Source organism: Eisenbergiella sp. OF01-20 (genome assembly GCF_003478085.1).
Classification (GTDB): Bacteria; Bacillota; Clostridia; order Lachnospirales; family Lachnospiraceae; genus Eisenbergiella.
In genome coordinates, this window is record NZ_QUES01000001.1 from 709,663 (window position 1) to 765,831 (window position 56,169).

Annotated in this window: 49 protein-coding genes (1 of these 49 only partly in view); 3 read left to right on the forward strand and 46 right to left on the reverse strand. The window is 49.3% G+C overall.

The genetic code is table 11. The features are described from left to right. From DXA36_RS03470 to DXA36_RS03495, 6 genes are all read right to left on the reverse strand, one after another. Positions 1-433, reverse strand: partial view of a methionine gamma-lyase family protein gene (locus tag DXA36_RS03470; protein WP_118676251.1) — the 5' end (the start) only. It extends 860 nt beyond the left edge of the window; only the first 433 of its 1,293 coding nucleotides appear in the window; its start codon is at positions 431-433; the stop codon falls past the left edge of the window. Positions 434-464: 31 nt separating this feature from the next. After that, positions 465-1,415, reverse strand: coding sequence for a tRNA (adenosine(37)-N6)-dimethylallyltransferase MiaA (gene miaA, locus DXA36_RS03475; protein ID WP_118676253.1), 951 nt, complete (start codon positions 1,413-1,415; stop codon positions 465-467). 29 nt (positions 1,416-1,444) lie between these two features. Next, on the reverse strand, positions 1,445-3,505 hold the full coding sequence (mutL, locus tag DXA36_RS03480; protein WP_118676255.1) for a DNA mismatch repair endonuclease MutL: 2,061 nt from the start codon (positions 3,503-3,505) through the stop codon (positions 1,445-1,447). A gap of 80 nt (positions 3,506-3,585) precedes the next feature. Continuing rightward, complete coding sequence (gene mutS / locus DXA36_RS03485) at positions 3,586-6,234, reverse strand: DNA mismatch repair protein MutS (RefSeq protein ID WP_118676257.1); 2,649 nt, start codon at positions 6,232-6,234, stop codon at positions 3,586-3,588. Between the two features lie 549 nt (positions 6,235-6,783). Further along, positions 6,784-7,539: a LytR/AlgR family response regulator transcription factor gene (locus DXA36_RS03490; protein WP_147366534.1), complete on the reverse strand. Its 756-nt coding sequence runs from the start codon at positions 7,537-7,539 to the stop codon at positions 6,784-6,786. Position 7,540: 1 nt separating this feature from the next. Further along, on the reverse strand, positions 7,541-8,896 hold the full coding sequence (locus DXA36_RS03495; RefSeq protein WP_118676261.1) for a sensor histidine kinase: 1,356 nt from the start codon (positions 8,894-8,896) through the stop codon (positions 7,541-7,543). Between the two features lie 145 nt (positions 8,897-9,041). Between DXA36_RS03495 and DXA36_RS03500 the strand changes: the two genes are divergently transcribed. Both DXA36_RS03500 and DXA36_RS03505 read left to right on the forward strand, forming a co-directional pair. After that, positions 9,042-9,503 carry a hypothetical protein gene (locus tag DXA36_RS03500; protein WP_118676263.1) on the forward strand — a complete coding sequence of 154 codons (462 nt, stop codon included), beginning with the start codon at positions 9,042-9,044 and terminating at the stop codon, positions 9,501-9,503. A 42-nt stretch (positions 9,504-9,545) separates the two neighbouring features. After that, positions 9,546-10,013, forward strand: coding sequence for a DUF4190 domain-containing protein (locus DXA36_RS03505; protein WP_118676265.1), 468 nt, complete (start codon positions 9,546-9,548; stop codon positions 10,011-10,013). An 81-nt stretch (positions 10,014-10,094) separates the two neighbouring features. Here DXA36_RS03505 and DXA36_RS03510 read toward each other — a convergent pair whose 3' ends face one another. From DXA36_RS03510 to DXA36_RS03680, 34 genes are all read right to left on the reverse strand, one after another. Then, the gene (locus DXA36_RS03510; protein ID WP_118676267.1) at positions 10,095-10,424 is read right to left on the reverse strand and encodes a hypothetical protein; all 330 of its coding nucleotides are present in this window, start codon (positions 10,422-10,424) and stop codon (positions 10,095-10,097) included. Further along, positions 10,409-11,890 (reverse strand): tRNA (N6-isopentenyl adenosine(37)-C2)-methylthiotransferase MiaB, encoded by a 1,482-nt coding sequence (gene miaB / locus DXA36_RS03515; protein ID WP_118676269.1) that lies wholly within the window; start codon positions 11,888-11,890, stop codon positions 10,409-10,411. Before miaB ends, DXA36_RS03510 begins: the two co-directional genes overlap by 16 nt. Positions 11,891-11,969: 79 nt before the next feature. Continuing rightward, complete coding sequence (pepT, locus tag DXA36_RS03520) at positions 11,970-13,220, reverse strand: peptidase T (RefSeq protein ID WP_118676271.1); 1,251 nt, start codon at positions 13,218-13,220, stop codon at positions 11,970-11,972. A 71-nt stretch (positions 13,221-13,291) separates the two neighbouring features. Next, positions 13,292-14,536, reverse strand: a complete 1,245-nt coding sequence (locus DXA36_RS03525) for a glutamate-5-semialdehyde dehydrogenase (RefSeq protein ID WP_118676273.1) — start codon at positions 14,534-14,536, stop codon at positions 13,292-13,294. A 55-nt stretch (positions 14,537-14,591) separates the two neighbouring features. Beyond that, a complete protein-coding gene (locus tag DXA36_RS03530) occupies positions 14,592-15,200 on the reverse strand; it encodes a 5-formyltetrahydrofolate cyclo-ligase (protein WP_182478904.1) in 609 nt (202 codons plus the stop codon). Continuing rightward, positions 15,190-15,414 (reverse strand): DUF896 domain-containing protein, encoded by a 225-nt coding sequence (locus tag DXA36_RS03535; protein ID WP_330424971.1) that lies wholly within the window; start codon positions 15,412-15,414, stop codon positions 15,190-15,192. Before DXA36_RS03535 ends, DXA36_RS03530 begins: the two co-directional genes overlap by 11 nt. Before the next feature lie 18 nt (positions 15,415-15,432). After that, positions 15,433-16,293: a glutamate 5-kinase gene (gene proB, locus DXA36_RS03540; RefSeq protein ID WP_118676277.1), complete on the reverse strand. Its 861-nt coding sequence runs from the start codon at positions 16,291-16,293 to the stop codon at positions 15,433-15,435. A gap of 29 nt (positions 16,294-16,322) precedes the next feature. Beyond that, complete coding sequence (locus DXA36_RS03545) at positions 16,323-17,942, reverse strand: NAD(P)/FAD-dependent oxidoreductase (protein ID WP_118676279.1); 1,620 nt, start codon at positions 17,940-17,942, stop codon at positions 16,323-16,325. Between the two features lie 46 nt (positions 17,943-17,988). Further along, a complete protein-coding gene (locus tag DXA36_RS03550) occupies positions 17,989-19,275 on the reverse strand; it encodes an aminoacetone oxidase family FAD-binding enzyme (protein WP_118676281.1) in 1,287 nt (428 codons plus the stop codon). Positions 19,276-19,325: 50 nt separating this feature from the next. Further along, positions 19,326-20,006: a hypothetical protein gene (locus tag DXA36_RS03555; RefSeq protein WP_118676283.1), complete on the reverse strand. Its 681-nt coding sequence runs from the start codon at positions 20,004-20,006 to the stop codon at positions 19,326-19,328. Between the two features lie 159 nt (positions 20,007-20,165). Continuing rightward, positions 20,166-21,821 carry an oligosaccharide flippase family protein gene (locus tag DXA36_RS03560; RefSeq protein ID WP_182478905.1) on the reverse strand — a complete coding sequence of 552 codons (1,656 nt, stop codon included), beginning with the start codon at positions 21,819-21,821 and terminating at the stop codon, positions 20,166-20,168. 44 nt (positions 21,822-21,865) lie between these two features. Continuing rightward, on the reverse strand, positions 21,866-22,375 hold the full coding sequence (gene ybeY / locus DXA36_RS03565) for an rRNA maturation RNase YbeY (protein ID WP_118676287.1): 510 nt from the start codon (positions 22,373-22,375) through the stop codon (positions 21,866-21,868). Next, positions 22,372-23,415 (reverse strand): PhoH family protein, encoded by a 1,044-nt coding sequence (locus DXA36_RS03570; RefSeq protein ID WP_118676289.1) that lies wholly within the window; start codon positions 23,413-23,415, stop codon positions 22,372-22,374. Before DXA36_RS03570 ends, ybeY begins: the two co-directional genes overlap by 4 nt. A gap of 5 nt (positions 23,416-23,420) precedes the next feature. Continuing rightward, positions 23,421-24,668 carry a sporulation protein YqfD gene (locus DXA36_RS03575; protein ID WP_118676291.1) on the reverse strand — a complete coding sequence of 416 codons (1,248 nt, stop codon included), beginning with the start codon at positions 24,666-24,668 and terminating at the stop codon, positions 23,421-23,423. A gap of 69 nt (positions 24,669-24,737) precedes the next feature. After that, positions 24,738-25,004, reverse strand: coding sequence for a YabP/YqfC family sporulation protein (locus tag DXA36_RS03580; RefSeq protein WP_118676456.1), 267 nt, complete (start codon positions 25,002-25,004; stop codon positions 24,738-24,740). A gap of 67 nt (positions 25,005-25,071) precedes the next feature. Further along, complete coding sequence (locus DXA36_RS03585) at positions 25,072-25,878, reverse strand: MBL fold metallo-hydrolase (protein ID WP_118676293.1); 807 nt, start codon at positions 25,876-25,878, stop codon at positions 25,072-25,074. A gap of 17 nt (positions 25,879-25,895) precedes the next feature. After that, positions 25,896-26,375, reverse strand: coding sequence for a 23S rRNA (pseudouridine(1915)-N(3))-methyltransferase RlmH (gene rlmH, locus DXA36_RS03590; protein WP_118676295.1), 480 nt, complete (start codon positions 26,373-26,375; stop codon positions 25,896-25,898). A 71-nt stretch (positions 26,376-26,446) separates the two neighbouring features. Next, positions 26,447-27,337 carry a hypothetical protein gene (locus tag DXA36_RS03595; protein ID WP_118676297.1) on the reverse strand — a complete coding sequence of 297 codons (891 nt, stop codon included), beginning with the start codon at positions 27,335-27,337 and terminating at the stop codon, positions 26,447-26,449. A 57-nt stretch (positions 27,338-27,394) separates the two neighbouring features. Further along, on the reverse strand, positions 27,395-27,700 hold the full coding sequence (locus DXA36_RS03600; protein ID WP_118676299.1) for a Dabb family protein: 306 nt from the start codon (positions 27,698-27,700) through the stop codon (positions 27,395-27,397). A gap of 10 nt (positions 27,701-27,710) precedes the next feature. Then, complete coding sequence (gltA, locus tag DXA36_RS03605) at positions 27,711-29,096, reverse strand: NADPH-dependent glutamate synthase (RefSeq protein WP_118676458.1); 1,386 nt, start codon at positions 29,094-29,096, stop codon at positions 27,711-27,713. 76 nt (positions 29,097-29,172) lie between these two features. Beyond that, positions 29,173-30,057, reverse strand: coding sequence for a sulfide/dihydroorotate dehydrogenase-like FAD/NAD-binding protein (locus DXA36_RS03610; RefSeq protein ID WP_118676460.1), 885 nt, complete (start codon positions 30,055-30,057; stop codon positions 29,173-29,175). Between the two features lie 47 nt (positions 30,058-30,104). Then, positions 30,105-31,718, reverse strand: a complete 1,614-nt coding sequence (locus tag DXA36_RS03615; protein ID WP_118676301.1) for a chitobiase/beta-hexosaminidase C-terminal domain-containing protein — start codon at positions 31,716-31,718, stop codon at positions 30,105-30,107. A 15-nt stretch (positions 31,719-31,733) separates the two neighbouring features. Beyond that, entirely contained in the window at positions 31,734-32,582 is an 849-nt protein-coding gene (gene folD / locus DXA36_RS03620; protein ID WP_118676303.1) for a bifunctional methylenetetrahydrofolate dehydrogenase/methenyltetrahydrofolate cyclohydrolase FolD, read from the reverse strand. 42 nt (positions 32,583-32,624) lie between these two features. Further along, positions 32,625-34,295, reverse strand: a complete 1,671-nt coding sequence (locus tag DXA36_RS03625; protein ID WP_118676305.1) for a formate--tetrahydrofolate ligase — start codon at positions 34,293-34,295, stop codon at positions 32,625-32,627. Between the two features lie 16 nt (positions 34,296-34,311). Continuing rightward, positions 34,312-37,317 (reverse strand): FtsK/SpoIIIE family DNA translocase, encoded by a 3,006-nt coding sequence (locus DXA36_RS03630; RefSeq protein WP_118676307.1) that lies wholly within the window; start codon positions 37,315-37,317, stop codon positions 34,312-34,314. Between the two features lie 87 nt (positions 37,318-37,404). Further along, on the reverse strand, positions 37,405-38,085 hold the full coding sequence (locus DXA36_RS03635) for a ClpP family protease (RefSeq protein WP_118676309.1): 681 nt from the start codon (positions 38,083-38,085) through the stop codon (positions 37,405-37,407). 149 nt (positions 38,086-38,234) lie between these two features. Next, on the reverse strand, positions 38,235-39,707 hold the full coding sequence (locus DXA36_RS03645; RefSeq protein WP_118676313.1) for a hypothetical protein: 1,473 nt from the start codon (positions 39,705-39,707) through the stop codon (positions 38,235-38,237). A 38-nt stretch (positions 39,708-39,745) separates the two neighbouring features. Next, positions 39,746-41,029: an O-acetylhomoserine aminocarboxypropyltransferase/cysteine synthase family protein gene (locus DXA36_RS03650; RefSeq protein WP_118676315.1), complete on the reverse strand. Its 1,284-nt coding sequence runs from the start codon at positions 41,027-41,029 to the stop codon at positions 39,746-39,748. Between the two features lie 20 nt (positions 41,030-41,049). Then, complete coding sequence (locus tag DXA36_RS03655; protein WP_118676317.1) at positions 41,050-41,778, reverse strand: YebC/PmpR family DNA-binding transcriptional regulator; 729 nt, start codon at positions 41,776-41,778, stop codon at positions 41,050-41,052. Positions 41,779-41,867: 89 nt separating this feature from the next. Then, a complete protein-coding gene (locus DXA36_RS03660) occupies positions 41,868-43,289 on the reverse strand; it encodes a hemolysin family protein (RefSeq protein WP_118676319.1) in 1,422 nt (473 codons plus the stop codon). Between the two features lie 107 nt (positions 43,290-43,396). Further along, positions 43,397-43,738: a type II toxin-antitoxin system PemK/MazF family toxin gene (locus tag DXA36_RS03665; RefSeq protein WP_118676321.1), complete on the reverse strand. Its 342-nt coding sequence runs from the start codon at positions 43,736-43,738 to the stop codon at positions 43,397-43,399. Positions 43,739-43,836: 98 nt separating this feature from the next. After that, positions 43,837-45,015, reverse strand: coding sequence for an alanine racemase (gene alr, locus DXA36_RS03670; protein WP_118676462.1), 1,179 nt, complete (start codon positions 45,013-45,015; stop codon positions 43,837-43,839). Next, positions 45,002-46,612 (reverse strand): NAD(P)H-hydrate dehydratase, encoded by a 1,611-nt coding sequence (locus DXA36_RS03675; protein ID WP_118676323.1) that lies wholly within the window; start codon positions 46,610-46,612, stop codon positions 45,002-45,004. The genes alr and DXA36_RS03675 overlap by 14 nt, the downstream gene beginning before the upstream one ends. 86 nt (positions 46,613-46,698) lie before the next feature. Beyond that, positions 46,699-47,370, reverse strand: a complete 672-nt coding sequence (locus DXA36_RS03680) for a redox-sensing transcriptional repressor Rex (RefSeq protein ID WP_118676325.1) — start codon at positions 47,368-47,370, stop codon at positions 46,699-46,701. 185 nt (positions 47,371-47,555) lie between these two features. On the opposite strand from DXA36_RS03680, the gene DXA36_RS03685 reads away from it, so the two are divergent. Further along, positions 47,556-49,532: an ABC-F family ATP-binding cassette domain-containing protein gene (locus DXA36_RS03685; RefSeq protein WP_118676327.1), complete on the forward strand. Its 1,977-nt coding sequence runs from the start codon at positions 47,556-47,558 to the stop codon at positions 49,530-49,532. Between the two features lie 59 nt (positions 49,533-49,591). Here the strand turns inward: DXA36_RS03685 and DXA36_RS03690 are convergent, their stop codons facing one another. The 6 genes from DXA36_RS03690 to DXA36_RS03715 form a co-directional block, all read right to left on the reverse strand. Further along, on the reverse strand, positions 49,592-50,734 hold the full coding sequence (locus DXA36_RS03690) for a glycosyl hydrolase family 18 protein (RefSeq protein WP_118676329.1): 1,143 nt from the start codon (positions 50,732-50,734) through the stop codon (positions 49,592-49,594). A 184-nt stretch (positions 50,735-50,918) separates the two neighbouring features. Then, positions 50,919-51,329: a GtrA family protein gene (locus DXA36_RS03695; RefSeq protein ID WP_118676331.1), complete on the reverse strand. Its 411-nt coding sequence runs from the start codon at positions 51,327-51,329 to the stop codon at positions 50,919-50,921. Positions 51,330-51,459: 130 nt separating this feature from the next. Continuing rightward, on the reverse strand, positions 51,460-52,668 hold the full coding sequence (locus DXA36_RS03700; RefSeq protein WP_118676333.1) for an NADP-dependent isocitrate dehydrogenase: 1,209 nt from the start codon (positions 52,666-52,668) through the stop codon (positions 51,460-51,462). 3 nt (positions 52,669-52,671) lie between these two features. Next, the gene (locus DXA36_RS03705) at positions 52,672-53,397 is read right to left on the reverse strand and encodes a GntR family transcriptional regulator (RefSeq protein ID WP_118676335.1); all 726 of its coding nucleotides are present in this window, start codon (positions 53,395-53,397) and stop codon (positions 52,672-52,674) included. 3 nt (positions 53,398-53,400) lie between these two features. After that, positions 53,401-54,846, reverse strand: coding sequence for a 2-isopropylmalate synthase (locus tag DXA36_RS03710; protein ID WP_118676337.1), 1,446 nt, complete (start codon positions 54,844-54,846; stop codon positions 53,401-53,403). Between the two features lie 324 nt (positions 54,847-55,170). Further along, complete coding sequence (locus DXA36_RS03715; RefSeq protein ID WP_118676339.1) at positions 55,171-56,136, reverse strand: S8 family peptidase; 966 nt, start codon at positions 56,134-56,136, stop codon at positions 55,171-55,173. Positions 56,137-56,169: the final 33 nt, after the last annotated feature.

Below are 56,169 nucleotides of genomic sequence, written 5' to 3' on the forward strand. Positions count from 1 at the left end.
ATTCTTTCAGGGATCCTCTGGAGGGGCGGATGCCGATAACCTCTTCCAGCGTATCATAGGGCTTCCCCACAGGGGAAAGCAGTTCATCTCCGGGACGGAGATTACTCATAAGCGCCAGGGCCAGGGCATGGGTTCCGCAGGTAATCTGCGGCCTGACCAGGGCGTCCTCCGTGTGAAATACGGCGGCATAAACCGATTCCAGCGTTTCCCTGCCCAAATCATTATACCCATATCCGGTAGTTCCCAGCAGACAGGCTTCGCTCACTTTATTTTCCTGCATGGCTTTGAGAACCTTCATCTGGTTATATTCCGCCGTTTCATCTATATTGTGAAAACGCTCCTCCAGCTCCTCCAGTATCTGTTTGCCAAAATCGAATACCCGGCCGGATATCCCCAGCTCCCGGTAAAAATCAGTTAAATTGCTTTCGTTCATTGTATCTCCTTCTGTATATGTTCATCCGGTTTTACAGCAGAATCCGTCTTTCCCTGCATTTCTCCAGCATGAAAAGAAGAAGTTCCTCTTCGGAAGGGAATTCCGGCTTTTCCAGCCAAATCACATCCCGTTCCCGCCGGAACCATGTCAGCTGCCTTTTTGCAAAATGGCGGGTGTCTCTCTTAATGAGATAAACGGCCCTTTCCAAATCATACTCTTCTTCCAGATATCCAAGTATTTCCTTATATCCCAACCCCTGCATTGAAACCATGTCCCGGCTGCAGCCGTGTTCCTTCAGCTGTTTCACTTCTTCCACAAGGCCTTCTTTGATCATTTTGTCCACTCTTTTATCGATACGGTCATAAATGGCCTCTCTTTTATCATCCAGGACAAAATAGCAGGCGTTATATGCGGCCTGCCTTTTTTTCTCCAGTTCATTATGCCGGGAGATCTTCTCTCCCGTCTGCATATAAAACTCCAGGGCACGGATCACCCGTTTTACATTGTGGGCATGGATCTGCTCCGCTGATTCCTTATCAACGGCGGCGAGCATTTTATGAAGATATTCCGGCCCTTTTTCGGCAGCAGCCTGCTCCAGCTTCCTGCGGCAGGTGGTATCCCCGGGATTTTCCGTGAAATCAATATCATACAGCACCGACTGGATATAGAAGCCGGTCCCTCCTGCAATGATGGGGATTCTTCCTCTGCTTCTGATATCCTTTATGGCTTTTTTCGCCTGCTGCTGAAAAACAACCACATTAAATTCTTCTTCCGGCTCCATAATATCAATCAGATGATGGGGGATCCCCAGCATTTCATGGCTCCGTATTTTAGCGGATCCGATATCCATATGCCGGTATACCTGCATGGAGTCCGCAGAAATAATTTCCCCGTCCACCCTTTGTGCCAGTTTCAGAGAGAGCGCTGTCTTTCCGACCGCAGTGGGGCCTGTCAGAATGATGAGAGGCTCTTTTTCTTCCATATTTCCTTCTCCTACAGCAAGTGACGCTGTTAAACGATTCTCTTAAATTTCCGTTCCAGCTCATATTTGCTCATGGTAATGATAGTGGGTCTGCCATGAGGGCAATGATATGGATTTTCCAGCTTCAAAAGCTGATCAAGCAGCGCTTCCATCTCCCTGCAGGTCATGGTATGGTTTCCCTTCACTGCGGATTTGCATGCCATGGAAGCCAGCTTTTCCGCAATAACGGCAGGCGCTCCATGAGGCGGCTCCTCCTCCAGTTCATCCAGAATGGCTTCCAAAAAATCCTTTTCGTAATGACCGTATAAATCACAGGGGACCGAGCGGACCGTAAAGGCGTTTCCTCCGAAATCTTCTATTTCAAAGCCCAGTTCTGCAAAATAAGAGGCATACCGTTCCAGCAGATGCGCTTCCCTGGCAGAGAGGTTCAGTACAAGGGGAGGGGTGAGCATCTGGCTGTCCACCGCACCATTTTTCATTTTGCTTACGAGTGCTTCGTACTTCACCTTTTCATGAGCCGCATGCTGATCGATAAAAAGCAGCTTGTCTTCATACTGCGCCAGCCAATAGGTGTCAAAAACCTGTCCCAGGATCCGGTAGCTTTGTACCGCCTCCTTTGTCAGAAGCTTTTCCTCAAAAAGCTCCATCTGTCTGGTTTCCTGCACCTGGTATACTCCCTCCTCTTCCCGGAGCATCTGGCTTAAGCGGCGGGTTTCAAAGGGCTGAGGGGCTTCCGGCCGGGTTCGCGGAGGATGGACCTTTCCCCCGGCGCTTCCGGCGGTGTCCCCACCGCCAATCCGTTGTGCGGCAGTGCTTTTTTCTTCGGGGACAGGCGCCGCCATTTTGTCCGCCGGCCATGGGATACCGGATTCTGCAATCCGTGTTTCTGCTGTCCGTGTTTCCTTTTCAGAGGCAGGTGCCGGTTCCTTTTCAGGGGGAGCTGACAGTTTATCTTCCGGCCGGGAAATCAGGCTCTCTTCTATCCGCTGCCGATTGTCCTGCAAGGAAGAAGGAGCTTCTGTTTTTTCCTCCTTAGCAGCCGGCTTCTGTACAACGGAGGGCCGTGCCGGTTTTTCTTCCAATGTGACGTCCGGTATCATTTCCCTGCGTCTGAGGGCACCCCTTATCTGTTCTTCCAGGAAAGCATACAGGCCCGGCTGATCGTGAAAACGGATTTCCATCTTGGACGGATGGACATTTACGTCTATCCGATCCGGATCAATGGTGAAATGAAGAAGGGCAAAGGGGAATTTATGCTGCATCAGATACGCCTTATACCCTGCCTCCAGCCCCTTGGATAACAGGGGGCTTTTGATGTAACGGCCGTTTACAAAGAAAAATTCAAAATTCCTGTTGGACCGTACGACGGACGGGCTTCCGAGAAAGCCCTGGATTTCCAGGCCCTCCGCAGAAGCGGAGAAAGGAATCAGCTCCTTTATGATTTCCCTTCCATATATCCGATACAGGATTTCCTTTATATCCCCGTTACCCGAGGTATGGAAGCGGACCTGCCCATTCATTATGAACTGGAAGGCCACATCCGGGCGGGAAAGTGCCATATGCTCCATCAGATCGGAAATATAGCTGCCCTCTGTGGCAGAAGATTTCAGGAATTTTTTCCGGACAGGCGTATTGAAAAAGAGTTCCCGGACAATTATCGTTGTCCCTTCCGGCGCACCCACTTCGGAGAATTCCCGTTCTTTTTCCCCCTCCAGACGGTAATGGATCCCCGTTAATTCCTCTTTGGTTTTGGTTATCAGTTCCACCATGGAAACTGCCGCTATACTGGAAAGAGCCTCACCGCGGAAGCCCAGGCTTTTCACCTGATACAAATCCTCCACCGAACGGATCTTACTGGTGGCATGACGGAAAAAAGCCTTCCGCACCTGTTTCTTATCAATCCCTCCGCCGTTATCCGTCACACGGATGAAGGAGCAGCCCCCTTCCTTTATTTCAACAGTCACTGCTCGGGCGCCCGCATCCATGGCATTTTCCACCAGCTCCTTCACAACGCTGGAGGGACGTTCCACCACTTCGCCGGCGGCAATTTTATCAATGGTACTGCTGTCCAGCAGCATGATTTCCGCCATATTCCGCTTCCTTTCCGGTCAATCACCTGTCAATTCTCAGGAACTGATTCAAAATAACTGGTACCATTTACGGCAGTTCCTTACCATCGGTTCTTAAGTTTGTTCTGGAGCCGGTACAGCGTATTCAGGGCATCCAGCGGAGTCATCGTGCTCACCTCCACATTTTTCAGCTCATCCAGCACATCCGCATCCGTTACCGTATCAAACAGGGATATCTGATCCAGTTCCAGTTCGTCATAATGCTCCTGTTTTTTCGAGGGTGCATTCGTTTCCGCAATGGATATACTCTGTACCTTTTCCGTAATATCATTATCGCTGAGCTGTTCCACAATCTCCTTGGCCCGGTCGATAACCAGATCCGGCACCCCGGCCAGTCTGGCAACCTGGATTCCATAGCTTTTATCCGCACCGCCCTTGATTATCTTTCGGAGGAAAACAATATCATCCCCTTTTTCTTTGACGGCGATACAATAATTGTTAACATTGCTCATTTTGCCTTCCAGCTCCGTGAGCTCATGGTAATGGGTGGCAAACAGGGTTTTGGCTCCCAGGAGCTTGCGGTTGCTGATATGCTCGATCACCGCCCATGCAATACTGAGCCCGTCAAAGGTTGAGGTTCCCCTGCCGATTTCATCCAGAATGAGAAGGCTGTTCCGGGTCGCATTCCGCAGGATATTGGCTACCTCACTCATTTCCACCATAAAGGTACTTTGGCCGCTTGCCAGATCATCCGAAGCTCCCACACGGGTGAAAATACGGTCCACAATACCGATATCGGCCTGTCTGGCCGGCACGAAGCTCCCCACCTGAGCCATGAGGACTATGAGTGCGGTCTGCCGCATATAGGTGGATTTGCCTGCCATATTTGGCCCGGTAATAACTGCGATCTGTCTGGAATTATTATCCAGATGAGTGTCATTAGGGATGAACATATCGTGTTCAATCATTTTTTCCACAACCGGATGACGGCCGTCTTTTATATGGATCAGGCCCTTTTCATTTAATTTGGGCCGGGTATACTGGTTCTGTTCTGCCACAAGGGAAAAGGAGCAGAACACATCCAGTCTCGCCACAGCCTTTGCCGTTGTCTGGATTCTCTCGATTTCGCCGGCTATTCTTTCTCTTATTACGCAGAACAAATCATACTCCAGCGTACAAAGCTTGTCCTCCGCATTCAGGATGGTATCCTCAAGCTCCTTCAGCCGCGGGGTGGTATATCGTTCCGCATTGGTGAGCGTCTGCTTTCTCACATAATCATCAGGCACCATACCCAGATAGGATTTGGTCACCTCCAGATAATAACCGAATACCTTGTTATATTTGACCCGCAGATTTTTGATTCCGGTACGCTCCCGTTCCGTATTTTCCAGCTCCGCCAGCCAGGTTTTTCCTTCCGTCTTGGCTCTGCGGAGGGTGTCGATATCTTCGTTATACCCTTCCTTAATCATACCGCCTTCCCGTATGGTAATGGGAGGCTCCTCCTCTATGGATTCCCCGATCAACCCAAATAAATCCTCCAGGCCGTCGATTTCCGACTCGATTTTCTGGTTCGCGTCACCGGGAATCTCCTTCAGCACCGTTTTGATATGGGGGAGCATTTCCATGGAATTGCGGAAGGCAATTAAATCTCTGGGATTGGCCGTTTTGTAGCTCACCTTTCCCAGAAGCCTTTCCAGATCATAAATAGGGTTCAGGTATTCCCGCAGTTCATCTCTCGCAAGAGGGTTATTGCAGAAGGCCTCCACCGCATCCAGGCGTTCTTCCATCTGCTGCTTATGTATCAGGGGCTGTTCCAGGAAGCTGCGCAGCATTCGCGCTCCCATTGCCGTCCTCGTCTTGTCCAGCACCCACAGCAGGGAGCCTCTCTTCTGTTTTTCCCGCAGAGTCTCGGTGAGCTCCAGGTTCCTTCTGGTGGAACTGTCCAGAAGCATATAACGGTTTGTCAGATAAGGCTCGATATGTGTGAAATGACTCAGCGGTATTTTCTGTGTATCATATAAATAGGAAAGAAGTGCTCCGGCCGCAATCACTCCATTGGGAAACTCATCCACACCAAGCCCGGACAGGGAATTAACACCAAAGTGCTTCAGCAGGCACTTCCGGCACAGATCATCATCAAAATAATGCGGTTCCAGAGAATATATGGTTATCCGCAGCCTTTCCTTCAAATCCTCCAGTTCCACTCCGCTGACCAGAAAAGCATCGTTGCATATAATCTCCGAAGGCGCGTACTTCATGACTTCATCCAGCAGCTTCCTGTTATCCTCAACTTCAGTTAACAGATAATCGCCGGTCGTTACGTCCGCTACGGAAATGCCGGTCTTCCCCGCAAAATAGGCAATACACATCAGAAAATTATTTTTATTTTCCTCAAGGGCCTGGATATTCAGATTGGTTCCGGGTGTTACGATACGCACGACCTCACGTTTAACAAGCCCCTTGGCCAGCTTGGGATCCTCCACCTGTTCACAGATGGCAACCTTATAGCCCTTACCCACCAGCCTGCTCAAATACCCTTCCACTGCATGGTAAGGCACGCCGCACATCGGCGCCCGTTCCTCCATCCCGCAGTTTTTACCGGTAAGCGTCAGTTCCAGCTCTCTGGATACCGTAAGCGCATCCTCAAAAAACATTTCATAAAAATCTCCGAGACGATAAAACAGAATACAGTCCTCATACTGCTTTTTCGTTTCCATATATTGCTGCATCATCGGCGTCATTTCTGCCATTTCAAACGTTTCTCCTTTGTATTTCCCAATAAAATCCGCAAGCATACATCAATAAAATATAGCACAATTTGGCGAAAATGTAAATCGTAACTAACAGCAGGAATGCAGATAAAAAAAGCTGGTTCCGCCATGTTTTTTTATCTGCATCCTAACAGCAGGAAATGGGATAAATAAAAAACAGTTCTGCACAAATCGGCAAAACTGCTTTCTTTTCTAATCCCTGAACCCGTCGGCAATGTGGGTTTATTGAGAATACTTGATGCATCCGTTCCGGAATAGATAATACATTTTGGGGGAATGATATCAAATAAACAATTTTTCTCAATTGTTACTCCGGTACTTTCTGCACCAAATTCTCAACCCACGATATGCCGCATCCCTGTTCCGGGATGCAACGAATGTATTATAACATACTTTTGGCTAAAATGGTGCACAAAAATAAATTTTATTTCAATTACTACCAAAGAGTAGCGTTTTTCTGTAACGGACATTTGTTTTCCTGTAATATATTATTTTGTATTTCGGGAAAACGTATAAATTTGTCAACAATCACACGCAAGGCTGCTTTTTCGGGTATTTTTTTCCAAGATAACGAGCAAATTTTTGGTAAAATTCTTCTTTTCGGGAACGGGAAATCGACAGTGCCGTCCCATCCATGAGAACCAGCAGATTTCCCTCAACCTTTGCCACATGCTTGAGATTTACTATATAACTGTTGTGGGCGTAGGCAAAATCCTGTGTTTCCAGTGCGGCATACATATCTGCAAGGCGGGAATTGCAGTTTACCGGATTTTCTTCCTTCTCCCGGCTGGACCATATCTGGCAGCCTCTTTTTTTCAGGGAGATATACAGGATACTGTCAGAATCAATCTGCATCATTTTCCCTTTATAGACAGCCGTGACATAGACATGCTTCTGCCGGTTTACCGCTTCTTTTAAAATGGCGCTCATATCTTCTTTCCCTTTGGTGAGAAGTTCCTGTTTCAAAAGATAACGGTAGGGATAAACCTTGAACATTTCCGGCGTGGGCATAGCCACACCGGTAACGAAGGCAAGCACTGCCTTTCGGTTCTGGCTGCGGAAAGCAAATGCCGTCTCCTGTCCGTCCATCCCGTCCATTTGGATATCCAGAAAAAGGATATCATGTTCGGCAAGAATATCCTCCATCAATTCTTCACCGGAAGCATATTCCATAATATGTATGGGAATGCCTGAATCACAGGCTGTCTTTCTGAGCAGCTGGCCCAATATATTCCTGTCGGCCTGGGAATCGTCACAAACCGCAATTTTAAGTTCTATTTCCACATCAGTCAACCTTCCCTTTATCCGCCTGTCCCGTCAATCCGTCACAGCGGCTCTGCACGGGCAGGCATACAGTTACACAAAATATATCGGCATGGATATCAAAATCAATAAGCCCGCGGTTGTTTTCTATGAGTTCCCGCACATGCTTCAGGCCGATGCCATGCCTTGTCCGATCTTCTTTTACGGTCAGGAAGCTTCCTTTTCTGCAGACTGCTTTCTCCCTGCAGCTGTTTTCCAGCCGTATGACTGCATAATTACGGTCGGTATCCATAAACATCCTGAGATCAATGCTCCTTCCGCCCTCCGGACAGCGCTGTGCAGCTTCCAGGGCGTTATCCAGAAGGTTGCTCATAATACTGATAAAGTCATAGTCCTTTATGTCCCCTGCCCGGAAGCCCGGTTCCACAAAAATATCCATGGGAATCCTTTCCGAATCCGCTTTCCGCTTCTTTTCATTTAATATGAAATTCAATATCCCGTTGGCGGAATAATGTGTTTCCTCCGCTTTGGATATATCTGCATGGATATCTCTGACAATTTCCTGTATTTTACCGTTTTGATTTTCTCCCGCAAGATAGCTGAGAGTATTCAGGTATCTGTTTATATCATGCAAAACCTGCCTGTAATTCTGGGTGACATGTTCCAGCTGGGCATAATTCTCCGTTTCCATACGGCTCTTCATCTGCAGAAGCTTCTGCTCGGTTATCTGGGACTGCATCTGTACATTCCTGTGATATATCTCCAGCAGGATGATATTGAAAACGGCAAGCAAAGCACAGATTACCGTAAGCATCAGCCTCTCTCCGGCAGAAACCTCCACATCCGCATACAAGGTTACCTGATATACGATCCGGATAAGGAGGAGGGAGAGGGCCGGGCACAGCAGAAAGGGGAGCGGGACGGAAGCCTCTTTATTCTGCAGTCTGCCCTGCATCAGTCTGATTACCACATATATCAGCAAAATGGCAAACAGCTTGGCGGCAAGGATAACCGCGATTTTCCCGGCGTCGATATCCGGTATGATATATGTCCCTCCATAGCCGGCACCGATTACGATATCCTCACAGAAAATGACCAGTAAAATTTCGATGATGTTAAAGTACAGGATCTGCCTGCGGTTTCCTTCAAACATAAGAAGGGCGGAAATTATATAGATGAAAACAGTCCCGAGCAGATTAACAGGAACGCTGCCTGCATAGTTGACAAGCGACATATAAAGGAGGATTATTCCCCGGATTCCAAGGCGCAGGGTAACATTCTTCATTTTATAATCAAAGAAACTTCTCATGAAGAGGTTCCATATATAACATTCCAGAATATTTGTCACGATAATGACGGACACTTCCTCCAGCCCCATATCTTATCCTTTTCCTTCCTTAATGACTCCAGATGCAAATTTTTCCCTTCAGCCTGCATTTTTTTCCGTTCGGGTTGCTTATTTCCTTATTATCTTTCATAATTCTATATATCTTATTACGTATGACTGAGGAGGAATTACAAGAATGAAAAAACTATGGACAGTTACCGCAGCGGATGGGATGAACCATACCATTGAATACAAGGGACGCAACCTGCTTGTTGACGGCCAGAAATACCCGCTGAAATCATCCAACTGGTTTATCCAGATGATTGATTATGCCATCAACTTCGGAGAAACACAGTGCCGGCTTGTAGTGCTGGGAAATAAAGTGGATTTAGCTGTCAACGGACGGTATCTGGGAAGCGGCGAGACTTATCAGCCTATCGCAAGCCTGCCCGTATATGTATCCGTTCTTGCAGGTATCAGCTGTGTACTCGGCTTTTTGATGAACAGCTGGCTGGGGCTCTGTCTTGGCGTACTTATTGGTGTTATGTATTTCAACCTTGCACTGAAGAAGAAAAACGGCATTGTGGTTGTCGCCTTCATCATTGCTTCCATCCTTCAGGTTGCTCTGGGAATCGGTGTTGCTTTCCTTCTTGCCTGAGTCTGATAACCATCTGCAGGGAATTAACAGGAGTATGATTTAATGGATAACTATAATTATCAGCCGGATAACAACCAAAACTACCAGAATGGATATCCTCAGGGAGGTCCCTATCCCGGCCAGCAGCAGCCGGGTCCTGCGCCGGGGCAGAACCCAAATCCGGGCTACGGCCAGAATCCGAACTATAATCCCCAGGCCGGTCCTTATCCGGGACAGGGGTACAGCCAGCCTTACCAGGGCTACAGCCAGGGACCGGTAGTTATAAACCAGCTTGAACATAAAAGAGATAATCTGGCCGTTTGTTCTCTCGTATTCGGTATTATGGGCGGCGTTTTCAGCTGGATACTCGTTATCCCTCTCGTATGCTGTATCGCAGGACTGATTATGGGTATTATAAGCCTGGTAAAGACAGGCCAGCATACCGGCCTTGCATTGGGAGGCGTTATTGTCTCCGCAATCAGCCTTGTTATCAGTGTTGTATTTACATTGCTTTATATTGTTCTGTTATAATGAATTAATTTGTCTGGTGCAATGTGGCCGGGAGCATTCGCTCCCGGCCGTTTTTATTCCCGCGGGCCGTTTTCTTTATCTCTAACGCCATGTATTCCAGAAGGGTTTCATAAAGGCATAAACCGCCAGAGGAATTACCGCAGAATTAATGAGGGAAATGATAATATCACTGCCGAACAATGTTACATTTACTGCGAACATAACGATTTCCGACAGGCAGATGATGTAAAAGCCAAACTTACGCCTGTTAAATAACAGAATACTGATGCCCGCAATCTGCATAAGTTCCAGGAGCATGCCGGCCGCGGCGGCGGATGCATTAGCCAGCAGAAAGGTTCTTCCATAAAACAGAAAGGTCATGATATCCATGACTAGGAACACCCAGAGGCAGATTTTCAGGCCTTTTGACATTCGCCCTCACCTCCTGCTCTTTCGCCCAGGAAATAAAAGCCTTTGTATTCCTTCAGATAAACCGGTACAAGATTACCGATCAGGGAAACGTCCCCGGGAAAATGAACCAGTGTATTATTGGAGAGCCTGCCCGTGACCAGACTGGAATCCTGTTCATTCTGTTCTTCCACAAGAGCCTCCAGGGTCAGTCCGGAGAGCTGTCTGACCCGTTCCCTCGCCGTTTCCTGTACCGTCTTTAATACCTTGTCAAATCCAGCTTTTATCACTTCCTCCGAAACCTGGTTTTCCATGGCTGCGGCCGGTGTCCCGGTCCTCTTGGAATAAATAAAGGTAAAAGCATTGTCAAAACGCACTTTTTTAATAACATCTATCGTTTCTTCCACATCCTCCGGGGTTTCACCGGGAAAACCAACGATGATATCCGTTGTCAGCGCGATATCCGGCATGGCCCGGCGGATTTTATCCACCAGCTCCAGGTACTGTTCTTTGGTATACCTGCGGTTCATCGCCTGAAGGATTCTTGTGGAGCCTGACTGCAGCGGCAGATGAAGGTGCCTGCAGATCTTGGTGGATGCCGCCATCACCCGGATCAGTTCATCGGATAAATCCTTAGGATGGGAAGTCATAAAACGAATCCGTTTCAGGCCGTCTATTTTTTCCACTTCCTCAAGAAGGCGGGCAAAACTCATGGGTTCCTCCAGATTTTTACCATAGGAATTAACATTCTGTCCAAGCAGCATGATTTCCACCACACCGTCCGCCACCAGATTTTCGATTTCCTTTATAATATCTTTAGGGCTCCGGCTTCTCTCACGTCCCCGTACATAAGGTACAATACAATAGCTGCAGAAATTGTTGCACCCAAACATAATATTGATGCCGGATTTAAAGGAATATTTTCTTTCAACCGGCAGATCCTCTACAATTCTATCCGTTTTCTGCCAGATATCCACAATCATTCCCTGCTGCTCCCATACCGAAGCAAGAAGCTCAGCAAATTTGTAAATGTTATGCGTTCCGAAAATCAAGTCCACAAACCGGTAGCTTTTCTTGATTTTCTCTATCGTACCCGGTTCCTGCATCATGCAGCCGCACAGAGCGATCTTCATATGGGGATTTTTCTTTTTCAGGCTGTTTAAATGCCCGAGCCTGCCGTATACTCTCTGGTCTGCGTTATCGCGTACCGTACAGGTATTATAAATATCAAAATCCGCTTCTTCCTTGTCTGTAAGCAGGTAACCGGCCTGCTCCAGAATACCGGAAAGCTTTTCCGAATCCCTGGCATTCATCTGGCAGCCGAAAGTGGTTACGCAGGCGGTAAGCTTCCTGCCAAGCCTTTTTTCCTCTTCCGCCACATAAATACGGCATATTTTCAGAAAATAATATTGTCTGGCCGGCTCCTCAAGAGGCGGCTGGGAGGAAAGATCAATGCTTTCCAGTATATAGTCCAAATCTTTGTTATTCATCCTTTGTTCCTTACTTGATTTTCCGATTCCACTACGTTTTCTTCCGTCTGTGCAGTAAATGCGCAGATCTGTCTGAACTTCAGCCAATACCGTTCTCTGTATACAGAGCGATAATATTCAGCACGATTTCCACACATTTTTCCATAGATTCTATACAAACATATTCATATCTGCCATGATAGTTCATACCGCCGGTACACAGATTCGGACAGGGAAGTCCCATGAAGGAGAGCCTGGCACCGTCCGTCCCGCCGCGGATAGGGGAAATAAGAGGGGTTACCCCGGCTTTTTCCATCGCTTTCACCGCGGTATCGATTAAATGGGCATTTTCAGGGTAGATCTTTTCTTTCATATTATAATAGCTGTCCTGCATTTCCAGGGTAAATACTTCTTTTCCGTATTTCTTATTCAGGAACTCTGCGGCTTCCCTGAAATAGGTTTTCTTCTTTTCGAACAGTTCCCTGGAATGATCGCGGATAATATAATCCACCTGAGCGCTTTCCACGCTCCCTGTTATTCTGTCCGGGTGATAAAAGCCCTCATACATTTCCGTAGAAGCAGGGTTCTCAAAAACAGGAAGAAGGGACTGGAATTCCTGGGCCAGCAGGATGGCGTTGCGCATCTTATTTTTGGCGCTTCCCGGATGCACACTATAGCCATGGACATGAAGCCTGGCTCCTGCAGCATTGAAATTCTCATATTCCAGTTCTCCCAGGGCACCTCCGTCCACGGTATAAGCGAAATCCGCCTGAAAGCCTTCCACGTCAAAGTGATCCACACCGCAGCCCACTTCCTCATCCGGGGTAAAGGCAATACGAATCGTGCCATGCTCTATTTCCGGATGGGCCAGCAGGGTCTGTGCCATTGTCATAATTTCCGCCACACCGGCTTTGTCATCCGCACCCAGAAGTGTGGTTCCGTCCGTTACGATCAGGCTTTTCCCCACATAATCCGAAAGCTCGGGATTTTCTTCTGCCGGCAGTACAATCTGCTGCTCTTCATTCAGGACAATATCCCCGCCTTCGTAATTTTCCACAATACGCGGTTTCACATTTTTACCGCTTACGGCAGGCGAGGTATCCATATGGGCGATAAATCCCAGAACAGGCACCTTTTTGCCGTCCTCCTTCCGGTTGGAAGGAAGGGTGGCATACACATAGCCATAGGTTTCATCCATCCTTACATCGGCAGCACCCATCTCCTTCAGTTCACGCGTCAGCAGACGCGCCAGATCCTTTTGCTTTTCCGTACTGGGAAAGGTGGTGCTGTCTTCATCCGACTGGGTATCTATTTTCACATATCTTAAGAATTTATCTACAACTGCACTCATTTTCATCTCCTGTGTAACGGTTCAGGTATTAAACCGTTACTCTCCTTTTCCTTTTTCTGTTTCCGCAGCCGTCAGGGACGGATTTGGCCGTTCCCGCGGATCGCATATTTATAGGTGGTCAGCTCCTTCAGACCCATCGGGCCTCTTGCATGAAGCTTCTGGGTACTGATCCCGATTTCCGCACCGAAGCCGAATTCAAAGCCATCGGTAAAGCGGGTGGATGCATTCACATAGACACAGGCGGAGTCCACTTCATTCAAAAACCGTTCTGCATTTTCGCCGTTCTCCGTAATGATGGAGTCGGAATGCCCGGTATTATAATGATTGATATGGGCGATTGCCTCATCCAGGGTATCTGCTGTTTTCACGGAAAGGATATAGTCCAGGTATTCCTTCCCATAATCCTCCGGTGCTGCGGGAACCGCTCCGGGAACGCAGAGTAACGTCCTTTCATCCCCGCGTATTTCCACCTTTTTCTGCTGCAGAGCCTCTGCAAGGGCAGGGAGGATTTTCTCTCTCATTTTTTCATGGATTATCAGGGATTCACAGGCATTACATACCCCGATACGCTGGGTTTTGGCATTTATGATAATGGGGATCGCTTTTTCCGGATCCGCATATTCATCCACATAAATATGGCAGTTCCCGGTACCGGTTTCTATGACCGGTACCGTACTGTTTTCCACAACGGCACGGATAAGGCCGGCGCCACCTCTGGGAATCAGCACATCCACATAATTGTTCAGCTTCATAAAGCGGGAAGTGGTTTCCCTGTCCGTATCCGTAATCAACTGAATGGCATCCACACAGGCGCCGCTGAGGGAAAGGGATTTGCGTATGCTTTCCGTTATGGCCGTATTGGAAGAAATGGCATCGCTCCCTCCTTTTAAAATACAGGCATTTCCAGCCTTAAAGCAAAGGCCGAAGGCATCTGCCGTAACATTGGGGCGGGACTCATAGATGATGCCGATAACCCCCAGCGGGACGCGGCGTTTTTCAATTTCCAGACCATTGGGGCGGGTCACATGCCCCAACACTTCTCCCAGAGGATCGGGCAGTCCGCAAATCTGAAGCAATCCTTCCGCCATTGCCTCCACCCTTTCTTCCGTCAGCTTCAGCCGATCCACCATTCCCGGATGCATGCCTGCATGGACCGCCCGTTCCACATCCTGCCCGTTGGCATCCAGTATGGGCTGCCTATCACGGATCAGACCCTCTGCAACTGCCCTCAGGGAGGCGTTCTTTTCTGCCGTATCCATTTTCTGTACTTCATATTTCGCAGCAACCGCCGCTTTTCCCATATCTGTCAGATTCATACCTCTCCCTCTCCTTTACCTAAGGAACTGTCGCAAATGAATTCGCAGCAGTTCCTTAGCATCCTTCTATCCAGCCGGCTTCCGTTAAAATGCGGTCCGGACGCACATCGCTTTCTTCCTCCGGCACTTCCGGCAATAACTGGCAGCAATAACAGACGGCAATTTTTATTCCGGTACCAGTGCGTTTAAGAAAACGATCATAATAACCGCCTCCGTACCCCAGCCTGCGTCTCTCCCGATCGAAAGCGGTCCCTGGCACAAGGATCAGATCTCTGCACTCTGCCGAAGCTTCACCGGCCGCTTCTCTTTCCTCGTATTTTCTGCCCTCCGTTATGAGAGGCTCCGGAATGCCGTGGAATCCTTCCTTCAGCTCTTCTCTGTGAAGCACCCGGTAAAATACCATTGTCTTGCATGTCCCGTCAGGCTGGTTTCCTATCTTGGGACAAAAAACCTGTTTTCCGTCCTTCCAGGCTCTTTCCATCACCCTATAGGTGGATACCTCATCCAGATAGGAGGCATAAACCAGGATACGGCCTGCCTGCCGGTAAGCATCATCGGAAAAAAGCTGTTCTGCAATACGCCGGTCCGCCGCATCCCTTTCCGCAAAAGAAAGGGCGGCCCGTCTGCGGAGCGCCTCTTTACGGCATTCCTGTTTAGTCTGCATGTTTTTCCCCCAGATTCGTGACGGATCCGTCTTCATTTTCGATGGAGATAGACTTCAGCTGGGAACGCAGGTTGGCCTTTATGCTGTTAATATATTCCTTACGAAGTCCGGCCTGTTCTTCCTTTTCCGCCCTGCTGAGGCCTTCAGCCTGGGATTTATGATACAGTTCATTGATTCTTTTTATCTTTTCATCCATATTTAAAGGTTCTGCCATAGCGATTCCCTCTCGTTTTTACTTGTTCAGTCTGCTTACAAAGCCGGGGAGGTCAAAATCTTCATCCCTGTGGGCCACAAAAAGGGTTCCGTAATTTCTGCCGTCCATCAGCCTATGTATAATCCGGATATCCCTGCTGTTGGCAATCAACATATCCGCCCCTGCTTTGGTGGCTATCTTGGCCGCCGTCAGTTTGGTATTCATACCTCCGGTACCTACGCTGCTGCCGGTACTTCCTTTTCCCATATCCATATAAGCATCGGTAAGCTCCTCCACGATCTCCACAAACTTTGCCCCGGGATTCTTCCGGGGATCATCGGTATACAGACCGTCAATATCGGAAAGCAGGATAAGCAGATCGGCTCCAATCAGCGCAGCAACAATCGCAGAAAGTGTATCGTTATCCATTTCCAGCTCATAGGTTGCTACGGTATCATTTTCATTGACAACAGGGATCACTCCCATCTGCAGCAGCTGGGAGAAGGTATTGTGGGCATTGTAACGGTTCAGGTTATCCACAATCGTATTTTTGGTCATAAGGATCTGGGCCGTCACCTGGTTGTACTCGGAAAAAATACGCTGGTAAGTCATCATCAGCCGGGACTGGCCGATGGCGGCACAGGCCTGCTTCATGGCTATCCGGTTATGATCGTTGATATCCTCTTCTTTCAGGTTCATCGCTTTTTTCCCCTGGGCAATGGCACCTGAAGTGACAAGGACCACTTCTTTTCCCTGGTTTCTCAGATTACATAATTCTCTGACAAGCACCTCCAGCTTGATATAGTCCAGTTCTCCGGTTTCCGGGTGCTGGAGAGAGGAAGAACCTATTTTTACAACAATCCTTTTTTTATCCTTTAGTTTTTCACGATACTGAACCACTTGCTTTTCCTCCGTATGCTTTTATCTTATTAAATTTTAAAGCGTTTCGCAATAGCTTCCGCAACTTTCATACCGTCTATGGCGGCGGAAGTGATCCCTCCCGCATAACCGGCGCCTTCTCCGCAGGGATACAGTCCTGTAACCTGCGACTGGAAATCCTCCTGCCGGTGAATGCGTACAGGCGATGATGTCCGGCTCTCCACGCCGGAGAGACATACGGCATCATCGGCAAAACCGGGAATCATTCTGTCAAAAGCTTCCATCCCTTCGATAAAGGCTTTCCTTATAGTTTCCGGAAACAGGGACCGCAGATCGGCAAAGGTATACTGCCCTTTTATACAGGGCAGGAAATCGGAAGGAACCCTCTGTATTTTGCTTCCTTCCGGTTTTCCGGCAAATTCCCCGTACCGCTGTACCGGGATCCGTCCTTCGCCAAGCCCCCAGGCCTTTTCTTCCAGTCCGCGTTGAAAAGCGATACCCGCCAGCGGTCCCCGGTAATCCCCGGAATAAGTTTCAAAATCTTCCGGCGTAACCGCAACAATAATGGCGCTGTTGGCGTTCCTTCCGTCCCGCCTGCTGTAGCTCATGCCGTTAACAGCCAGTCTTCCTTCCTCGCTGCTGGCATTGACCACGTATCCGCCCGGGCACATGCAGAAAGAATATACTCCTCTGTCCTCCCCGGTACGGGCTGTCAGCTTATAAGAAGCGGGAGGAAGGAATTCCGGCCATTCACTCGCATATTGGGAGTAATTGATCAGTGACTGGGGATGTTCCACACGCAGGCCCACGGCAAAGGCTTTTGCCTCCATGGGGATGTTCTTTTGTTCCAGCATTTCAAACGTATCTCTGGCGCTGTGCCCGACAGCAAGCACCACGGTTTCGGAAAGGAATTCCCGGCCCCCGGTGCATGTTACCCCGGTCACTCTGCGGCTGTCAACCAGCAGCTGTTCCACACGGGCATTAAAATGGACCTCACCGCCCCAGGCCAGGATCTGCTCCCGCATGTTCTTTACCACTTCCGAAAGAATATCCGTTCCGATATGGGGTTTGTTTTCATAAAGGATGCAGGAAGGCGCCCCGTGCTCCACGAGTATGCGCAGGACCTCACCGCCCCTTCCCTCTTTATCCTTAATCAGGGTATTCAGCTTGCCGTCAGAAAAAGTCCCGGCGCCGCCTTCTCCGAACTGGACATTGGAATCCGGCAGACACGGCCCGCCGGCCCAGAAGGTTTCCACATCCTTTCTTCTCGACTGGACGTCCTTTCCCCGTTCCAGGAGGATAGGACGGTATCCGGCCTTTGCGAGCATATATCCGCAGAACAAGCCGGCAGGTCCCATACCTATGATAAGCGGCCGGTGGATCCCTTTTTCCATTCCCGGTTCAGGAAACCGATAAGGGGCAGGTGTAACCCGGGATACGCTGGTATCGCGGCACCTGCGGATTACCTTTTCTTCGCTTCCGCTTTTCAATGTCACATCCACCACATAGGAAAACCATATTTCAGGTTTTTTCCTGGCATCTATGGACTGTTTTACCACATGGCAGGAAGCTATCTGTTCCGGCGTAAGCCGCAGCACTTTGGCCGCCTTCTCTTCCAATGCTTCCGCCGCATGCCCCGGTTTTAATTTCATCTGTTGTATTCTGATCATTTTCCTTATTCCTCTCGGTGCCTGTTGCTTGCGGCAGGGTGTCCGGCTACAGGGAAAGCCCTGCCGCCCGGCCTGCCAGATAGCCGCTGGTCCAGGCCCACTGCAGATTATAGCCTCCGCACCGCCCGTCCACATCCAGCAGCTCTCCTGCAAGGTATAAGTCCTGACAGCAGCGGGATCGCAGCTGTGAGTCCACCTCCGTCAGCGGAACTCCTCCGGCGCAAACCTGGGCGTTGGCAAACGGATTGGATGCCGTCACGGTCACTTCGAAACGCCGGAGCATGGCAAACACTTTTTTCACGGAGACAAGAGTTCCGGAGGATACCAGATCCTCCCCATGAAGTCCATTCAGTTTCCACACGGTCTGAATAATTTTTTTGTTAACCAGGCCATTAAAAAGGACCTCCATGCTTCTGCCATGGCAGGCTCTTATTTTTTTCTCAATAAGGGAATTCCATATCTCTTCCTTTCCGCAGAAACCGGGCAGAAAGTCAAGGAAAGCCTTCACCCTGCATCCTTCAGCCAGGGCTGCCGATGCGAAACGGCTCAGCTGGAATACAGGGATTCCGGATATGCCGTAATCCGTCAGCTGGAGTTCTCCCTGCTCGCTGTATTCTTTTCCGGTAGCATGGCTCCCTTTTTTTCCTTCCACGATCAGACGGATACCGGCATCACAGCGGACACCGGCAAGACCCTTCCAGAAGCTGCCTGCACAGCGCAGCTGTACCAGCGCCGGAAGGGGCCGGATCAGGGAATGCCCAAAACTTCTTGCCAGTTCATAACCCCCCATATCCTCCGTTTTTTCACCTGCCGTGCTGCCGCAGGCCAGTATAAGACGCCTGAATATATAGCTCTCTCCCCGTGCCTGTATATAAAAACCGGTATTACGGCCTTCCCTGCGGTATTCGGCATGTTCCACCCTGCATTCGGTAATTGTCCGGATATTCCTTTCCTCCAGAGCAAAACGCAGGGTGTCAAGTACGGTGGCCGCCTGTCCGGAAAGCGGATAGACATACCCATTTTTATCCGTTACAAGCATACCAAGCCTTTCGAACTGCCGGAGCGTATCCTCTACGCCGAACCGGGCAAAGAAAGCAGAAAGCAGCTCCGGGTTCCTGCTCCGGTAATAGCAGCCGGGATTTTCCACGGAAAAAGACAGGTTGGTTAAATTACATTTCCCATTCCCTGTCGCAAGAAGTTTTTTCCCCACTCTATCCTTTTTTTCCAGAAGTACGATCCCGCCCGGCCGGCCTTTCACACTGTCCGCCGCCGCTATTGCTGCCATCAGCCCGGAGGCGCCGCCTCCTATAATACCAATTTCTTTTTTCTGCATGGATGCCGATTCCTGTCCTCAAATGTTACCAAAGTATTTTCATTATAATACTAACTGGAATAAGACTCAAGGAAATTATACAGTTCGGCTTCACTTCCCACATATTTAAACTGGAGGATTTCCCTTGCCAATTTATCGGAAAGGCTTTGTATGGGTATTCCTGTGGACATATATTTTGTTCTTTTATCCACCTCATAAACCACTACATAGTTATTTTCCACCGCAAGATAAAACTCCGTACATTTCTTTTTGCTCTCATAATTTTTCTGAATGACTACCTCCTGTGCGGAAAATTTCTGTACATCCAAAGAAAGGAAACCCTTGTTCAAATCATTCAGTGACGGCGAGGACGCATAGCTGGTCATCGCCGACAGGAATTCCTCTCTGTCCATGCCGATATACTGCTCCGGTACCGGGCTTTCCTCTTCTTCTCTGCTGGAATCGGTCAAATCCAGGCTTTTTATAACAAAGCGTGTATCACAGGTGATCACGGCTCCGCCTGTCCCCAGAGCCTGCATACTTTCCTGGATGTCCGTCGCAGCCCCGGAAACGGAAGTCCCGCCGGAACCGTCATCATCCCCGGAAGCAACATCCTGTGTAATGGGCTGCTCTTGTCTGGAATTCTGGCTGGGATAAAAGAAATCATGTAATTTAACAGATGCCAGAAAGCCTACAGCAAGCATCAGAATAGGATAAATAACAAATATGCTGATTTTTTTCCACAAACGCATAAGAACCTCCTGCTCTTAGGAACTGTCCCTTTTGTATGAAGTATCCGCATATTTTTGATTATTTATACAAAAAACAGCCGCTATTAAGCGACTGTCCTCCGAATTTTCTTTTCCAGCCGGGTATCCTGCGGTCTGCTGCAGGGTATCTGCCCCTCCGGCTTACATCAGCCGGAGCGCTCTTCCAAGAACGATGACAATCTCCCCGCCGGGAATTTCCTTTAATTCCCTTTCCGAGATTCCGTGAAGAGCCAATATCAGAATGACATAGATCAGTGTTCCCGCAAGGAAGCAAATCCATGCCATAGCGCTGCTGGCAAGTTTTTCAGCCAGCAGCCTGTTAATCAGGAAAATCACCACACCTGCCACGCCGGATGCAATGACGGGAATCCCTATCATCCGCCCCCAGTCAATGCGCAGTGACAGCCTCCTCTGAATGGAAACGAGGTTGAGTACAAACAGAAGTGCATACAGTATAATGACCGCGATCAAAACACCGGTAATATCCATCTTGAACTGGCCGATGAGCACGTACACCGCAATCACATGGACAAAAAAGGAAACTGCGGAATTAATCAATACGTTCCTTTCCCGTTCCAGTCCCTGAAGCACACCGGACAGCGCCATCGATAACGCCTGAAGCACTATGGTAATGCTTCCTATCCGTAAAAGCTTTGCTGCCAGATCCATTTCCCCCACTTTAAACAGCGCGGGGATTAAGGTATCCGCCATCACGGTAAAGAAAACAGCGGCTGGCAGGGCCAGAAGGACGGACAGGCGGATCAGCATCTGTGATTTTTCCTTCAGCCTTCCGATATTCATACTGGCGTTGGACACGGAAATGGCCGGCACAAGGGAGGCACATACAGCCGTCACCACGACTGCCGGCATATTAGCCAGTATTCTGTACTTTCCGGAGTAGACGCCCCATTGTACAATCGTATCCCGCCCCGACGGACTCAGCTTCAGGAACATGATCTGATCCACGATTACGCTTCCCTGTGTCACAAGGGCTATCAGTATCACCGGCAGTGTGGAAAGCATCAGGATCCGCACAATACGGCGGTAGCTTTCCGTACCTTTCCCCATATCCTTCCGCTCTTTTTTCCGGAAGCTGCTCTGGAACATGGCAAAAACCACCAGCAGGAAAAGAAGGGGGACGGCGCTCCCTGCCACGAGGCCGAGTATCCCCCCCGCAGCGCCGAAAGCCTGTTCATAATTGCTGTTTTGCAGCAGCGCCCCTACCTTCCCGCCATAATCTCCCATAGAACCTGCCGCAAGCAGCATTACCGCAAGACACAGCACTTCTTCCAGAAACCGTGATAAAGAGGTGGGGACCATGGTGCCCATCCCCTGGAAAAAGCCGCGGTACATACCCAGGACAGATGCGAGCAGAAGGTTGACGGAAAGGAGCTTCATAGCGATAGCGCTCAGCGGCTCCCCGTAAAGGCTGCCTGCCAGGAAATCGGACAGGAACAGCATAAGCAGGGTACACAGCAAGCCGCTTCCAAGGGTCAGGCCTATAGACGCATTCCATACCCGGCGGGTATTCCGGAACTGCCCTTTCACACATCTGGCTGAAGTCATTTTTGCTGCCACAGCCGGTGCGGCATAGCCGCAGAATAAAAAGAAAAATGTATAAGTATCAAAAGCCATACTGAAATAAGCATTTCCGTTATCCCCTATAATATTAGTAAGGGGAATTCTTTTCACCATGGAAAGCAGGCCCGCAAGGGCTCCGCACAATGCAAAGATCGCGCCATTCCCCCCGATACCTTCCTGTTTTCTCCTTTTTCTTTTTTTCTTATGGTTATCCATAGCCACTCTCATTCGTATTGTAATCCCATCTTCAAGTCTGTATGTCAGTCACTGATATCTCTGGTAATTCCCAGCCTGTCCAGGACCAGGTTCTGTTTTGCTTCCATTATGGCCGCTTCCTCCGGCTCCATATGATCATAGCCGCAGAGGTGGAGCATGCTGTGGGCAATCAAAAACGCATATTCCCTGCGGATACTATGGCCGTAACTCCCGGCCTGCTCTAAAATCCGGTCACAGGACAGGATGATGTCTCCCAGAATCAATTCCCCGCTGTCCGGCTGAAAGCAGTCCGCCTGTGCCTCCTCCGCGGGTGAGAAATCGGAAGGTTCCGTAAAAGGGACATTGGGGAAAGACAAGACGTCCGTTTCCCTGTCTATGCTCCGGTATTCCCGGTTGTATAACCGAATCCCCTCATTATCCGTTATCAGGATATTTATTTCGGTTTCATAGGGGCAATTTTCCTCATCCAGAACCTCTCCGGCGACCAGGGAGGCTGTTTCCATGGGATCAAAGGAAAAGGTATAGTCTGTTTCGTTTTCTACAAATATGGTCATCTTCCGAATCGTCCTTTCCCCTTTTTGCCATAGGCGTTGTCCCGGTTATCCCGCTGCTGCGGTCTTGTCCGTTCCCTGGAAAGTTCTTTGTTCTCATAAGCTTCATAGGCTTTTACGATTTTCTGTACCAGCGGATGCCTTACCACATCCCTGCTCGTCAGGGTACAGAAGGCGATATCATCGATTCTCTGCAGAACCTTTGCCGCCACATCCAGACCTGAATTCACGCCGGGCATCAAATCCTTCTGGGAGGCATCTCCGGTAATGATTACTTTGGAGCCGAAGCCAATCCTCGTCAGAAACATCTTCATCTGTGCCGGGGTAGTATTCTGCGCCTCATCAAGTATGATATAGGCATTATCCAGGGTACGTCCCCGCATATAGGCAAGAGGGGCCACTTCTATCAGCCCCTTTTCCATGTTTTTCACAAAGCTTTCCGCCCCCATTATCTGGTACAGGGCATCATACAACGGGCGCAGATAGGGATCCACCTTACTCTGCAGATCGCCCGGAAGGAAACCCAGCTTTTCTCCCGCTTCAATAGCCGGCCTGGTGAGGATAATCCTTTCCACCTCATTATTTTTGAAAGCAGTGATAGCCATTGCCATGGCAAGATAGGTCTTGCCGGTCCCGGCAGGCCCCATACCGAATACAATCATATGGTTCCGGATGGCATCCACATACTGCTTCTGTCCCAGAGTTTTGGGTTTAATGGGTTTTCCGCTTACCGTATGGCAAATCAGATCCCCGTCTATTTCCAAAAGTGCTTCATTATTGCTTTCCATACTCATCTCAATTGCATAATCCACATTCTGTTCCTGAATCTGGTTTCCCCTTTTCGATAGTTCCAGAAGCTGTTTCAGTATGGCTTCCGTCTGTTCCACATGCCTTCGCATACCGGTTATCCGGACACCGCCGTCCCTGTTAACGATGGTTACGGACAGATATTTCTCCAGCTTCTTCACGTATTTATCATATTCACCGAACACATTCAGGATATGCGCGGCATCCATTTCTATTATCTTTTCAAATTGATCCATATTGTTTACTGGCTGCTCCCGGCTTCTGTCTCATTCTCAGCAGCAGGCTGTTCGGCTTCTATCCGCTGTGCTTTTCCGTCATTTCCCTGCACAGTCATATATCCATCCAGAACCAACATATTGCCCGCTGTTTCTATTTTAACATCTTTTTCTATTATTTGTACCCCTTTTTCTTCTAAACTTACTATATTTTTTGAAAGCTTCTCATTCAGCATGGATTCTGCCTTATTTTCCTGGTATACGGCTTCCACCGGAAGATATTCCCTATGTACCACATAGCCATAATAAAACGGAAGGTATATCTGATTCAGAATACAAAGCTGCCGGGTATCCAGAATGGTATCATAATTCAGGAATTTGCAGTCGCCCAGCTTCAGGACATATCTTTTATGGCCTAATGAGAAGAAAACATCCTTCTTCTCCCGGTTGGTATAATTTTTGTATTCATACATGAGAGGCTGCTCTTCATGCACAGGGATCTCATATACCAGGGAAACGTCCGCGTCCGCATGACAGAACTGATATTCCTTCACTGTCCCGTCGTCCGCCATGACAGGGACTGCGCCGGAAACCAGCACATCCCCCTTCGTAACAGGTGTTCCCTCCGTAACCATAGGCACTCCCTGCCGTGTCAATATGGAAACCACGACGCCGTCCTGGGTAGCGATGAGATTGCTTCCCGGCCAGCTCTCCTTTTCCTCCGCCGTTTCTTCCTGTACCAAATCATTTTCTTTTATTTTAACAATAAAGTGGGTGCCCTCTATTCTGGCGGAGGTCCATGTGACAATATCAAAATTTTCACGCAGGCTGGCTTCCAGCGCCTCTATGTCGATTTTGTTTTTTGCCACCCCGTAATCCACGCCTTTTTCCGCAAGGAAATCCATAAGGACATCGTCTGTAATGGACACATTCCCTTCAAAATCAATAGCCCATACAAACTGGGACATGGCGATGAGAAAAGCCAGGCAGCAGGGAAGTCCCAGCGCAAAAATCTTACGCCTTCTCATTTTCCGTATGAAAAAGGGCAGACCGTATCGTTCCAGAACGGCTGCCCTTGTTCCGGTTTTTCTCACAATCGGCCGCAGCTTGTAGAAATCGGACAGGCTGATATACATGGTATAGCAATCCTCCTGTCTGGCAATATCCCATAAAAGGATATGGTGATTGCTGCACAGGTTCATAAACCGCTCAGGAGAATATCCCCATACTTTTATCTTCAAATATCCCTGCAGATACCGGAAAAATTCCCTCATGATTATTATCCTCCTAGTTTTGCGGAGCAAAATGCGAGTCTCTGCGAGCAGAGGATTTTCCTCCTTATTTTAAAGATACCGGATACACTGTATATTCCCGATTATCTTCATGTCCTCGTTGGTATAATAATCAATGGCAAGCCCGCATCCGCAGATGGAGATCTGTCCGGTCTTGGCCTGCAGGATTATGGATTCCCTCGTATATTCAATAATCCCTTTGTAATTTTCCACCCACAGCTCATGGTTTCCGGTCATGGTCAGGATGGAGGCGCCCAAAAGCATATCCTTCGGCAGCTTCAGGGAATCCACAAGCTGTTCTTTCGGGCTTTTTTCCATTATTTTTTTCTTTTTGGAAACACTGGATTTTCTACTCATATTGCATTATATGAGTGTTTTCTCCTCTTCATAACCGGATTCTTTCCAGGTCAAGCGGCACGTAAACCGTACCGCGGAAAGAAAGGGCGGCTTCCCGGCTGTAACTTTCCTTCCTTTTTTCCAGGCAGGTATCCTCCGTATGGTACAGCACCAGATTGGACACATGAAGCTCCTCCGCCAGCCTTCCCGCATCCAGGGCCGTGCTGTGATGCTTTTCATAAGGATGGAATATCTCCTTATCTCTGTCCAGACAGAAGGCTTCACTCAACAGCCAGTCGCTGCCCTCCACATAAGGCCTGGTTATCTCTTTGTAGGGTTCATCCCCCAGGCAGGAAAGTACCATCCCATCCTCAAAGCAGGCACGGAAGCCAAATTGTTTAGTCTTTGTGGAATGGATATCGAAAAAGGTAAGCACCATTCCTGCCGCTTTCTTTTCCCCGCCGTCTTTTACTTTCTTAATCAGGATCCGGTCTCCCAGAAAACAGGTGAACTTCCTGACCAGGGTAAGCCTGCAAAGCTGCATAATCGTATCTGCCAGCTCTTCATGACAGTATATCTTAAAATTACCTTCATAGCTGCCGGCGCGCATCATAGCCGCCACCTTCCGGATTACCCAAACAACGCCAAGCACATGATCCGTATGGGCATGGGTGACAAACATATAACGGATTTTATCCACCGGTATCCCGGCTTCCTCCAGCCTGCCCAGAATGCCGTTCCCGCCGCCTGCGTCCACCAGAAGATATTCTTCCCCGTTCTGAACCGCGAAACAGGTGTTGTAGCACTTCGTCACCATTGCATTTCCTGTGCCAAGCATTATCAAATTGCGCTCCATCTTGTGTGCTCCTTATCTCATTTATGATAAGGCTCCCCGGAATTAATCCGGCAGCCTCTGTAAATCTGTTCCAGCAGGATAACCCGCATCAGTTGGTGAGGGAAAGTCATATCGGAAAAGCTGAGCTTTTCATCCGCCTTCTGCAGCAGAGAAGGATGAAGCCCAAGAGAGCCGCCTATCAGGAACTGGATATGGCTGATCCCCCTCACTCCCAATTCCCCGATGCGGGAAGCAAATTGTTCCGAATCCATCTTTTTCCCTTCAATGGCCAATGCTATCAAATAACTGTCCGCTTTCAGATGGCGTTCGATACGTTCTCCTTCTTTGCGGAGAATTTGTTCCTTACAGACATCGCTTGGCCGGTCCGGTGTTTTTTCATCTTCCACTTCCCGTATTTCCAGCCTGCAGTACCTGGACAGCCTTTTTGCATATTCCGCAATCGCTTCCCTGTAGAATTTTTCCTTGATCTTACCCACACATATTATTGATATTTTCATATAATTTCATTTCCAAATACATTTATACAGCCTCTGAATCGTATTCAGAGGCTGTACATGATCCTTTTCCTTTATACATCCTTATCTTCACCGAAGATATCCGGATAGATTTCGTCAACAAAATTCTCCAGATAACCGGCCTCCAGATTCAGGAAATTATTGGCTATCATGCCTCGGATTTGTTCCGTCCGTTTAAAATAACGGGCTTCTTCCGCTTCCGGAAGATCGGGGATGGCAGAATCCACTCCCTGAGCCGTAATATTTTCATCACACCATCTTCGGAGTTCTTCCTTCAGAGCGGATTCTTCCTTTGCCTTCCCTTCGAACTTCCTTGATGATTTCAGGGAAAGGATCCCCATAACGATAAATAACAGGAAAAGCGCTCCCATTACCCCGCCGGTAAGATAACGCATGGTACCGGTAAAACGAATAGGCAGGATTTCCGCATAAATGCATATTAGAAGTATCATCCCCGCGATTCCTGCCACAAGAAGGGTATACGCCCCCGAACGGAAATTTTCCGCCTTCTGGGAAGCCGCTTCATAAACAGGGCCTGACGTGCTCTCTTTTTCCTGTTCTTCTTCCTCCCTATCCGAAAAGACTTCCGCCCCGGTTCCGTCCTCCTCTTCAGACGGGTAAGGCTCCTCCTGCGCGGACGATTCCTTCTGTGCTTTCAGGTTCTTCTCCTTTTGGAATACCTGAAGATAACGGGAAGCCCTGACTTTCTCCCCCGGAGCTATGAACAATTCATATAGATCCTCCGTTTCGTCAAAGCGTAATTCCCCGCTTTTTAATCCATTACAGGATAAGAAGGCAAGCAATTCCTCCATCTCCTCCCCGCTTCCGAAAATCAGGCCCTCTTTTTCCAGCTCTTCCAAAGAGTCTGTCAGTTCACAGCCGCAGTCCGCACAGATCCTCACGCCTTCCACATATTCATTCTTGCACTTGGGACACCAGGGCATAACGTTACCTCCTTGTCTCTTTCCTTTTACCGGTGTAACGGTTCCATACCTTTCCGGTTACTGCCGGCTTTCATAATCAAAGCAGGCTCTGTCACAGGTCATTTCCTTTACATAGGCACCAGCTTTTATATGATCCGGATGAACCTGGTAGGCATTCAGCGCCTCCACTGTTTCAAAACAGGAAATCAGGGCGATGTCTTTGTTACTGGAAGCCAGTCCATTAACGGAAACTTCCAGGCTAATTACTCCCTCTGCTTTTTCCTTAACAGCCTCCAGGCTTTCTTTGATTATCCTGCCCGCTTCCGCCTTCTGCTCGTCGGTCAGTTCCGCCTTGAAATTCCACATTACAATATGGTTAACCATAATCAGCTCCTTATTTGGATAAATATTCGTCGATTCCTTTCGCACCGGCTTTGCCTGCCCCCATTGCCAGGATCACTGTGGCGGCTCCGGTTACGGCGTCACCGCCGGCATAAACACCTTCTTTGGAGGTTTTGCCGAATTCTTCATCGGCTACGATACATTTCCACTTATTGGTCTCCAGCCCCTTGGTGGTGGAGGAAATAAGTGGATTAGGGGAGGTTCCCAGTGACATGATAACGGTATCACACTCAATGACATATTCGGAATCCGGGATTTCCACAGGACGTCTTCTTCCGGAAGCATCAGGCTCGCCAAGCTCCATCTTCACGCACTTCATTCCGCATACCCAATTGTTGTCATCTTCCAGGATCTCCACAGGGTTGGTAAGAAGGTCAAAAATAATTCCTTCCTCTTTGGCATGGTGTACTTCCTCCACACGGGCAGGAAGTTCTTCTTCGCTTCTTCTGTATACGATATGTACCTCAGCACCCAGGCGGAGTGCTGTCCTGGCAGCGTCCATAGCCACGTTGCCGCCGCCTACAACAGCAACCTTTCTGCCGTGCATGATAGGTGTTTCGGAATCCTCGCGGAAGGCCTTCATCAGATTGCTTCTTGTCAGATATTCGTTGGCAGAAAATACGCCGTTGGCATTTTCTCCGGGAATACCCATGAACTTCGGCAGTCCTGCGCCGGATCCAATAAATACTGCGGAAAAGCCTTCTTCGGTAAGAAGTTCATCAATCGTAACGGATTTGCCAACAATTACATTGGTTTCGATAGTAACACCCAGGGATTTTACATTCTCGATTTCCTTCTGCACCACATTTTCTTTGGGCAGACGGAATTCAGGGATACCATATACGAGAACGCCGCCCGGCTCGTGAAGCGCTTCAAAAATGGTAACCTCATATCCCATCTTTGCGAGATCGCCTGCGCAGGTAAGCCCTGCAGGGCCGGAGCCGATAACGGCAACCTTTTTCCCTTTTTTCTCCTTGGCCCCTTCCGGCTTACGATTGTTTTGAGCAGCCCAGTCCGCCACAAAACGCTCCAGCTTGCCGATGGAGACAGGCTCCCCTTTAATACCTCTGATACATTTTCCTTCACACTGGCTTTCCTGAGGACATACACGGCCGCATACCGCAGGAAGCGCAGAGGCTTCGCTGATCACCTGATAAGCCGCTTCAATGTCCCCTTCTTTTACTTTTTCAATAAATCCGGGAATGTTGATGGAAACCGGGCAGCCCTTGATACACTGGGCATTCTTGCAGTTAATACATCTGACGGCTTCTTCCATGGCCTCTTCTTTATTATATCCCAGACACACCTCTTCAAAGTTGGTTGCCCGTACCTTTGCATCCTGTTCCCTCACAGGCACTTTATTTAATACGTCCATAATTATCCTCCCTATTGTCAATCATCGGTAACTGTTCCGTAGCTTGAGTTACAATCGTCTTTCCCTTGCCCTTCCTGTGTCAGCCTGCGCAGTTACCGCAGCCGCCATGGTGCGTTGCCCCTTCTTTGGCCTTCAGGAAAGCCCTGCCCTCTTCTGTCTTATAGATCTGCTGACGTTTCATTGCTTCGTCGAAGTTCACTTTATGGCCGTCAAATTCAGGACCGTCCACACAGGCAAATTTCACTTCGCCGCCTACGGTCACACGGCAGGCGCCGCACATACCGGTTCCGTCCACCATAATGGGATTCAGGCTGACAACAGTGGGGATATTCAGGGATTCCGTCATTTTACAGGTAAATTTCATCATGATCATCGGTCCGATAGCAATGCAGACATCATAGGTCTTGCCTTCTTTTTGCACCAGATCCTGGATTGTCTGGGTTACCATTCCGCTTCTGCCGTAAGACCCGTCATCCGTGGTCACATATAGATTCCCCGCCACAGCCTTCATTTCCTCTTCCAGAATAAGCAGATCCTTTGTTTTTGCCCCAACAATAACATCTGCTGCTATACCATGCTCATGAAGCCATTTTACCTGAGGATATACGGGAGCCGTGCCGACGCCGCCTGCCACAAAGAGGATTTTCTTCCCGGACAGGGTTTCCATATCCTCTTCCACCAGTTCGGAAGGACGTCCCAAAGGACCCACCACATCGTGGAACGCATCTCCTGCCTTCAGGGAAGACATTTCAAGGGTGCCTGCTCCAACGATTTGGAACACAATGGTAATCGTTCCGGCCGCTCTGTCATAATCACAAATCGTAAGCGGTATCCGTTCGCTTTCCGCATCCTTCCTTACGATAACAAACTGTCCCGGTTCACAGGATTTTGCAACCCTCTTCGCTTCCACTACCATCAGAAAAATGTTCGTGGTCAGTTCTTTTGCCTGTAAAATCTGATACATTTTTTCCCTCCATCTGCATATGTTTTTCATTTATGCCTTTAAAATAGTTACTCCTCCGGATTGTTGGTTCCGGAATTTATATCTTGCAGCTTCAGTGTGCCCCAGGGGCCGGGATCCGTTCCCTGTCCCTCACTGCCTTCTGAATCCGGCAGCGCTTTCGAAGCATCTGCACGGGAGGCCTGGACACCTGATGCCGAAGTTTCTTTAACAGCCTGTACTGCTTTATAGCATTGTCCATCCATGATGCTTACCACATAGTCCGTGCCGGTGCCGGCACGGTTACCCGCATCATCTTCATAATATTCCCGGTAAAGGTAATAATCCACATCATCCACGGTTACCGCATATTTATAGCCGTATACATTGTGTCCCGTCCCTGTCTTAACGCTCCCGCCCATATTCTGGATAATCCCCGCATTCACGAGTTCAAACAGCAGCTTGTTCCGGGCCGCCTCAATGCTGAGCGACGCATGCAGGTTCAGCGAATACTTTACCCTGGTTTCCTCACCTGCCGCACCTGCTTCGCTGTAACAGATAAAGCGGAACGTATTTACTCCCACAGGCATGGAAAACGGGCCTGTATACTGTATGCTGTCCGCCGTCGGCAGCGTTCCGTCCGTGGTATAGTAAACGGTATAATCCTCCTGGGTTTCCACCGTTATAAGGGCAGGCCGGGTATATTCCCCCTCCTCCGGCGTAACCACCGGTGCCTCCGGTACTGTAACATCCACATAAAAATGCTCCTGCGCCTCTTCGCTCTCCACGCCATAGGCATTTATGAATACCGCGCGGATATCATATTTACCGGATTCCAGAAAAACGGGTGAGGAATATACCAGACTCTTTTCATCCGGTTCACTTCCGTCCATGGTATAGTAAATCGTTCCTTTGGTATTGGCAAGCATTTTCAGGGATAGCGTTTCGTTATAAACACCGCCCTTCAGGGAAAATTCCGGCGGTTTGGCAACATAGGCCGGATACTGGCTGACAATCTGTTCATTTCCGCAGGAAAGAAGCAGTTCATTAATGTAATCATAATCTTTTTGTTTCTCATATATGGATATCAGCCTTTTATAGGCCGCTTCATTGGAATTATCCATTTCGATAATGGTATAGCACAGGCTGATGGTGCCTTCTTCATCCCCTGCCGCGTAGGAACAGCCGGCCAGCCTTACAAGATAGTCCACATTATATGGATCAAGCTCCACAGCCCGTCTGGCGTAAGTACATGCCTTTACATATTCCTTTTTATTTATGTATTCCAGTGATTTGTTATACTGATAATCCGCACTGAAATGCCTGATACCCGCCACAGCGGCCCCTGCTGTTCCGAATACCAGCAGCAGCAGGATGATTATCGTAACGATTTTCCGGTGTATGGATAATGACAGAAAACGCATCTTCATACTCCGGCCTTTCTTTTTCAGGAAAGGCTCTGCCCCGGAATCCTCCGTGGAAATGCGTTCTTCCCCGGAATCCGCTGTTCCCGCCGCATAATCCTCCGCAGAGAATGTTTCCCCGGAAAAATTTTCAGTGGAAAAAGCTTCCATGTCCATATCCATTTCCGGTTCGAAATCCTGTACAATACGGATCTCTTCCCCGCAATGTTCACAAAACAGCATTCCTTCCTTAAGTTCATTTCCACATTTGGGACATTTCATATAATACCCTTCCTGTTACTTTCCCTGCAGCTTTACAGACTCCAGACAATTGTGCATCAGCATGGCAATTGTCATCGGGCCGACGCCGCCGGGTACCGGGGTGATGGCTCCCGCAACCCGGGATACATCATCAAAATCCACATCCCCGCAAAGTTTATTATTTTCATCTCTGTCCATACCCACATCAATTACTGCCGCTCCGGGTTTCACGTACTCCCCGGTTATCATTTTCGCCTTTCCCACAGCGACAATGAGAATATCAGCCCTCTTTGCCACCGCTTTTAAATCCTGTGTCCGGGAATGCGCTATTGTGACGGTTCCGTTTTCACGCAAGAGCAGGATTGCCATAGGCTTTCCTACGATATTGCTGCGGCCGATAACCACGCACTCCTTTCCGGCAATCTCAATATCCGAACGCTTCAGAAGCTCAATGATACCGGCCGGCGTGCAGGATACAAAACCGGGCTGCCCGATACACAGCGCCCCCACGCTCTGGGGATGAAAACCATCCACATCCTTCAGGGGTGAAATGGTACGGATTACCGCATCCTCATCCATATGGGCGGGAAGGGGAAGCTGTACGAGAATACCGTTTACATCCTCTCTGCCGTTTAATTCCCCCACCAGGGAAAGAAGCTCCTCCTGTGTGGTCTCTTCCGGCAGCTCATATGCGAGGGAACGGATGCCTGTATATTCACAGGCTTTCTTTTTGTTATTCACATATACGGTGGATGCCTGGTTATTTCCAACCTGTATCACTGCCAAGGTAACAGTGATTCCTTTTGCCTGCAATTCCTCCACCTGCTGCTTTACTTCATCCTTTATTGCTTTGGAAACAGCCTTACCATCTATAATTTTTGCCATAAACAAACGCCTCCTGCCTGTTAATCTCTTTCCGGTCTTATCTCAGAAAAGCCCGGTAATGCGCCCTTCCTCATTCACATCAATGGTAAATGCCGCAGGCGTTTTGGGAAGGCCGGGCATTGTCATCACCGCACCGGTAAGCACAACGACAAAACCGGCTCCGGCGGATACATAAGCTTCTCTCACGCTTATCTCAAAACCTTCCGGTCTGCCCAGCAAATCCGGATTATCGGATAGGGAATACTGGGTTTTTGCCATACACACAGGCAGACTGCCGAAGCCCAGCTCCGTCAGCTTCTTAAGCTGCTTTTCCGCCGCCGGGGTATAAACCACGCCGCCGGCCCCGTATATTTCCCGGGATACCGTGTTTATCTTGTCCTTCAGGCTCCGCTCATCCTCATACAATACATGGAAATGGCTCTCTTTCTTTTCCAGGGTTTCCAGAACCTTTTCCGCCAAAGCGATTCCGCCCTCCCCGCCTTTTTCCCAAACCTGGGAAATGGCGAACTCACAGCTGCGGTCCTCGCAGAACCTCTTAACATAAGCAATTTCTTTTTCCGTATCGGAGATAAAAGAATTTAAAGTCACTACGACGGGCACATCATATTTCTGGAGATTCTCAATATGCTTTTCCAGATTGACAATACCCCGTTCCAGCGCCTCCAGGTTTTCCGTACCCAGATCCGCCTTCGGTACGCCGCCGTTATATTTCAGCGCCCGGACCGTAGCGACAAGAACCACCGCGTCCGGTTTCAGGCCGGACATCCGGCATTTGATATCAAAAAATTTCTCGGCTCCCAGATCCGCTCCGAAGCCGGCCTCCGTGATTACATAATCCGCCATCTTCAAAGCCGCTTTGGTGGCTCTTACCGAATTGCACCCGTGCGCAATATTGGCAAACGGGCCTCCGTGTACGATGGCAGGGGTATGCTCCAGCGTCTGGATAAGGTTCGGTTTCAGGGCATCCTTCAGCAGGGCCGCCATGGAACCCACCGCACGGATATCTCCTGCCGTAACCGGCCTGCCGTCAAAGGTATAGGCAACCACCATACGGGAAAGCCGCTCCTTTAAGTCCTCCATATCCTCAGCCAGGCATAAAACTGCCATGATTTCCGTAGCCACAGTAATTACAAAATGATCTTCTCTCACGGTTCCGTCCATTTTGCTGCCCATACCGACAACAACATTCCGCAGGACCCTGTCGTTCATATCCAGACATCTTTTCCAGACCACCTGTCTGGTGTCAATCCCCAGCTCGTTCCCTTGTTGAATATGATTATCAAGAAGCGCGGCGCATAAATTGTTCGCCGAAGTGATCGCATGGAAATCCCCGGTAAAATGAAGGTTCAAATCTTCCATCGGCACCACCTGGGCATAACCGCCTCCCGCCGCCCCGCCTTTGATTCCGAAGCATGGCCCCAAAGACGGCTCACGAAGCGCAATAACCGCTTTTTTTCCCAGTCTGCCGAACGCCTCTCCCAGACCGACACTGGTAGTTGTCTTTCCTTCCCCTGCAGGAGTGGGATTAATTGCTGTTACCAGTACCAGCTTCCCGTCCGGGTTTTCACGGATGCTGCTGATATACTCATCGGAAATCTTGGCTTTATACTTTCCGTAAAGCTCCAGATCCTCTTCCTTTATCCCCAGCTTTTCCGCCACCCGTACAATAGGCTCCATAACCGCTTCCTGTGCAATTTCAATATCCGTCTTCATTTGTTTCCTCCTAAACTTAAAGAGATTCCTCTATGTATTGTTCGAACTGCTCCGGACTCATCAATACCTTTCTGGGTTTGGTGCCTTCCTCTTCTCCCACAACGCCGGCTTCAGCCAGCTGATCCATAATACGGGCCGCACGGTTGAAACCGATCTTGAACACTCTCTGCAGCATACCGATAGAAGCCTTGTCTTTATCGATAATAAACTTTCCGGCCTCTTCGAAATAAGCATCCCTTTCCGGTCCGCCTCCTCCGGAAGCGCCGTTCATGCCTCCTCCCCCGGATTCCATGGTTTTAACCTTTTCCACGATCTGATCATCATACACGTTCCCGATCACCTGATTCTTGAGGAAGTCGACCACGTCGGAAACTTCACCGTCCGATACAAATGCGCCCTGAATACGCGCCGGCTTGGAATAGCCCTGGGGATAAAAAAGCATATCCCCTTTTCCCAAAAGTTTCTCCGCACCGTTCATATCCAATATGGTTCTGGAATCCACGCCGCTCGATACGGCGAATGCCACACGGCTGGGCATATTTGCCTTAATCAGGCCGGTAATGACATCCACGGAAGGCCTTTGCGTCGCAATGATAAGATGAATACCCGCCGCTCTGGCAAGCTGGGCCAGACGGCAGATGGATTCTTCCACTTCTCCCGGCGACACCATCATCAAATCTGCAAGCTCATCCACGATAATGACGATCTGGGGCAGCTTATCCGGCGCGGACATATCACCCTTTGCGCGCATGTCCTCCGCCTTTTTATTATAGCCCTTTAAATCCCTGACATTGAGATCGGCAAATTTCTGGTAACGGTCCGTCATTTCCGCAACACCCCAGTGCAGTGCGGCGGAGGCCTGTTTGGGATCCGTTACCACGGGGATCAGCAGATGGGGAATCCCGTTATAAACACTCAGCTCCACCACCTTGGGATCCACAAGGATAAGCTTTACCTCATCCGGTCTGGCTTTATATAAAATACTCATAATCAATGTATTGATACAGACGGATTTACCGGAACCGGTGGATCCGGCAATCAGCATATGCGGCATTTTCGCTATATCGGAAACAACCACCTTTCCTCCGATATCCTTACCCACCGCAAAAGACAGCCTGGAAGGGAAATCGCGGAATTCTTTGCTTTCCATCAATTCCCGGAGAGATACCATTGTATTTTCTTTATTTGGCACTTCAATACCGATAGCCGCCTTTCCCGGAATAGGGGCCTCAATCCGGATATCCGTAGCGGCCAGATTCAGCTTAATGTCATCGGACAGCCCCAGTATCTTGCTCACCTTGACACCCTGCTCCGGCTGCAGCTCATACCGGGTAACCGAAGGCCCCTGGCTGATATCCGTAATCGTCACTTTTACACCGAAAGTAGCGAGCGTCTGCTGCAGCTTGGCCGCCGTATTCTTCAATTCCTTTACGCCGTCCCCCGCATTTTTGCCGCCCGGCTTCTGAAGAAGGGTGATGGGCGGAAAATGATATGGCCTTTCTTTTTTAGGCACTTCTGCATGCGCCGCCTCTTTACGAATTTCATCCATAGCAGCCTGTCCTGCCGTTTTTGCCGTATCATAAGGGCCGGGGCCTTTACCGCCGGGCAGGCGGTGCCCTTCCTCAGGCAGACTGGCTTTGGGACGTTCTCTCACAGGCGAAGGCGCCATATCTTTTGGCAGCTGTTCCTGGTGATAGGTCCCCTCCATCTCCTCCCATGGAAGATCTTCCTTCCCTGCGCTATCCCGGGCAGAGGGTTCTTCCCTGTCCGGAAGAGGCATATCGAATACCGTACTGCGTATCTCTCCCGAGGGCCTTGCCACAATATGTACCGGAGACACCTCCTTCATATCGCTGAACACATCGGAATTCCGATAGGCCTGCGCAAGGGGATCCTGCTCCCGGACCGCGTCCGGCGCACTGCTTTCCCCGGTATCTTCCCCGGCATGTTTTATTTCCATTTCTTCCGACGTCACCTGGGATGCGGTATGTATCTGAATCCGGTCGAAATCGATCACATTATCCATATTGGGAGCCACTTTGACAACTTCCCTGGAAGGCTTTGCTTCCATCCTTTCCGCCGCCAAATCCTCCACCGTAATCTCATGAATATCATTTCTGACGCGTTCCGTATAGTTCCGCTTTGCTTCCCTGGAAGGCTTTGCTTCCATTCCGCCGTCCTGCCCTGAGAGCGCCGTATCTATCATGACACCGGAAACACGCTTGTCCATCCGAAGGATTTTCTCCGCGTCCTTTCTGGCTTCCTCTTCTTCTCGGAGCCGTTCTTCCTCTTCTCTTCTGGCTTCCAGTTCTTCCTTCCGTCTCTGCGCCCTTTCCCTGCGTACCCTTGTCTCCTCACGGGCCGATTCATAAACCCTGCGGCTGCCGGTCTTAACGCCGCTGACAAAAGATTTTTCTGTTATGATAACCAGACAGATAATGGCAAGGACGATGACAAGAAGCACCGCACCCACCATTCCTAAAAAGTGATTCATCAGATAGGCTATGGAACCTGCCAATACTCCGCCGCCTGCCTTCGACTCCGCACTCACTGTATATAATACTTCCACGGAATATTTAGTCATGGAAGGGACCTGTCCGCCTATCAGTTCCAGCACCACGCCAATAAGAAGAATCAAAAGTACGGCCGCCGCAATTTTAAAGGCGGCGAACATATTTCCCTTATTGGAGATGCCGAAAGCAATGCCAAGAAATATCAGAACAGGAACCACATACGCCATCATTCCGAAAATGCCGAACAGCACATGGCTGACGGCATTTCCCACCGGACCGATAATGCCGAAATTACATAAAAAGAGCAGAATACTTAACGCAAATACACCAATCAGAATAATCTCATTGGTGATTGCGCTTTCTTCTTCTGTTCGTATTGTCTGCTGACTTCTGCTCTTTGTATTTGTCTTATTGTTCTTGTTCTTATTATTGGAACTGCTTCTCGTTCTGGAAGAAGATGAAGTATTCTTTTTACCCGCGCCTGACCTGCTTCCTGAAGTTGATGCCATTTTAAACCGCCTCCAAAATCTGTAAAACCACAGACTAAATCTAAATTAGTATACCACGAAATAGTTCCCTTGTCATCCTTAAATATTTCAGCCCTTAGCCAGCTCATGAAGCTTGGCGATGGCCTCACTGATACCTCCGACCGCATTAATAAGGCCTGCATTGACCGCTTCCTCTCCCACCAGGATCGTTCCCAGATCCTTGGTGAGCACTCCGGTTTCCATCATCAGCTCTTCCATACGCTTTCTCGTCATATCACAGTGGGAGCATACAAAACCGGTTATCCGGTCCTGAATCTGCTTAAAGTAGTCAAAGGTCTGCGGGGCGCCAATAACCGTGCCGCTCATCCGTACCGGATGTATCACCATGGTTCCTGAAGGAACGATAAAGGAATAATCCGCGCTGACCGCTATGGGAACACCAATGGAATGTCCGCCGCCCAATACAAGGGATACCGTGGGTTTGCTCAGAGAGGCGATCATTTCCGCTATGGCAAGCCCCGCTTCCACATCGCCTCCCATCGTATTCAGAAGTACTAGAAGTCCTTCTATCTGGCTGCTGTCCTCAATGGCTGCCAGCTGGGGAAGGATGTGCTCATATTTGGTTGTTTTGGAAGAGCTTCCCAGATTGTCATGGCCTTCTATCTCCCCTATTATGGTTATCATATGGATGGCTTTTTCATTTTCGCCGTGCCGTTCCAGGGTGAGCTGGCCGGTCTGTTCAATCCTTTCATCTCTCTGCTGCTCTTCATCTGCTTTTTTGCTGCTCATAATATCTGCTCCTGTCCTTTGTTTTTTTGTATTGTCTGCAAATGGAACAGATTTTATACCGGAACCGCTTCCCTACCGCATCCGTCTGCGGCTGAAAAAACCGGCAGGAATCACTTCCTGCCGGATCGTTGTATTCCGGTTCCCGCCGGCTAAAGCAGATCAAAATCATCGGCTTCCTCCAGATTTTCTATGTCATAGCGCATATCCGCCGCATCCGGTTCAAAAGCATAATCCATTTCTTTGGGGATATGCTTTTTAGGTCCCGGCAGGGGATTCGGAATCGGCTCTCCCGGCAGCGGAAAAGATACGTTTTCCTGAGCCGCCTCCTCCCGGAGCAAATCCGGAGCATTCCGTTTTGACCTGCCTTTTTGTTTTTTCTTTTTCTCTCTGTCAAAGCAGCACATACTATGAACTCCCATTCCGGCAAACACCCCCCAGTAAAGAAGGGTTATTGTCTGTTTTTCCATTGTGGTCCCAAACAGCAGGTCGCTTACCAGCAGAAAGACAAAGGGCACGATCCAGATAATACCCAGATTCCCTTTCTGTTCAAAAAAACCGAATACGTAGAAGAAAGCAAAAAACAAAAGCGGCAGAAAATAAAAAAGCGCTTCCTGGTTGGCAAAACTCCCCCATCCTATGGACTGGGAAACCATATTTCTTAAAATCCACTCCCGGATGATCGCCGCCGGTTCTCCTCCGAACAGAAAAAGCTGAAGCCCTGATGCCGCACAGAAGCCGCATATCCCTGCTATCAAATAAACCGCCGCCTCCCGGACTGCCGTTCCCTTTTGTGACGTCCTGCGTTCCAGATACAGGATGCCCAGAAAACCGAGTAAAAAAACGCTGAGGAAAAAATAATCCAGAAAGGAAGCTATTCCGGCCGCTGCCCCCGTCAGGAAAATCAGAAGGCCGGAGGAAGCGGACTTCTTTCCGCTTTTTTTCAGCTTCTGAAGCAGTACCCCTGTCAGAAGCAGAAGAAGTGACAAAAACAGCATCCGCAGGCTTTCCGGAGTCGCCGCCAGACAATATTCCACATAGACCGGCAATAATGCGGCCGCCGTTACAGCCGCTGCCGCAACAATCCTGCCGGCAATCATGCGGACTGCGGGGTATAACAGGGCAATGGCGGCCAGCTGCAGGCCAATCTGCAGAAGGATACAGGTATTTTCCCAGACACCAAGCCAGGCGAACAATCTGGTGAGCAAAAACAGAAAAATGGCCTGGAAGGTAAGTCCCTTCAGTCCATCCCGGCTGCCGGCGGCGGCCGCCGCGCTATCATAGAGCGTCCGGTCACCGAACAGCTCCGCCCCGCCGGCGGACGCCATCCATAACCGTAAAGCCAGAGCGGCGGCAAGCGCCAGAATAAGGAATAGACATTCCCAAAGCTGCACATGCCGCATTTCCGCCTTTTCCCGATTCTTTTTTTCCGCCAGCATCCGTATCGGAACATAAACCAAAAGAATGAGAAGAAAAGCACAGCCTGCCGTACCCAGGAAATAAAACAGCCAGCCCAGTCCCAGCATGGAGCAGACAAGGGAGGTCTGTACGGTAAAATAAATACAGATAACAAGGCCGTATATCATCCACAATATATAATTAAATCTGTATCTGCTATACTTCATTGTCCCCCTGTCCGTTCCGCCTTATTTAGGCCTCGCTGTCAGATAGCGGCCAGCGCCTGCTCCAAGTCCGCTATGATGTCGTCGGCATTTTCAATCCCCACGGAAAAACGGATGAGATCCGGATTGACACCGGCTTCCTTCAGCTGCTCGTCATTCATCTGCCTGTGGGTATGGCTGGCGGGATGGAGCACGCAGGTCCTTGCATCCGCCACATGGGTCACGATAGCCGCAAGCTCCAGCTTATCCATCATCACTTCAGCGGCGCTTCTTCCGCCCTTAAGGCCAAAGGAAATCACACCGCAGGTACCGTTCGGCATAATTTTCTGTGCCAGCTCATAGTATTTGCTGCTCTTTAAGCCCGGATAATTTACCCAGGCGACCTTTTCATGGTTTTCCAGATAACATGCCACCTTCAAGGCGTTCTCACAATGTCTGGGCATCCTCAAATGAAGGGTTTCCAGTCCGACATTCAGCAGAAAAGCATTCTGAGGGGACTGGATGGAGCCAAGATCGCGCATCAGCTGCACCGTCGCTTTGGTGATATAAGCCTTCTTCCCGAACCGTTCCGTATATATCACGCCGTGATAGGAGTCATCCGGCTGACATAAACCGGGGAACTTATCCGGATACAGGCTCCAGTCGAAATTACCGGAATCCACAATAGCGCCGCCCACGCACATTGCATGGCCATCCATATACTTCGTGGTGGAATGGGTTACAATGTCGGCTCCCCACACAAAGGGGTTGCAGTTGATGGGGGTGGCAAAGGTATTGTCAACAATAAGGGGAACCTGGTGGGAATGGGCCGTCTTTGCAAATTTCTCGATATCCAGTACCACAAGGGCCGGATTGGCAATAGTCTCCGCCAGCACGCATTTGGTATTTTCCCGGAAGGCTTTGCAAAGGGTATCGTAATCCGAATCCGGATCCACTATGGTACAGGAAATCCCCATTTTTTTCATGGTTACCGCGATGAGGTTAAAAGTCCCCCCGTATACTGTGGAAGAAAGAACCACATGGTCTCCCGCCTCACAGATATTAAATACGGCATAGTAATTTGCCGCCTGCCCGGAGGACGTGAGCATGGCCGCAACCCCGCCCTCCAGTTCGCAGATTTTCTGGGCCACGCAGTCGTTGGTGGGATTCTGAAGCCTGGTGTAGAAATAGCCGTCTTCTTCCAGATCAAACAGCCTTCCCATTTGTTCGGAGGTTTCATACTTATAAGTGGTACTCTGATAAATAGGAAGAACGCGGGGTTCTCCGTTGCCGGGCTTCCAGCCGGACTGGATGCATATGGTCTCTTTGGTATAAGGTTTTTTCATTTGTCCGCTCCCTTTGGGAATTACTCATCCCAGTTATGATATACCGCCTGTACGTCGTCATCGTCATCCAGCAGATCCAGCGTACGGTTCAGGTTTTTAACGGCTGTTTCATCAGTAAGTTCCACATAATTCTGGGGAATCATGGTCACTTCTGCGCTTGCCAGTGCAATACCCGCTTCCTCCAGGGCCTTCTGCACGGTTTCCAAATCATCCGGTGCCGTGAGGATTTCAAAGCTGTCTTCTTCCTCCGCAAAATCTTCGGCGCCCGCGTCAAGTGCCGTCATCATCAAATCATCGGCTTCCATATCGCACTCTTCTTTATCGATGATAATCTGGCCTCTTTTGTCAAACATGAAGGACACACAGCCGGGAGTCCCAATGCTTCCGTTTCCCTTGGTAAAGGCACTTCTTACATTGGCGGCAGTACGGTTTTTATTATCGGTAAGCGCATCCACTATAATGGCGATTCCGTTAGGGCCGTAGCCTTCATAGGTTACATATTCGTAATTCACATTTCCCATATCACCGGCTGCTTTTTTTATTCCGCGGTCGATGGTATCGTTAGGCATATTGTTGGACTTTGCTTTGGCAATTACCTGGGCCAGCTTAAAATTATTGGAAGGATCCGGGCCGCCTTCTTTTACTGCAACTGCGATTTCCCTGCCAAGTATGGTAAAGATTTTCCCTTTTGCCGCATCGTTTCTTTCTTTTTTGTGTTTGATATTTGCAAATTTTGAATGTCCTGACATCTTTCTCTTTCTCCTTTTATTTCTTTTGTCCGTAACTGTCTCATTTCCTGCAGCCACAAGCAAAAATCTGTTTTTTCTGCTTCAGGGTGTCAGCCGGCCTTTTCCTGGCCCTGGGAACGTTTTTCTTCCTCCCTGCCGGATGCCTGCCTGCTGTTTTCTTCCATGGCTTCTTCCGGAAGCTTTTTGACCAGAACGGTTTTAATCATCTTATTTTCAACGGAAAGCACCCGGAATTCGTAACCGTCGATCCGGATATCAAATTTTTCATCCGGTTCCGGGATGTGTTCCAGCTTGGCGATTATAAATCCGTTCAGGGTCTCAAATTCGCTCTCATCAAAGGATATGTCGAACCGTTCCTCCAGATCCTCGAGAGGCGTTTTGCCCTCAATAATGTATTCGTCCTTACACTTTTCACGGATATAGGACTCATCCACATCATATTCATCCAGAATATTGCCTACTATTTCTTCCAGTATATCCTCCATTGCTATCATACCCGCGGTCTGGCCGTATTCATCCAGCACGATAACCATCTGGCACTTGGTGGACTGCATGGTCTTGAAAAGCGCATCCACCTTCCGGGTCTCCGGTATGAACCTGGCTTCACGCAGCAGCCCCGGTATATCCCTGATTTTCATTTCGGGATCGATCTGCGACTGCCTGCGCAGGGCATCCTTCATATGCAGGATACCGATAATGTGATCGATATTTTCTTCATATACAGGATATCTGCTGTTACGCCCGTTAAGCATGAACGCCACCGCATCCCTGAAGGTGCTCTCGCAGTCTATTGCCACAATATTCGTACGGTTGGTCATAATATCCTCCGCACGCTTATCCCCGAATTCAAAAATGTTGGTTATCATTTCCGCTTCACTGGCCTGTATTACTCCCTGCTCATGCCCTTCATTCACCATGGATATAATCTCTTCTTCTGTCACATCCATGCTGTCCTCATCCGGATGCATGCCGAACAGTCTCAGGATTCCATGGGCGGTTACGGCAAAAAGCCCCGTGAGGGGGACAAAAACCGTCATAACAGCAGAAACCGGCCTGACCATAAGGTACGCCCATTTTTCCGGTGACCGGGAAGCCATCTTTTTAGGTATGAGTATGCCGAATACCAGCAATATGTAAAGCAGAAGAATAACGGTCAGAAGCAGGGAGGATACGGTAATCACCCACCCTGCGAAGGGCGAAAGGCCGCCTTCCCTGCCGGCAAGGGCCTGCAGCATCCTGCGCACATGCACACTCCATGCACGAAGGTAAACGCCTCCCATGCAAAGATTCAGGAAGGTAACCACAAGCTGGACCGTGTTCACATACCGGTTCGGTTTTCCCAGCAGCCTGCTTAAAAGAAGGGATTTTTTATCCCCATCCTCAATCGCTTTTCTTTCTACTTCTTTTTCATTCAGTCCGTGGATCGCAGCGCCAAAGCCATAACAAAAAGCTTCTATGAGCAAAAGCGCCAAAAATAAAGGTATACTGGCAGTAGGCCCACCATCGTCCATTCTATCAACTCCTTTTTCAAGGCGGTGCACACACTGACGCGCGTACACCGCCTTACTCTCCTTAATATATCATCTCGGTAAAAAAACGTCAAGAAACCACGCTTAGCTTATGTATTTAATTCCAGGCTGACCTTCAGCGCCTGGTTTACCCTCGCCATAGTGGGATCATCCAGATGACAGACTCTGTCCTTCAGCCTCTGTTTGTCGATTGTGCGCAGCTGCTCCAGTAAAATGACGGAATCTTTGACAATATCGTACTGTCCCGCCCGAAGCTCGATGTGGGTGGGAAGTTTTGCCTTGTTCATTTTCGAGGTTATTGCCGCACAAATTACTGTGGGGCTGTGTTTGTTTCCCACATCGTTCTGTATAATCAACACCGGCCGGATCCCTCCCTGCTCCGATCCGATCACCGGTCTTAAATCAGCGTAATAAATATCTCCGCGTCTCATTCCTGACTCTCCTTCTTCTTTCCTGATGGCAGCTTCTGATTTCGCCGCCTTGCAATATTATTGCCTTTTTTTCGGAAGGTATTCAGGTCAGATGATTTTCAGCGGAAATCCCGGAAGGAATCTTTGCTGTATACGGCTTTGCCATCCCTTCTATAAATTCTCGGGACCCTCTTATTCAGACAGCAGGCAAGTTCATAGTTGAAACGGCCGGAAAGCTCCCCCAGATCCTCCATGGTTATGCTTTCTTCCCCGTCAGAGCCGATAAGTGTCACTTCATCCCCCTGGGCTGCTTCCGGTATCCCGGTCACATCCACCATAAACTGATCCATGCAGACCCGGCCCAGGATCGGCGCTTTTTTTCCATGAATCAGCACATGGCCTTTATTGGAAAGGCTTCGGGGATAACCGTCCCCATAGCCTACAGGTATGGTAGCCACCTGCATGGGTTCCTTCGCAACAAAGGTTCCCCCATAGCTGACCGCCATACCGGCCTCCAGCTCTTTTATGTATACAATACGGCTTTTCAGGGACAGGACCGGGTGAAGGGAAACGATATCCTTTTTCACCTCACAGGAGGGCCACAGGCCGTACAGGGTAATTCCCGCCCGCACCACATCCAGGTTTGCTTCCTTCAGTTCCACGATTCCCGCACTGTTGGAGCAATGCCTGACAGGGATCCGGATTCCCAGCCGCTCCTCAATCTGTCCGGCAAAAGCAAGAAAGGTTTCCAGCTGCTTTCTCGCTGAAGCTTTATCCGCTTCATCCGCTTTGGCAAAATGAGTGAAAAGGCCCTCGATTTCTATTCCCGGCGTTTCTACACATTTCCTGACAAAGGCAAGGCCGCTCTCGTCCGGCCGGATACCGATACGGCTCATGCCCGTATCCACCTTAATATGTATTTTAACAGGCCGCCCGCAGGCGGTGCCGGCTTTCCCCAATTCTTCCAGCATATCTTCCCGGAATACGGCGGGGCGGATTTCCTCCCGGGCCATCTTTTCATAGCAATACGGAAAGGTATAGCCCAGGACCAGAACCGGTTTGCGGATTCCGCTCCCTCTGAGAATCAGGGCTTCTTCCACGGTAGCCACCGCAAAACCGTGAAGGAAAGGCATATCTTCTATCTCATGGGCGATGGGAACCGCACCATGGCCGTAGCCATCGGTTTTGACCACCGCTATGATTTTCGTTTCCTCCCTGATATTTTCTTTCATGTGAACCATATTATACTTCACCGCATCCAAATCTACGGCTGCCCAAACCCGGTCATAGTTTTTCATAATGTATGCTCCCATCTGTGCACAAATCCTTTTCCGCATTCCGCTGAGGCATGAGCCTATCCAGCTCCTCAATCAAGGCTCCCGCCGTCACGCTGTATTCGCTTTTCTTATGTGCAGCCCTGTCTCCGGCGCTGCCATGGAGAAAGACGCCGGTACAAGCTGCCCGGAAGGCATCCATGCCCTGGGCAGTCAGCCCGGCAAGGATTCCTGTCAGCACATCGCCGCTGCCGGCTGTCGCCATACCGCTGTTCCCGGTCATATTCAGATACATTTCCCCGTCCGGGCCGCCCACCAATGTCCGGGCTCCCTTGCAGATCATGGCGGCATGCAGTTTTTTTGCCCATTCCCTGGTCAGCGGTATGGCTTCTTTTTGAATTTCCGGGATTTTCTTCCCGGCAAGACGGCCGAATTCCCCCAGATGGGGTGTGAGGATCAGGGTTCTCCTTTGTTCCGGATCCTGCTGCATGGCCGTAAGCTTTTCGAGCAGCCTCTCCTGTTCCGCCAACAGGTTCAGGGCATCCGCATCCACCACCAGCGATCCCCTGGCATGCTCCACCGCCATTTCCAGAAGTCTGCGAGCGGCATCACTCTTACCCAGCCCAGGCCCGACAGCGGTTACGTCCGCCCAGGAAAAAACATCCAGCAGTTCCTTTTCAAAGGCTTCCGACCATTGGCCATAGGCGGTTATCATAGCCTCCGGCACCGCACTCTGCAAAATACCCCGGTTTCCTTCTTCCGTAACCACCCGGACCATCCCCGCTCCCGTATGCAGGATCGCCGATGCGGATAATTGACAGGCCCCGGCCATTCCCCTGCTGCCGGCAAGCAGTGCAACCTTTCCAAAGGTCCCTTTGTTTCCGTCCTCCGGGCGGGGAGGCAGCCAGGCGGCTTCCTCCTTCCCGCAGGTAAAAATCCGGGGCGGGGTTCCCAAAAAACTCTCTTCCGTAATGCCGATATCGGCACATACCACCCGCCCGGCATACCGGGTCCCCGGATACAAAACAAGTCCCAGCTTCCGGTACGCAAATGTCACGGTGACATCCGCCTGCACAGCGCACCCCATAACCTCCCCCGTATCGGCATGAATGCCGGAAGGGATATCCACGGAAAGCACATAGGCATTCCGGCTGTTGATAAAATCCACCGCTTCCGCGTATACGCCTTCCACCGGTTTTGTCAGGCCGATTCCGAAAAGAGCGTCTATGATTATATCATATTCCCCTTCCGGAAGTTTGCGCATGACCTTCTGTCCATAACGCGACAGGACAGACAGCTGGGCTTTGGTTTCTTCCGTACAGCGCTCCTTATTGCCGGGCAGGCAGAAATCTACCGGGAACCCGGCCTGATGCAGAAGCCGTCCTATTGCCAGGCCGTCCCCGCCGTTGTTTCCGGTTCCCGCCACTACCAGCGTCCTTCTCCCGGCAGGACCATGCCCAAAAGGGCGCATCGCTTCCTGCAGCTGCTTATCCCTGTCGAGCAGCTCCCGGGCACACGCCAGGGCCGCCCGTTCCATTAATACCATGGAAGGCATCCCAAAATGCTTAATCGTATTCCCGTCACACCGTTTCATTTCTTCTGCTGTTACCAGATATTCCATTTCTGTTTTCCTTTCAGGCCGGACATGCGGTTTTTCATGCAAAAATGCGTCCGGAGTGAAATACTCTGACGCATTTTACAGACCCTTTACCGCCTGTCCTCCGGACGCTCTTCCCCGTTTATTTCCTGCTCATTTTCATACTGGTTAATCATATAGGACAGCTTGATCAGACTGTCGGATAGATGTACGTTCTCAACCTGCACGCTGGCCGGCACATCCAAATCCACATGGGCAAAGTTCCATATAGCCTTGATCCCCATACCTACCAGCTTTTCCGCAGCCGCGGCTGCGCCTTCCTTGGGGATGGTGAGAACGGCAATATCGATATTGTTTTCTTTGACAAATTCCTGCATTTCTTCCATCGGCCGGACCTTCATCCCGCGTATCATCCTGCCCTGCAGCTTTTCATTGATATCAAAAACGCCTGTAAAAATAAAGCCCCTGCGTTCGAAATTCATATAATTTGCCAGGGCCTGTCCCAGGTTGCCTGCTCCGATTATAATCAGGTGATGTTTTTTGTCCAGCCCGAGTATTTTACCGATTTCCGAGTACAGATACTCTACATTGTAGCCATACCCCTGTTGTCCGAAGCCGCCGAAATTATTAAAGTCCTGCCGGATCTGTGACGCGGTCACATGCATAAGCCTGCTCAGCTCCTGGGAGGAAATCCTCTCCACACCGCTGTCCTTCAATTCGCCGAGGTACCTGAAATATCTGGGAAGACGTGCTATTACTGCCTGAGAAATTTCTTTATCCAATTCATTACGCCTCCATTATTAAAATTCAATTACTATCCTGTTTTATTATAATCATATGTTAAAAAAATGTCAATGAATTAGTTCGGTTTGAATTGACAGTGCGTTCGTTCAACGGTAAACTTGTAACTGTTCCGGTTCTCCTGAACAAGTACTATGCAAGAATAACAATATAAAGAGGTGTTCCCATGATACTATCCTGTCAGAATATAAATAAAGCGTTTCATGAAAAGCAGGTTTTTAAAAACTGCTCCTTTCATATAGAGGATCACGAGAAAGCCGCAATCGTAGGAATCAACGGTGCCGGCAAAACCACCCTGCTGCGGATCCTTGTAGGCGAACTGGATCCGGACAGCGGACAGGTTATCTTCGGAAAGGACCGCTCCTACGGCTACCTTGCACAGAATGCCGAATCAAACAGCGAAAATACCATATATGACGAGCTGCTGGAGGTGAAAAGGGACGTCATCCGGCTGGAGGAAAAAATCCGAAGCTGTGAGCTGGAAATGAAGCATGTCCAGGGGGAGGCCCTCACAGCCCTTATGGAACAGTATGCCCTCTACACGCATCAGTTTGAACAGGCGGACGGCTATAGCTATAAAAGCGAAATCACCGGTGTCCTCAAGGGACTTGGTTTTACGGAGGAAGAATTTACCAAAAAGGCCTCCACGCTTTCCGGAGGGCAGAAAACCCGGGTTGCCCTGGGCAAGCTTCTGCTGCGCAAGCCGGATCTCATCATTCTGGATGAACCTACCAACCATCTGGATATGTCTTCCATCGCGTGGCTGGAAACCTACCTGCTGAATTATAAGGGCGCAGTACTTATCGTTTCCCACGACCGGTATTTTCTGGATAAAATAGCCAATAAAATTATTGAAATAGACAGCACGGAGGTCTCCGTCTTTCATGGGAATTACTCCGACTATGCGGTAAAAAAAGAACAGCTGCGTGCGGCCAGATGGAATGCCTATATGAACCAGCAGCAGGAAATCAGGCATCAGGAGGCGGTTATCGAAAAGCTGCGTTCCTTTAACCGGGAAAAGTCCATCCGCCGGGCGGAAAGCCGGGAAAAAATGCTCCAGAAAATCGATGTCCTGGAGAAGCCTTCCGAAACGAGGGCGGACATGCGCATGGAACTCACGCCCCAGATTATAAGCGGTAATGATTGTTTGCAGGTGGAAGGACTGGCAAAAGCCTTCGGGCCGGAAAAATTGTTTGACAATCTGTTCTTTTCCCTGAAACGCGGGGAGCACGTGGCAATCATCGGTGACAACGGCACCGGAAAAACCACCCTGCTAAAGATTATCAACGGCCTCGTGGAACAGGATGCGGGGGAAATCAAGCTGGGTTCCAAGGTACACATCGGATATTATGATCAGGAGCACCATGTACTTCATCCGGATAAAACCTTATTTGAAGAAATATCGGATGCGTATCCCACTCTCACCAACACGGAAATCCGGAATGTTCTGGCCGCCTTCCTCTTTACCGGGGACGATGTATTCAAACAGATCAAAATGCTTTCGGGCGGAGAACGGGGCCGTGTATCCCTTGCCAAACTGATGTTGTCGGAGGCTAATTTCCTCATCCTGGACGAACCTACCAACCATCTGGATATCATGAGCAAAGAAATCCTGGAGGATGCTATAAACAGCTACAGCGGCACCGTGCTGTATGTCTCCCATGACCGTTATTTTATCAACCGCACCGCTTCCCGGATTCTGGAACTGGAGAACGGTGCCTTTACCGGATATCTGGGCAACTATGATTATTATCTGGAAAAGAAAGCGGAAACCACCCTTTCCTCCCCGGAAACCGGCGGAACCCTCCCTTCCCGGAATGCTACGCTTCCATGGAGCGCTTCCAATGCCACGCCCGGGATAAATGAAGGGGCCATCCGTTCCGGCGGCGAATCCAGTCTGAAACAGGACTGGCAGTCCCAAAAAGAAGCCCTGGCCGCACAGCGCAAAAAGGAAAATGCCCTGAAACGCTGCGAGGCAGAAATCGAACGGCTGGAAAAACGCAGTGCGGAGATTGATGAAGAAATGACCCGCCCTGACGTCTGCACCAACGTAGCAAGGCTGCAGGAATTAACCAAAGAAAAAGAAGGGCTGGAAGAAGCTCTCCTGCTTCAAATGGAAGAATGGGAAGGCCTGTCGGATTAACCGGCAGGCTTTTTGCCCGGACCATCTGAACGGTTACGGAAATACCGGCCCCAAAGCCTTCAGCGTTTTCTGATATTGAAATTATAGTCCAGTAAAATCCAGTTTGCACGGAACAGCTGCATAATCTGCCAATAACCCATTCCCCTCAGCCCATAGCTCTTTATCAAATCAAATTTGGCCTGAAGGCTGCGCACATCCTCAAACCATACCTCATGCTCGGTTCCATATATATTATAACGGAACCAGGGAGACATCGCAGTCTCATCAAATTGGATATCCGCTCCGTTTTCTATGGCGATCTGCACAGCTTCCACATTCCCTATGGTTAAGGCCCTGCTCTCCCCCCTTACAAAAGGAAGCGTCCAGTCATACCCGTAATTGGGAATGCCCAAATCGATTTTTTGGGGCGGTATTTTGGTAATGGCATATTCCACCACTTCTCTCACCTTATTCAGCGGGGCCACTGCCATTGCAGGCCCATATGTATATCCCCATTCATATGTCATGAGCAGTACACTGTCTGCCGCCTCCCCCAGCCCCTCATAGTCCTTTCCCTCATAGAGCAGCCCCGTCTGTGTGTCGGAGGTTTTCGGAGCCAGGGCTACGGATACCGGATATCCCAGCTTATTTACCTCCGAGCGCACCTGTGCCACAAAAGAGGTGAAACTGTCCCTGTCTTGTGCCAGGATAAATTCAAAATCTATATCCACTCCCTGGAAGCCCTTCTCTTCTATGGTATACAGCAATTCCCGGATCAGGGTACTGCGTACCTCCCAATTATTCACAAGAACGGAAATCAAATAGTTATTAAACTGTCCGTCCGGGCCAAAGGGGGTCAGAGTCAGCACCGGGGCCGTTCCCGCTTCCAGAGCCGCCTGAATCATAGGCCCATCGTCCAGCGCCGGCGGGATTAAATATCCTTCGGCGGTAAAACCATAGGAGAAAACAGAGAGGGAAGTCAGATAAGGCAGCGTCTGTTCCAGCACATAATTCCCGATAAACGGATAAGCATAACCGTTGACATAGGCGTCATAGGACGCCGCCGGAGCATCGTCAATCCCGGTAATGAGAAGGGCCTGCCCGATGGCAAGCCGGTAGGGATAAGGAATTTGGTTATCATAAATGAGTCCGTAAATGTCCGCCCGGTAAGCCGCTGCTATGGAAGCCAGGGTATCCCCCTGTTTTACTACATATATCTGCATATAAAGGACCTGAACCTTTTTTATGTAGTTTATGCAGCGTCTGCTTTATTCTTTCCGGTTTCCTTCCGTATTTGCTTCGGAGCGGAATGAAAAGATTTGGGATTATGCGGCTTTGCGCATCGGAGTCAAAAAAAAACGGAAGGTATGACCGTTACTGCCATACCTTCCGCTGAAATAACTGTTCTCAGTTTTTTTCCGGTTTCTTCTCGATGAATATTTTCCTGGTAATAAAATTATAGACCATAACCACTGCTGTAGCCACAATTTTAACCAGCATATACGAACGCTCCATATACTGATCCAGCCATGAGGTTCCGCCCCACATGATCAGCTGGTTGATTCCCAGGCCGATTATGCTCAGGATAAGGAAAATAAGAAACTGCTTTGCCTTATTAGCCTCTTTGTCCGCCTCAAATACCATGGTAATACTCAGGATATAATTAACAATTACCGAAACGGAGAAAGAAATCCCGCTGGAAATAACGGATGGGATACCGCACAGCTCCGTTAAAGCGACCATTATCCCGTAATCAATAAAAAAGCAGAGGAATCCAACTACGCCGAATTTTACTATCTGTTGTATCAGTTTTTTCATTTTTTCTTATGCCCCTTACTTAGTGTTCTAAAGTACCAGTACGTAATACTGTAACACCTTTTTTGTAAGGAATCAAGCGGTTGTTTCATCTTGCTGCCGTTTTTACTGGCTTCGTTTCCATAAAAACGGGTTACAGAATGGCTTCCAGCTGCTTGCGGATTGCGGCTATAAAATCCTGGCTGTTCAGAACTGTCACATCCTTCCGCGTCGCTATCTGAGCGAGGTCTTTGGTCATCACCCCATTTTCGATGGTGGCAAGGGTCGCTTTCTCCAGCTTATCCGCAAATACCTCAAGTGCGGGAATGGTATCCAGTTCACCACGTTTTCTTAAGGCTCCAGTCCATGCGAAAATAGTAGCCACAGGGTTTGTTGATGTTTCTTCCCCTTTCAGGTATTTATAATAATGTCTCTGGACGGTTCCGTGAGCCGCTTCATATTCGTAGATTCCATCCGGGGAAACCAGAACGGAAGTCATCATAGCCAGGGAACCAAAAGCGGAGGAAACCATATCGCTCATTACATCCCCGTCATAATTCTTACATGCCCATATAAATCCGCCTTTTGCCTTCATAATACGGGCAACTATATCATCGATCAGACTATAGAAATATTCCAGTCCGAGTTCTTCAAATTTTTCTTTGTATTCCTTTTCATAGACTTCCTGGAAAATATCCTTGAAGGTATGATCATACTTTTTGGAAATTGTATCTTTTGTACCGAACCACAAATCCTGTTTTGTGCTTACCGCATATTGGAAACATGCACGGGCAAAGCTGGTGATGGAAGCTTTTGTATTATGTACACCCTGAATAATGCCGGCATCCTTAAAATCATGGATAGTCTCTCTGGTAATGCTGCCGTCTTTCCCGGTGAATACAAGCTCCGCTTTTCCGGCGCCCTCTATTTTCATTTCCACATTTTTATACACGTCACCGTAAGCATGACGGGCAATGGTTATGGGCTTTTCCCAGTTTCTGACGCAGGGTTCTATCCCCTTTACCACAATCGGCGCACGGAATACCGTACCATCCAGAATGGAACGTATCGTTCCGTTGGGGCTTTTCCACATTTCCTTCAGGTGATACTCGCTCATACGGGCCCCGTTGGGGGTGATGGTGGCACACTTTACGGCAACACCGTATTTTTTAGTGGCTTCCGCAGAATCGACGGTAACCTGATCGTTGGTTTCGTTTCTGTGTTCCAGGCCCAGATCGTAATATTCTGTTTTCAGATCCACAAAAGGAAGCAGAAGCTCCTCTTTGATCATCTTCCACAGGATGCGGGTCATTTCGTCGCCGTCCATCTCCACTAAAGGGGTGTTCATCGCAATTTTATTCATTATTTACGTCTCCTGTTCCGCCCGGGAACTGTCCCCGGACTCATTTTCTTCATAGGCTTCGTAAAGTCCGCTTTTCACCATATTCTGGTAAGCTTTGCGGATATGGGCATTCGCAAGCTGTTCGGCCAGATCTGCATCCCGCAGTCTGATTGCCTCCATAATCTGGCGGTGTTCCGCATTGGACTGTACGCCCCTGGCATCATCCGACAATGTTTTTTTCCTGACACGCAATACATATTCATGGAATTCCCGCAGGACATGCTCCAGCATTTTGCTGTTGGATGCTTCGTAAAGAATATCATGGAAACGGTTGTCCAGCTCCGCCAGCTGTTCTGCATGGCCTTTGCCGGCATGGAATTCGGAAAGGTAAATGTTCTCTTCCATCTCTTCCATCTGTTCCCTGCTGATATTTTCCGTTGCCCATCTGGCACACAGGCCTTCAAGAAGGGAACGGATGGCGTAGATATCCTTCACGTCCTTCACTGTAATGCCGGTGACATAGGCTCCTTTGTTGGGTATGATCTGCAGAAGCCCTTCCAGTTCCAGCTGGCGGAAGGCCTCTCTCACCGGCGTACGGCTTACGCCCATTTCTTCGCCGATTGCCGCTTCCCGCAATTCCACGTTTTCTTTGTATTTTCCGCTCAGGATATCCTCCCGGAGTTTGTGAAACACACGGCCTCTGAGGGAATATTTATCCGTGACTTCACTTTTTACGTCTCTCTCGCCCATATTTTACCTGTCCAGCTTTCCTGCTGCGCTTTTCTGGCCGCCGTTCAGGCTTATGCCGAGTTTTCCGCAGGCGTCATCTATTACTTTAATCAGCTCTTCATCCGTCAGTACGGTCACACGTCCGCCGGCATATTCTTCGTCCACCCAGTCCTTTACTTCATGCACCAGTTCTGAGGTCTTGCTTACCTGCTCCTCTTCCCTGAGACGGTAATAGGTGTTGATCCAGTGGGCGATGCCCGCAAGTCCGGATGTATTGGATACCGCACAGATAACAGGCCTGTTTAAAAACTTCTCCGTATCAAATATATTATAAATCTCTTCATTTTTCAAGAGGCCATCTGCATGGATGCCCGCTCTTGTCACATTAAAGTTCTTTCCCACAAAGGGTGTCCTTTCCGGGATGTGGTAGCCGATTTCTGTTTCATAGTACTCGGCAATCTCCGTGATAACCGTGGTATCCATGCCGTTTAAGTCTCCCTTAAGCTGGGCGTATTCGAATACCATTGCCTCCAGGGGCGTGTTTCCGGTACGTTCGCCGATACCAAACAGGGAGGCGTTGACACCGGAACAGCCATACAGCCAGGCTGTGGTGGAATTGGCAACCGCTTTATAAAAATCGTTATGGCCGTGCCACTCAATCAGGGAATGGGGGACTCCGGCATGGGTATGGATGGCATAAATGATACCGGGCACACTCCTGGGAATAACCGCTCCCGGATAATTTACTCCATATCCCATGGTATCGCAGGCACGGATTTTAATCGGGATCCGGTATTCTTCCATAAGCTTCATCAGTTCCAGGCAGAAGGGAACCACATAACCGTAAATATCCGCCCTCGTAATGTCTTCCAAATGGCATCTGGGGCTGATCCCTTCCTCCAGGCAATCCCGGATAACGCTGAGATAGTGCTCCATAGCCTGCCGTCTTGTCATTTTCAGTTTCATGAATATATGATAGTCAGAACAGCTAACCAGGATTCCCGTCTCCTTCATGCCGATTTCCTTCACCAGCTTGAAATCTTCTTTACTGGCACGGATCCAGCTGGTTACTTCGGGGAACTGGTATCCCCTTTCCATACATTTATATACGGCGTCCCTGTCTTTTTTGCTGTACAGGAAAAATTCACAGGCACGTATCATGCCATTGGGGCCGCCCAGCCTGTGCATATAATCGTAGATGTCCACGATCTGTTCCGTGGTATAAGGAGCGCGTGACTGCTGGCCGTCACGGAAGGTGGTATCGGTAATCCAGATATCCTTCGGCATATTGTGGGGTACGATCCTGTCATTAAAGGGAATCTTCGGAATTTCCGAATAAGGAAACATATTTCTGAAAACATTGGGTTTCTTGACATCGTCCAGTATGTACATATGTTCTTCTATTTCCAGAAGATTGTTCTTATCGTTCATGGTTACCGGACGGTTTGAAAAAGTTTCATTCCTATTCATGATGCCTCTCCATTCTTTGGCCCTAAGAAGAACCGCCTGCAGGCGTATGATCCCCTTTCGGATACCTGTTTATAGTTTATCCTTTAATCCATGTATAATTGTATACAATTATACTTTGTGTGTCAATCATTAATTTCAAAAAAACTGTGGTAATAGATCAGAAATGTCTGCGCATTTACTGCGCAGTACGTGAGGAAGTGGTACAAGAGTGCATAAACGCAAGTACCGCTGACGATTTTAAATGGATTTATGCATGTTGCTGGTCACGGAGTAACCAGCAACATGCTTTTCTAAAGTTAACTATCCCGCTGCTTCATATCGGTTTCAACGCAGTGCCCGTGACACATTCAGCATACCCCAGCCCTGTTTGCTCCAGGCCTCTCCCAAATCGGAGGCGGACCACAAAATCCGGCGTTTCAGTTGTTCGTTGGAATATTCCGGATACTTCTGAAGGCATAAGGCTGCCGCCCCCGCCACCAGCGGCGTAGACATGGAAGTGCCGTTTTTTACGATATAGGCATCCCGGCAGCCTCTCACGGTCTGCCGGAAGCCTGCGGAACAGGACATGATGTCCGTCCCCGGTGCTACAATATCCGGTTTTTTCAGTTCCGCGCAGGTGGGGCCTCTGCCGGAGTAGGATTCACAGGAATTCTGTCTTCCGTGGAAGGAATTGCCGTCATGACAGCCTACCGTCACCACTTTCCTGCTGGCGCCAAGAGGGGAAATACTGCCGGCAGCAGGCCCTTTGTTGCCAGCTGCCACTACTACAAAAATACCGGCATCCCATACCTTTTCCAGGCAGGACACCAGGTACTGCATCATCCTTGCATGATCGGTTTCTCCCTTGGAACGCTTTGCTTCCATGGAACGCTTTGCTTCTATGGAACGTTCCGCTTCCATACTCACTGAAATGTTTAATATCTTTATTTGATAAAGCTCCCGGTTATCCAGAATCCATTGAATCCCGGCAGCCATATTGGAAATGGTGCCATCGCCTTTTTCATCAAGGACTTTCCCAGACAGAATCCGGCATCCGGGTGCAACTCCGGCGTACAGGCCGCCTGAGCAGGCTCCGTTTCCGCACAGGCATCCGGCCACATGGGTCCCATGTCCGCAGTCGTCATAGGGCATACGGCTGGTTCCTACAAAATCTCGGAAGCCGATTACCCTGTCGGCAAAATCGGGATGCATGGCGATGCCTGTGTCCAGGATTGCAACGGTGACGCCGGAGCCGGTGTAGGGGGATACCTCTTCTTCTTCCGCATGTATCAGTTTTCTAACCCGGTCCATTGCTTTGTGTGTTTCTTTCTTTTTCTATTAAAG

Excerpts from the sequence above, each read along its gene's own strand:
- DXA36_RS03655 (WP_118676317.1), bottom strand. The coding sequence starts at position 41,778 with ATGTCAGGACATTCAAAATTTGCAAATATCAAACACAAAAAAGAAAGA.
- DXA36_RS03700 (WP_118676333.1), bottom strand. The coding sequence starts at position 52,668 with ATGAATAAAATTGCGATGAACACCCCTTTAGTGGAGATGGACGGCGAC.
- DXA36_RS03570 (WP_118676289.1), bottom strand. The coding sequence starts at position 23,415 with ATGGATCAATTTGAAAAGATAATAGAAATGGATGCCGCGCATATCCTG.
- DXA36_RS03675 (WP_118676323.1), bottom strand. The coding sequence starts at position 46,612 with ATGGAATATCTGGTAACAGCAGAAGAAATGAAACGGTGTGACGGGAAT.
- folD (WP_118676303.1), bottom strand. The coding sequence starts at position 32,582 with ATGGCAAAAATTATAGATGGTAAGGCTGTTTCCAAAGCAATAAAGGAT.
- DXA36_RS03635 (WP_118676309.1), bottom strand. The coding sequence starts at position 38,085 with ATGAGCAGCAAAAAAGCAGATGAAGAGCAGCAGAGAGATGAAAGGATT.
- rlmH (WP_118676295.1), bottom strand. The coding sequence starts at position 26,375 with ATGAAAATATCAATAATATGTGTGGGTAAGATCAAGGAAAAATTCTAC.
- DXA36_RS03580 (WP_118676456.1), bottom strand. The coding sequence starts at position 25,004 with ATGGAAAAAAGCCCGAAAGAACAGCTTGTGGATTCCCTGAAGCTGCCG.
- DXA36_RS03525 (WP_118676273.1), bottom strand. The coding sequence starts at position 14,536 with ATGAATCTGACAGATATGGGAAAAGCGGCGGTTGCTGCGAAATATGAA.
- DXA36_RS03545 (WP_118676279.1), bottom strand. The coding sequence starts at position 17,942 with ATGATCAGAATACAACAGATGAAATTAAAACCGGGGCATGCGGCGGAA.
- DXA36_RS03630 (WP_118676307.1), bottom strand. The coding sequence starts at position 37,317 with ATGGCATCAACTTCAGGAAGCAGGTCAGGCGCGGGTAAAAAGAATACT.
- DXA36_RS03555 (WP_118676283.1), bottom strand. The coding sequence starts at position 20,006 with ATGCGTTTGTGGAAAAAAATCAGCATATTTGTTATTTATCCTATTCTG.
- DXA36_RS03510 (WP_118676267.1), bottom strand. The coding sequence starts at position 10,424 with ATGTCAAAAGGCCTGAAAATCTGCCTCTGGGTGTTCCTAGTCATGGAT.
- miaB (WP_118676269.1), bottom strand. The coding sequence starts at position 11,890 with ATGAATAACAAAGATTTGGACTATATACTGGAAAGCATTGATCTTTCC.
- DXA36_RS03595 (WP_118676297.1), bottom strand. The coding sequence starts at position 27,337 with ATGCCCTGGTGTCCCAAGTGCAAGAATGAATATGTGGAAGGCGTGAGG.
- DXA36_RS03715 (WP_118676339.1), bottom strand. The coding sequence starts at position 56,136 with ATGGACCGGGTTAGAAAACTGATACATGCGGAAGAAGAAGAGGTATCC.
- DXA36_RS03685 (WP_118676327.1), top strand. The coding sequence starts at position 47,556 with ATGATACTATCCTGTCAGAATATAAATAAAGCGTTTCATGAAAAGCAG.
- DXA36_RS03650 (WP_118676315.1), bottom strand. The coding sequence starts at position 41,029 with ATGAAAAAACCTTATACCAAAGAGACCATATGCATCCAGTCCGGCTGG.
- DXA36_RS03560 (WP_182478905.1), bottom strand. The coding sequence starts at position 21,821 with ATGGATAACCATAAGAAAAAAAGAAAAAGGAGAAAACAGGAAGGTATC.
- alr (WP_118676462.1), bottom strand. The coding sequence starts at position 45,015 with ATGAAAAACTATGACCGGGTTTGGGCAGCCGTAGATTTGGATGCGGTG.
- DXA36_RS03575 (WP_118676291.1), bottom strand. The coding sequence starts at position 24,668 with ATGAGGGAATTTTTCCGGTATCTGCAGGGATATTTGAAGATAAAAGTA.
- DXA36_RS03710 (WP_118676337.1), bottom strand. The coding sequence starts at position 54,846 with ATGAATAGGAATGAAACTTTTTCAAACCGTCCGGTAACCATGAACGAT.
- DXA36_RS03615 (WP_118676301.1), bottom strand. The coding sequence starts at position 31,718 with ATGAAATGTCCCAAATGTGGAAATGAACTTAAGGAAGGAATGCTGTTT.
- DXA36_RS03530 (WP_182478904.1), bottom strand. The coding sequence starts at position 15,200 with ATGCAGACTAAACAGGAATGCCGTAAAGAGGCGCTCCGCAGACGGGCC.
- DXA36_RS03660 (WP_118676319.1), bottom strand. The coding sequence starts at position 43,289 with ATGGACGATGGTGGGCCTACTGCCAGTATACCTTTATTTTTGGCGCTT.
- pepT (WP_118676271.1), bottom strand. The coding sequence starts at position 13,220 with ATGAGTGCAGTTGTAGATAAATTCTTAAGATATGTGAAAATAGATACC.
- DXA36_RS03690 (WP_118676329.1), bottom strand. The coding sequence starts at position 50,734 with ATGCAGATATATGTAGTAAAACAGGGGGATACCCTGGCTTCCATAGCA.
- DXA36_RS03610 (WP_118676460.1), bottom strand. The coding sequence starts at position 30,057 with ATGTATCAGATTTTACAGGCAAAAGAACTGACCACGAACATTTTTCTG.
- DXA36_RS03495 (WP_118676261.1), bottom strand. The coding sequence starts at position 8,896 with ATGGGGCTGGAGGAAGTGTCCGTCATTATCGTGACAAATATTCTGGAA.
- mutS (WP_118676257.1), bottom strand. The coding sequence starts at position 6,234 with ATGGCAGAAATGACGCCGATGATGCAGCAATATATGGAAACGAAAAAG.
- DXA36_RS03705 (WP_118676335.1), bottom strand. The coding sequence starts at position 53,397 with ATGGGCGAGAGAGACGTAAAAAGTGAAGTCACGGATAAATATTCCCTC.
- DXA36_RS03665 (WP_118676321.1), bottom strand. The coding sequence starts at position 43,738 with ATGAGACGCGGAGATATTTATTACGCTGATTTAAGACCGGTGATCGGA.
- miaA (WP_118676253.1), bottom strand. The coding sequence starts at position 1,415 with ATGGAAGAAAAAGAGCCTCTCATCATTCTGACAGGCCCCACTGCGGTC.
- DXA36_RS03505 (WP_118676265.1), top strand. The coding sequence starts at position 9,546 with ATGGATAACTATAATTATCAGCCGGATAACAACCAAAACTACCAGAAT.
- DXA36_RS03625 (WP_118676305.1), bottom strand. The coding sequence starts at position 34,295 with ATGAAGACGGATATTGAAATTGCACAGGAAGCGGTTATGGAGCCTATT.
- DXA36_RS03645 (WP_118676313.1), bottom strand. The coding sequence starts at position 39,707 with ATGAAGTATAGCAGATACAGATTTAATTATATATTGTGGATGATATAC.
- DXA36_RS03600 (WP_118676299.1), bottom strand. The coding sequence starts at position 27,700 with ATGGTTAACCATATTGTAATGTGGAATTTCAAGGCGGAACTGACCGAC.
- DXA36_RS03535 (WP_330424971.1), bottom strand. The coding sequence starts at position 15,414 with ATGGCAGAACCTTTAAATATGGATGAAAAGATAAAAAGAATCAATGAA.
- DXA36_RS03585 (WP_118676293.1), bottom strand. The coding sequence starts at position 25,878 with ATGGAGCGCAATTTGATAATGCTTGGCACAGGAAATGCAATGGTGACG.
- DXA36_RS03695 (WP_118676331.1), bottom strand. The coding sequence starts at position 51,329 with ATGAAAAAACTGATACAACAGATAGTAAAATTCGGCGTAGTTGGATTC.
- DXA36_RS03500 (WP_118676263.1), top strand. The coding sequence starts at position 9,042 with ATGAAAAAACTATGGACAGTTACCGCAGCGGATGGGATGAACCATACC.
- DXA36_RS03550 (WP_118676281.1), bottom strand. The coding sequence starts at position 19,275 with ATGCAGAAAAAAGAAATTGGTATTATAGGAGGCGGCGCCTCCGGGCTG.
- ybeY (WP_118676287.1), bottom strand. The coding sequence starts at position 22,375 with ATGACCATATTTGTAGAAAACGAAACAGACTATACCTTTTCCTTTGAT.
- mutL (WP_118676255.1), bottom strand. The coding sequence starts at position 3,505 with ATGGCGGAAATCATGCTGCTGGACAGCAGTACCATTGATAAAATTGCC.